Annotated in this window: 48 protein-coding genes, 1 tRNA gene and 1 pseudogene (2 of these 50 cut by a window edge); 20 read left to right on the top strand and 30 right to left on the bottom strand. The window is 66.5% G+C overall.

Annotation, left to right across the window (positions count from 1 at the left end):
• The 5 genes in view from JF515_RS15265 to hemA are tightly spaced (at most 54 nt apart) and all read right to left on the bottom strand, a layout consistent with a single transcriptional unit that may run on beyond the window.
• Positions 1 to 2,372 carry the 5' portion of a DUF2339 domain-containing protein gene (locus JF515_RS15265; protein WP_203105310.1) on the bottom strand. Its footprint begins 412 nt before the window's first position, so 2,372 of the gene's 2,784 nt are visible here — the first part of the coding sequence; it begins with the start codon at positions 2,370 to 2,372; its stop codon lies off the left edge, out of view.
• Positions 2,373 to 2,426: 54 nt separating this feature from the next.
• Positions 2,427 to 3,191 (bottom strand): HesA/MoeB/ThiF family protein, encoded by a 765-nt coding sequence (locus JF515_RS15270; RefSeq protein ID WP_203105311.1) that lies wholly within the window; start codon positions 3,189 to 3,191, stop codon positions 2,427 to 2,429.
• On the bottom strand, positions 3,184 to 4,005 hold the full coding sequence (gene prmC / locus JF515_RS15275; protein ID WP_203105312.1) for a peptide chain release factor N(5)-glutamine methyltransferase: 822 nt from the start codon (positions 4,003 to 4,005) through the stop codon (positions 3,184 to 3,186). The genes JF515_RS15270 and prmC overlap by 8 nt, the downstream gene beginning before the upstream one ends.
• A 4-nt stretch (positions 4,006 to 4,009) precedes the next feature.
• Positions 4,010 to 5,101, bottom strand: coding sequence for a peptide chain release factor 1 (gene prfA, locus JF515_RS15280; protein ID WP_203105313.1), 1,092 nt, complete (start codon positions 5,099 to 5,101; stop codon positions 4,010 to 4,012).
• Positions 5,098 to 6,372 carry a glutamyl-tRNA reductase gene (gene hemA / locus JF515_RS15285; RefSeq protein ID WP_203105314.1) on the bottom strand — a complete coding sequence of 425 codons (1,275 nt, stop codon included), beginning with the start codon at positions 6,370 to 6,372 and terminating at the stop codon, positions 5,098 to 5,100. The genes prfA and hemA overlap by 4 nt, the downstream gene beginning before the upstream one ends.
• A 185-nt stretch (positions 6,373 to 6,557) precedes the next feature.
• On the opposite strand from hemA, the gene JF515_RS15290 reads away from it, so the two are divergent.
• The 7 genes from JF515_RS15290 to pth all read left to right on the top strand — a co-directional run bounded on the left by JF515_RS15290 (position 6,558) and on the right by pth (position 12,322).
• Entirely contained in the window at positions 6,558 to 8,258 is a 1,701-nt protein-coding gene (locus tag JF515_RS15290) for a tetratricopeptide repeat protein (RefSeq protein ID WP_203105315.1), read from the top strand.
• On the top strand, positions 8,255 to 8,821 hold the full coding sequence (gene lolB / locus JF515_RS15295; RefSeq protein ID WP_203105316.1) for a lipoprotein insertase outer membrane protein LolB: 567 nt from the start codon (positions 8,255 to 8,257) through the stop codon (positions 8,819 to 8,821). The genes JF515_RS15290 and lolB overlap by 4 nt, the downstream gene beginning before the upstream one ends.
• The gene (gene ispE, locus JF515_RS15300) at positions 8,818 to 9,750 is read left to right on the top strand and encodes a 4-(cytidine 5'-diphospho)-2-C-methyl-D-erythritol kinase (protein ID WP_203105317.1); all 933 of its coding nucleotides are present in this window, start codon (positions 8,818 to 8,820) and stop codon (positions 9,748 to 9,750) included. Before lolB ends, ispE begins: the two co-directional genes overlap by 4 nt.
• Before the next feature lie 11 nt (positions 9,751 to 9,761).
• A tRNA-Gln gene (locus tag JF515_RS15305) sits at positions 9,762 to 9,837 on the top strand.
• Positions 9,838 to 9,875: 38 nt separating this feature from the next.
• The gene (locus JF515_RS15310) at positions 9,876 to 10,835 is read left to right on the top strand and encodes a ribose-phosphate diphosphokinase (protein ID WP_203105318.1); all 960 of its coding nucleotides are present in this window, start codon (positions 9,876 to 9,878) and stop codon (positions 10,833 to 10,835) included.
• 234 nt (positions 10,836 to 11,069) lie between these two features.
• Entirely contained in the window at positions 11,070 to 11,726 is a 657-nt protein-coding gene (locus tag JF515_RS15315; protein ID WP_203105319.1) for a 50S ribosomal protein L25/general stress protein Ctc, read from the top strand.
• Positions 11,727 to 11,734: 8 nt separating this feature from the next.
• Positions 11,735 to 12,322 (top strand): aminoacyl-tRNA hydrolase, encoded by a 588-nt coding sequence (gene pth / locus JF515_RS15320; RefSeq protein ID WP_203105320.1) that lies wholly within the window; start codon positions 11,735 to 11,737, stop codon positions 12,320 to 12,322.
• A 77-nt stretch (positions 12,323 to 12,399) separates the two neighbouring features.
• Here the strand turns inward: pth and JF515_RS15325 are convergent, their stop codons facing one another.
• On the bottom strand, positions 12,400 to 13,134 hold the full coding sequence (locus tag JF515_RS15325; protein WP_238401096.1) for a glutathione S-transferase family protein: 735 nt from the start codon (positions 13,132 to 13,134) through the stop codon (positions 12,400 to 12,402).
• A 196-nt stretch (positions 13,135 to 13,330) separates the two neighbouring features.
• Between JF515_RS15325 and ychF the strand changes: the two genes are divergently transcribed.
• Together ychF and JF515_RS15335 are read left to right on the top strand one after the other, a co-directional pair.
• The gene (ychF, locus tag JF515_RS15330; protein WP_203105322.1) at positions 13,331 to 14,422 is read left to right on the top strand and encodes a redox-regulated ATPase YchF; all 1,092 of its coding nucleotides are present in this window, start codon (positions 13,331 to 13,333) and stop codon (positions 14,420 to 14,422) included.
• A gap of 3 nt (positions 14,423 to 14,425) precedes the next feature.
• Complete coding sequence (locus tag JF515_RS15335; protein WP_203105323.1) at positions 14,426 to 15,268, top strand: DMT family transporter; 843 nt, start codon at positions 14,426 to 14,428, stop codon at positions 15,266 to 15,268.
• A 202-nt stretch (positions 15,269 to 15,470) separates the two neighbouring features.
• Here JF515_RS15335 and JF515_RS19705 read toward each other — a convergent pair.
• From JF515_RS19705 to JF515_RS15370, 8 genes and pseudogenes are all read right to left on the bottom strand, one after another.
• Positions 15,471 to 16,475, bottom strand: a pseudogene (locus tag JF515_RS19705) (O-antigen ligase family protein); the annotation flags it as partial.
• A gap of 38 nt (positions 16,476 to 16,513) precedes the next feature.
• A complete protein-coding gene (locus tag JF515_RS15340) occupies positions 16,514 to 17,416 on the bottom strand; it encodes a hypothetical protein (protein ID WP_203105324.1) in 903 nt (300 codons plus the stop codon).
• A 2-nt stretch (positions 17,417 to 17,418) separates the two neighbouring features.
• On the bottom strand, positions 17,419 to 18,462 hold the full coding sequence (locus tag JF515_RS15345) for a glycosyltransferase (protein WP_203105325.1): 1,044 nt from the start codon (positions 18,460 to 18,462) through the stop codon (positions 17,419 to 17,421).
• On the bottom strand, positions 18,459 to 19,145 hold the full coding sequence (locus JF515_RS15350) for a YrbL family protein (RefSeq protein WP_203105326.1): 687 nt from the start codon (positions 19,143 to 19,145) through the stop codon (positions 18,459 to 18,461). The genes JF515_RS15345 and JF515_RS15350 overlap by 4 nt, the downstream gene beginning before the upstream one ends.
• Entirely contained in the window at positions 19,142 to 20,161 is a 1,020-nt protein-coding gene (locus tag JF515_RS15355; protein WP_203105327.1) for a glycosyltransferase, read from the bottom strand. The genes JF515_RS15350 and JF515_RS15355 overlap by 4 nt, the downstream gene beginning before the upstream one ends.
• Positions 20,158 to 21,276, bottom strand: coding sequence for a glycosyltransferase family 4 protein (locus JF515_RS15360; RefSeq protein WP_338015233.1), 1,119 nt, complete (start codon positions 21,274 to 21,276; stop codon positions 20,158 to 20,160). Before JF515_RS15360 ends, JF515_RS15355 begins: the two co-directional genes overlap by 4 nt.
• Positions 21,277 to 21,278: 2 nt before the next feature.
• Positions 21,279 to 22,355 (bottom strand): ELM1/GtrOC1 family putative glycosyltransferase, encoded by a 1,077-nt coding sequence (locus JF515_RS15365; RefSeq protein ID WP_203105329.1) that lies wholly within the window; start codon positions 22,353 to 22,355, stop codon positions 21,279 to 21,281.
• A gap of 53 nt (positions 22,356 to 22,408) precedes the next feature.
• Positions 22,409 to 23,119 carry an extensin family protein gene (locus tag JF515_RS15370; protein WP_203105330.1) on the bottom strand — a complete coding sequence of 237 codons (711 nt, stop codon included), beginning with the start codon at positions 23,117 to 23,119 and terminating at the stop codon, positions 22,409 to 22,411.
• 165 nt (positions 23,120 to 23,284) lie between these two features.
• Between JF515_RS15370 and JF515_RS15375 the strand changes: the two genes are divergently transcribed.
• A complete protein-coding gene (locus tag JF515_RS15375; RefSeq protein ID WP_203105331.1) occupies positions 23,285 to 24,034 on the top strand; it encodes an aspartate/glutamate racemase family protein in 750 nt (249 codons plus the stop codon).
• Between the two features lie 36 nt (positions 24,035 to 24,070).
• Positions 24,071 to 24,460, top strand: a complete 390-nt coding sequence (locus JF515_RS15380; protein WP_203105332.1) for a nuclear transport factor 2 family protein — start codon at positions 24,071 to 24,073, stop codon at positions 24,458 to 24,460.
• Between the two features lie 124 nt (positions 24,461 to 24,584).
• Here JF515_RS15380 and JF515_RS15385 read toward each other — a convergent pair whose 3' ends face one another.
• The 13 genes from JF515_RS15385 to JF515_RS15445 are packed head-to-tail and all read right to left on the bottom strand — an operon-like array spanning position 24,585 to position 41,982.
• Entirely contained in the window at positions 24,585 to 26,456 is a 1,872-nt protein-coding gene (locus tag JF515_RS15385) for a sigma 54-interacting transcriptional regulator (RefSeq protein WP_203105333.1), read from the bottom strand.
• A 31-nt stretch (positions 26,457 to 26,487) separates the two neighbouring features.
• Complete coding sequence (gene leuD / locus JF515_RS15390; RefSeq protein ID WP_203105334.1) at positions 26,488 to 27,120, bottom strand: 3-isopropylmalate dehydratase small subunit; 633 nt, start codon at positions 27,118 to 27,120, stop codon at positions 26,488 to 26,490.
• Position 27,121: 1 nt separating this feature from the next.
• Positions 27,122 to 28,534: a 3-isopropylmalate dehydratase large subunit gene (gene leuC, locus JF515_RS15395; protein WP_203105335.1), complete on the bottom strand. Its 1,413-nt coding sequence runs from the start codon at positions 28,532 to 28,534 to the stop codon at positions 27,122 to 27,124.
• Entirely contained in the window at positions 28,531 to 28,986 is a 456-nt protein-coding gene (locus JF515_RS15400) for a hypothetical protein (protein WP_203105336.1), read from the bottom strand. Before JF515_RS15400 ends, leuC begins: the two co-directional genes overlap by 4 nt.
• On the bottom strand, positions 28,940 to 29,530 hold the full coding sequence (locus JF515_RS15405) for an isochorismatase family protein (RefSeq protein ID WP_203105337.1): 591 nt from the start codon (positions 29,528 to 29,530) through the stop codon (positions 28,940 to 28,942). Before JF515_RS15405 ends, JF515_RS15400 begins: the two co-directional genes overlap by 47 nt.
• Before the next feature lie 10 nt (positions 29,531 to 29,540).
• A complete protein-coding gene (locus JF515_RS15410; protein ID WP_203105338.1) occupies positions 29,541 to 31,403 on the bottom strand; it encodes a hydantoinase B/oxoprolinase family protein in 1,863 nt (620 codons plus the stop codon).
• 3 nt (positions 31,404 to 31,406) lie between these two features.
• Positions 31,407 to 33,479, bottom strand: a complete 2,073-nt coding sequence (locus JF515_RS15415; RefSeq protein WP_203105339.1) for a hydantoinase/oxoprolinase family protein — start codon at positions 33,477 to 33,479, stop codon at positions 31,407 to 31,409.
• Between the two features lie 45 nt (positions 33,480 to 33,524).
• Entirely contained in the window at positions 33,525 to 34,787 is a 1,263-nt protein-coding gene (locus JF515_RS15420; RefSeq protein ID WP_203105340.1) for a DUF1329 domain-containing protein, read from the bottom strand.
• A 10-nt stretch (positions 34,788 to 34,797) separates the two neighbouring features.
• Positions 34,798 to 36,462, bottom strand: coding sequence for a DUF1302 family protein (locus JF515_RS15425; protein WP_203105341.1), 1,665 nt, complete (start codon positions 36,460 to 36,462; stop codon positions 34,798 to 34,800).
• A 33-nt stretch (positions 36,463 to 36,495) separates the two neighbouring features.
• Positions 36,496 to 38,886, bottom strand: a complete 2,391-nt coding sequence (locus JF515_RS15430; protein ID WP_203105342.1) for an efflux RND transporter permease subunit — start codon at positions 38,884 to 38,886, stop codon at positions 36,496 to 36,498.
• A 5-nt stretch (positions 38,887 to 38,891) separates the two neighbouring features.
• Positions 38,892 to 39,863 (bottom strand): WD40/YVTN/BNR-like repeat-containing protein, encoded by a 972-nt coding sequence (locus tag JF515_RS15435; protein WP_203105343.1) that lies wholly within the window; start codon positions 39,861 to 39,863, stop codon positions 38,892 to 38,894.
• Entirely contained in the window at positions 39,853 to 40,776 is a 924-nt protein-coding gene (locus JF515_RS15440) for a hydroxymethylglutaryl-CoA lyase (RefSeq protein WP_203105344.1), read from the bottom strand. Before JF515_RS15440 ends, JF515_RS15435 begins: the two co-directional genes overlap by 11 nt.
• A 9-nt stretch (positions 40,777 to 40,785) precedes the next feature.
• Positions 40,786 to 41,982: a CaiB/BaiF CoA transferase family protein gene (locus JF515_RS15445; RefSeq protein ID WP_203105345.1), complete on the bottom strand. Its 1,197-nt coding sequence runs from the start codon at positions 41,980 to 41,982 to the stop codon at positions 40,786 to 40,788.
• Between the two features lie 464 nt (positions 41,983 to 42,446).
• On the opposite strand from JF515_RS15445, the gene JF515_RS15450 reads away from it, so the two are divergent.
• Together JF515_RS15450 and JF515_RS15455 are read left to right on the top strand one after the other, a co-directional pair.
• Positions 42,447 to 44,543 (top strand): FAD-dependent oxidoreductase, encoded by a 2,097-nt coding sequence (locus JF515_RS15450; RefSeq protein WP_203105346.1) that lies wholly within the window; start codon positions 42,447 to 42,449, stop codon positions 44,541 to 44,543.
• Between the two features lie 13 nt (positions 44,544 to 44,556).
• Positions 44,557 to 46,641 (top strand): NAD(P)-binding protein, encoded by a 2,085-nt coding sequence (locus JF515_RS15455; protein WP_203105347.1) that lies wholly within the window; start codon positions 44,557 to 44,559, stop codon positions 46,639 to 46,641.
• 3 nt (positions 46,642 to 46,644) lie between these two features.
• Here the strand turns inward: JF515_RS15455 and JF515_RS15460 are convergent, their stop codons facing one another.
• Genes JF515_RS15460 through JF515_RS15470 form a run of 3 tightly spaced genes read right to left on the bottom strand, consistent with a single transcriptional unit; the run spans position 46,645 to position 49,136 of the window.
• Complete coding sequence (locus JF515_RS15460) at positions 46,645 to 47,571, bottom strand: bile acid:sodium symporter family protein (protein WP_203105348.1); 927 nt, start codon at positions 47,569 to 47,571, stop codon at positions 46,645 to 46,647.
• Positions 47,572 to 47,589: 18 nt separating this feature from the next.
• Entirely contained in the window at positions 47,590 to 48,360 is a 771-nt protein-coding gene (cysE, locus tag JF515_RS15465) for a serine O-acetyltransferase (protein ID WP_203105349.1), read from the bottom strand.
• Positions 48,361 to 48,362: 2 nt separating this feature from the next.
• Positions 48,363 to 49,136, bottom strand: coding sequence for an RNA methyltransferase (locus JF515_RS15470; protein WP_203105350.1), 774 nt, complete (start codon positions 49,134 to 49,136; stop codon positions 48,363 to 48,365).
• Between the two features lie 191 nt (positions 49,137 to 49,327).
• Here JF515_RS15470 and suhB point away from each other — a divergent pair, with 191 nt between their 5' ends.
• The 7 genes from suhB to JF515_RS15505 form a co-directional block, all read left to right on the top strand.
• On the top strand, positions 49,328 to 50,149 hold the full coding sequence (suhB, locus tag JF515_RS15475; protein ID WP_203105351.1) for an inositol-1-monophosphatase: 822 nt from the start codon (positions 49,328 to 49,330) through the stop codon (positions 50,147 to 50,149).
• Positions 50,150 to 50,356: 207 nt separating this feature from the next.
• Positions 50,357 to 51,811, top strand: a complete 1,455-nt coding sequence (locus JF515_RS15480; RefSeq protein WP_203105352.1) for an NAD-dependent succinate-semialdehyde dehydrogenase — start codon at positions 50,357 to 50,359, stop codon at positions 51,809 to 51,811.
• Between the two features lie 37 nt (positions 51,812 to 51,848).
• Positions 51,849 to 53,006 carry an isocitrate/isopropylmalate dehydrogenase family protein gene (locus JF515_RS15485; RefSeq protein WP_203105353.1) on the top strand — a complete coding sequence of 386 codons (1,158 nt, stop codon included), beginning with the start codon at positions 51,849 to 51,851 and terminating at the stop codon, positions 53,004 to 53,006.
• 58 nt (positions 53,007 to 53,064) lie between these two features.
• Positions 53,065 to 54,315, top strand: a complete 1,251-nt coding sequence (locus JF515_RS15490) for an aspartate aminotransferase family protein (RefSeq protein ID WP_203105354.1) — start codon at positions 53,065 to 53,067, stop codon at positions 54,313 to 54,315.
• Positions 54,312 to 55,277 carry a D-2-hydroxyacid dehydrogenase gene (locus JF515_RS15495; RefSeq protein ID WP_203105355.1) on the top strand — a complete coding sequence of 322 codons (966 nt, stop codon included), beginning with the start codon at positions 54,312 to 54,314 and terminating at the stop codon, positions 55,275 to 55,277. The genes JF515_RS15490 and JF515_RS15495 overlap by 4 nt, the downstream gene beginning before the upstream one ends.
• A 15-nt stretch (positions 55,278 to 55,292) precedes the next feature.
• Positions 55,293 to 56,711 (top strand): amidase, encoded by a 1,419-nt coding sequence (locus tag JF515_RS15500; protein ID WP_203105356.1) that lies wholly within the window; start codon positions 55,293 to 55,295, stop codon positions 56,709 to 56,711.
• A gap of 2 nt (positions 56,712 to 56,713) precedes the next feature.
• Positions 56,714 to 57,671, top strand: partial view of a pyridoxal phosphate-dependent aminotransferase gene (locus JF515_RS15505; protein ID WP_203105357.1) — the 5' portion only. It continues 245 nt past the right edge of the window; the window shows 958 of its 1,203 coding nt (coding positions 1–958); it begins with the start codon at positions 56,714 to 56,716; the stop codon falls past the right edge of the window.

Consider the following 57,671-nt stretch of genomic DNA (forward strand, 5'->3'; position numbering starts at 1 on the left):
AGCCCGGCCAGCAGCGCCAGCGCCACGGAGATATCCAGCGGATTGAGCAGCGGCAAATACGGCAACGGCGCCGGGTCCCCGCGGCTGCCCAGATTCATCACGACCACCCAGGCCGCCATCACCACCGCCAGGGGCAGGGCCGCCGGGCCAAGGTAGGCACGCCGGTGATCGCGCCATGGCCACAGCGCCGGCGCGCGGGTGCAAACCACCAACAACAGGGCGGGAATCAGCCCCCAGGCCAGCATCGGCCAGACCCCGGCCAGCGCCTGACCGATCCACCAGGGCACTTCCCCCAGCGCCACCCAGGCCAGCGCCCATACCCCCAGCCCATGGAGCCAGGGCGTCATGCCCGGCAGCCAGGCGCCGGCGTCCTGGTCCCGGCGCCACAACACGCCATGGTAGACCAGCCACAGCAGCGGCCAGCCCAGCCAGGCACCGCGCATCAGCGGGTGTTCGAGCACCGTCAGCGCCAGCGTTACCAGCACCAGGAAAGCGGCACCCAGCAACGGCGCCAGCCGCGCGCTGGCGGGCCAGGCCAGACGCCGCCCGAGCACGGCGACCAGAGCCGTGATCAACGCCGGCACCGCCAGCAGCCAGCCGGCTTCACCGCCCTCGGAGCCGAACGCGGCCACCTCACGGACCCCGGCAAGCAACGCCCATGAAATCGACCAGGCCAGCAACAACGGCGGCATGACCCGCTCATAGGCGGCCCGCGCCGGCCCCAGGCGGAACAGGAACAAGCCGCTCAGATAACCGGCCACCGCCAGTCCGGCCAGCGCCATGAAAGCACCGTTGAACACCGGCAAGGTCGCCGGCGAACCGCCGTCATAGGCCCAGGAGAGCGCCGCCAACACCTGCAACAACAGGCCGAATACCCGCGTCAGCCGGCGTCCCTGGCGACCGCCGAGCCAGACCAGCCCGGCGCCTTCCAGAGCCCAGCTCACGGCGGTGGCTTCGCCGGACAACACCAGAGGCACGGTCAGCGTGGCGAAGATCACGCCGAGGGCGGCGAAGGCCTCCGCCATCAATCGCCAGGCCGCGCCCCGGGAACGCCACAACACCGCCGCCAGCACCAGGTAAAAGACCGCCAACGCCAGGGCGCTCCAGGCCAGCGCGTGCTCGATGTGGCCGACCAGGGAGGCGTGCAGGGTAAAGGCGGCCACCGGCAGGCCGAACACCAGGCTGCCGGAGAGGTAATCGACCCGGTCGGCGGTGCGCTGCCGTGCGAACAACAATGACACCGCCACGTACATCAGGAAGAACAGAATCAGGAAGGCATCGGTGCTGAACAGATGCTCGGGGCCATAGCCGGCGCCACGCCAGAGCGCGCTGACGCCGAAGGTGAACACGAAGCCCACCAGGTTCAGCGACCGCCAGGCCCGGAACCAGGCCACCGCGAACACACCCAGGTTGAGCACCGTGTAATAGCTGAACAGAGTGATGTGGCTGCCGCCGCCCTCGGAGGTCAGCAGCGGCGCCAGGAAGCCACCGGAGAAACCGATCACCGCCAGGGCCAGGGCGTTTTGCGCCACCGCCAGCACCGCCGCCGCCAGGGCCACCACCACCATCAAGGCGAACGCCAGCCCCGCCGGCAACACGCCAAACAGACGGAACCCCACGTACAGGGTCAGATACAACAGGGCGACACCACCACCTTGCAGAATCAAGGCATAGCCCTGATGCCGCCCGCGCAACCGCCAGCCCAGCCCGAGCAGCACCATGCCCAGCAGCGCCACCGCCGCCAACCGGGCCTCCAACGGGAACCAGCCACTTTCGGCGGCGTACTTAGCCAGCAGCGCCGCGCCCACGAACAGCACCAGGATGCCGGCCCGGGCAATGGTATTGCCGTTGCGGAACCAGTCCAGCACGCGCCGAGTGACGCTGGCCACGCCGGAAGGCGGCGCGGCTGGAGCCGAGGAAGGGGTGGACCGGGAAACGGCGGCGGCCTCGTCCGCAGAGGCCGACCGGGCGGCCAGCGGCGCCGTCTCGGGCTCGACGGGGGCGCTGCTTTGCAGCGGCTCGGCCGGCGCCGGGGAGGAGGGCCGGGAGCGCACCGGCGCCCGCGGAGGCGCGCTCTCGCTGGCACGGCTGTCGTGGGGGGCGCTCTCCAGGGTTCCAATGAGTCCCAGAAGACGCCGCTCCGTGGCGCGCACCCGCTCGCCGATCAGCGCCACCAGCACCAGCGTGAACCCGGCCAGAGCGCCCACACCGGCGAACACACAGGCCGACACCAGCGCCACGGTCCAGGAGCCGGCCCAGCCTCCCAGGGCCAGCCCCGGCAACGCCAACAGCAAGGCGCCGCCGACGGCCCCCGCCAGCGACAAAAGCACCGTTGAAAACAATGGCCAGGCCGTCGGTTGCTGGGCCGCCATAATCTGCTCCTTGCCCGTCATTCCCATCCCTCTGATTGAATACGATACGGCGGCTTATGTCCGGGAGCGAGCGCACACCGGGCAATGCGGGTCCTTGCGAAATGCCATCTCGCGCCAGGACAGGGTGCGGCCGTCGAACAGCCGCAGGCGCGGCGCCACCGGCTTGCCGGTGAGCAGATGCAAAGCGAGCAGCGCCTGCAGGGTGCCGATGGTGCCCACCACCGGGCCGAGGATACCCGCCTCGCTGCAGGCCAGGTCGCCGTCGGTGCCATCGCCGTAGACGCAGGCATAACAGGCGCTGTCCGGGTCGCGCAGATCGAAGGCGGCGAGCTGGCCATCGAGGCGGATGGCGGCGCCGCTGACCAGGGGTTTGCGGTGGCGCACGCAAGCGGCGTTGATGGCCTGGCGGGTGGCGAAGTTGTCGCAGCAGTCGAGCACCAGATCGACCTCGGGCAGGTGCCGGTCCAGCCAGTCATCGCCGGCCATGGCCGCATGGGGCTCAATCGCCACATCCGGGTTCAGGGCATGGAGCTGGGCGGCCAGGGCTTCGGCCTTGCCCTGCCCCACCTGATCGCCCCGGAAGGCGATCTGGCGGTGCAGGTTACTGGTGTCCACCACATCGTCGTCCACCAGAACCAGCCGGCCCACGCCGGCGCCGGCCAGATACAGGCCGGCCGGATTGGCCAGCCCGCCGCAGCCCACCAGCAGCACGGTGGCGCCGGCGATGGCCTCCTGGCCATCCAGGTCGAAGTCCGCCACCAGCAGTTGCCGGCTGTAGCGCAGTAGCTGCTCGTCGTTAAACGGTTGTTGGTCAGACATGGCCCAAGGTTACCCTGTCGTTGCCGCCCAGGTCCTGGCGGGTGGTGACATTGTGAAAGCCGTGGTCGGCGAGCAGCCGGCGCACCGGTGAGCCCTGATCGTGGCCGTGTTCCAGCATCAACCAGCCACCGTCGGCGAGCCGCTCGCGTGCCTGGGCGGTGATCACGCGCAGGTCCGCCAGGCCACGATCATGGGCGGCCAGGGCCGAGCGTGGCTCGAAACGTACGTCGCCCTGCTCCAGGTGGTGATCGTCCGGGTCCACGTAGGGCGGGTTGCTGACGATCAGATCGAAAGGGCCGGCCAGGGCTTCCAGCCAGTCACCACGCAGCAGGGTCACGGTGGCGCCGAGGGCCTCGGCGTTGTCCCGGGCCACCGCCAGGGCGGCGGCGCTGGCGTCGGTGAGGGTGACCCGCCAAGCGGGCCGCTCCAGGGCCAGGCTGAGGCCCACGGCGCCAGTGCCGGTGCCCAGGTCCACCACCCGGGCCGGGCCATCCGCCATGATCTCCAGCGCCGCTTCCACCAGGGTTTCGGTGTCCGGGCGGGGGATCAGGGTGGCGGCGGACACCGCGAAACAGCGGCCGAAGAATTCCCGTTCACCGGTCAGGTGCGCCACCGGCTCGCCGGCGGCGCGGCGTTTCACCAGCAGCTCGAACAGCCGTTGCTGGTCGCCATCCAGTTGTTTTTCCGGCCAGGTATAGAAGTAGCTCCGGTCGCGGCCCAGTACCCGGCCGAGTAGCAGTTCCGCGTCCAGGCGCGGGCTCGGCGACGCGCTCAGGGCGTCCCGGGCCGAGCGCAACGCCTCGTCGATGCGCACGGCGTCAGCCCTGGCCCTCGGCCAGGGCCGCCAGTTGCTCCGCCTGGTGCTCGGCGAGCAGCGCGCCCACCACCTCGTCCAGGTCGCCGGCGACGATTTCGTTGAGCCGGTACAGAGTCAGGTTGATGCGGTGGTCGGTGAGCCGGCCCTGGGGGAAGTTGTAGGTGCGGATGCGCTCGGAGCGATCGCCGGAACCGACCAGGGATTTACGTTCCGCCGCCTGTTCGGCGTGGGCGGCGGTTTCCCGCGCGTCGAGCAGCTTCGCCTTCAGCAGCGACATGGCCTTGGCCTTGTTCTTGTGCTGGCTGCGTTCGTCCTGGCATTCCACCACCACGCCGGTGGGCAGGTGGGTAATGCGCACCGCCGAGTCGGTGGTGTTGACGTGCTGGCCGCCGGCGCCGGAGGAACGGTAGGTGTCGATGCGCAGATCCTCGTTGCGGATCTCTATGTCGCCGGCCTCTTCCGCCTCGGCAAGGATCGCCACGGTGCAAGCGGAGGTATGAATGCGGCCCTGGGATTCGGTGGCCGGCACCCGCTGCACGCGGTGGGCGCCGGACTCGAATTTCAAGCGTGAATAAACGCCATCACCGGCGATGCGCGCGATCACTTCCTTATAACCACCGTGCTCACCTTCGCTGGCGCTCACCACTTCCACCTTCCAGCCCATGTGGTCAGCGTAGCGGGAATACATGCGGAACAGATCGCCGGCGAACAGAGCGGCTTCGTCGCCGCCGGTGCCGGCGCGGATCTCCAGGTAAACGCCGGCGCTGTCACGGGGGTCCTTGGGCAGCATCAGGCGCTGCAGTTCTTCGTCCAGCTCCTGCAGGCGTTGCTCGCCCTCACGCACTTCCTCGGCGCCCATCTCACGCATGTCCGGGTCGCTGTCGTCGAGCAGGGCGCGGGCGGTGTCCAGGTTCTCGGCGGTGGCGCGGTACTCCCGGTATCCCTTGATCACCGGTTCCAGCTCGGCGTATTCCTTGGACAGGGCGCGGAAGCGGTTCTGGTCGGCGATCACGTCCGGGTCCGCCAGCAGGCCGCTGATTTCCTCGAACCGCTCGACCAGCTTTTGCAGTTTGTTTTCCAGTGACGCCTTCATGATTCCTCGCTGGACGCCTCGCCGTCCTGATCAAGCAGAATTTCCCGGGCCATCAGCAACGCCTCGGCACGGTCCTCCGCGGCCAGCCGGCGCAGGGTAACGCTGGGCCGGTGCAACCATTTGTTCACCAGGCTGTGCTTGAAGCGGCGCAGCACGTCCTCCGGGTCGGCGCCCTGGCGCAGTTGCGACAGAGCGCGCTCCAGTTCCTGGTCGGCCAGCTCGGTGCGCTGCCGCCGATAATCGCGCAACACGCCCACGGCGCGCTTCTCGCGACGGCTGCGGTGATGCTGACGCACCGCTTCGGCGATCAGTTCGCCGGCTTCCTCGGCGGCCTGCTGGCGGGCGCGCACGTTCTCCTGGATCGCTTCCTGCAAGTGGTCGACGGTATACAGATAGACGTCATCCATCTCACCCACCTCCGGTTCAATGTCCCGGGGCACGGCGATATCGACCATGAACATCGGCTTGTGGCGGCGGCGCTTGAGGGCGCTTTCCACGGTGCCCTTGCCGAGAATCGGAATGGGCGCGGCGGTGCAGGCGATCAGGATGTCGGCGTGCTCCAGGGCCACCGGCAATTCTTCCAGGGTGATGCCCCGGCCCCCCACCTCGGCGGCCAGAGCCTCGGCGCGCTCGGCGGTGCGGTTGGCGATCACGATCTCACGCACCTGCTGTTCCGCCAGATGCCGGGCCACCAGTTCGATCATTTCGCCGGCGCCAATCAGCAGCGCCCGGCTTTTCTTCAGGTCGGCGAAGATATGCCGCGCGAAGGACACCGCCGCGTAGGCCACCGACACCGGATTGGCGCCGATGCCGGTTTCCGTGCGAATGCGCTTGGCCGCCGAGAATACGTCCTGGAACACCCGGCCCAGCTCGCTATCGATCAGGCCCGCCTCGTGGGCACGGGCGTAGGCGTCGCGCATCTGACCGAGAATCTGCGGCTCGCCCAGCACCAGGGAATCCAGACCACCGGCCACGCGCATCATGTGCTCCAGGGCTTGATCGCCCCGGTGCAGATACACCGCCGGGCGCAGCCGTTCGAGGGACAGGCCGCGCTCGCCGGACAGCCAGCCGGCCAGGTCCGGCGGTTCGCCGTCCACCAGGCAATACAGCTCGGTGCGATTGCAGGTGGACAGCAACGCCGCTTCGCGCACGCCGGACAATTCGCGCAGCCGGGCCAGCGCCCGCTCGGCCTGATCGGCGGAGAACGCCAGTTGCTCGCGCAACTCCACGTCCGCGGTGGTGTGATTAACGCCGGCAGCGATGAGCTTCATAGGAAATGACGACGACCCGATGGGATATGTCCCAGACACGCGCAAGGGTGTCGCATTTTGCGCGAAACAGCCCTTTAAAACAATGTGCTACGGGAGCCGGCGCGGTGCCGGTCGAGGCCGCGAATCCTTGGGTGCGGCCGGCGGGTGTGCAATGATAGCGGCTCAATTCGAGGACTGAATCGCCGATGAATGCACGCCCATCGCTTATTGTCGCCGCCCTCCTGACCCTGGCGGGCTGCGCCCAGACCCCGCCCCAGCCGGCTCCACCGCCGGCCCCCGAACCCCGCGACCTGCCCCCGATCGAGTACGACGGCGAGACCCTCGGCGATCTGCTGGTGGCGGAAAGCGCCGCGCAACGTCAGAGCCTGGCCGTGACCCTGGACTATTATGGCCGCGCCGCGCAAACCACCCACGATCCCGAGGTGATCAGCCAGGCCACCAAGCTGGCCACCTATCTGGATCAACCGGAACAGGCCCGCCAGCTGGCCGGCCTGTGGCTGGAACGTGAACCGGACAATGCCGATGCCCTGCGCCTGGCGGCCCTGGCCGACATCCAGCTCGGCGATAGTGACGGCGCCGCCGGCTTCATCGACCGGCTACTGGCCGGCCACGGCAGCGACGCCCTGCTGCCCCTGGTGGCGGAAGCCAGCAGCCTCAGCGACAACGACAACCAGCAGCTGCTGAAAGCCCTTTCGCAACTGGCCGAGCGCTATCCGGAACAGGCTCCGCTGTGGTACGCGCGGGCCCTGGACCTTCGCCAGCAGGGCGACCTGCCGGGCGCCATGAAAGCAGTGGAGCACGCCCTGGACCAGGACCCGGACCATATGGAAGCGGCGCTGCTGGAAGCGCGGCTGCTGTTCGAGAGCGGCGAGCATGAAAAGGCCCTGCGCCACGCCCGCGCCCAGGTGCGCGCACACCCGGACAATCGCCGCCCGCGCCTGGCCTATGTGCGCCTGCTGCTGGCCGCCGGTCACAAGGATCAGGCCCACGAACAACTCAACATTCTCGCCGAGCAGAACCCGGACGATCTGGATCTGCGCTACTCGCTGGCACTGATCGCCCTGGAGGCCGGCGCCGGCGAGTCCGCCCGCTCCCTGCTGCAGGATCTGCTGCGACGCGGCTACCGCCCCAACGAGATGCGGCTGCGTCTGGCCCAGGCGTCGGAAGCCGCCGGCGACACCGATCAGGCCATTGACGACTACCTGAAGGTGAAAGGCCCCGACGCCCTGGAAGCCCAGGTGCAGGCGGCGCGGCTTCTATATGCCAGCGGTCGTGGCGACCGCGGGCATGCGCTGATCACCAGCCTTACCCGCCAGTATCCGGCCCGCGCCGACCGGCTGTGGATCACTGAATCGGAAATGCGCAATGCCCTAGGGGACCCGGAGGGCGCCCTGGCATTGCTCAACGATGCCCTGGAAGCGGACCCGGACAATCCGGACCTGCTCTATGCCCGCGCCATGACCGCCGGCTCCCTGGGCCAGAACCAACGCATGGAAACGGATCTTAAACGGGTGCTGGAGCTGCACCCGGACGATGCCGGCGCGCTCAACGCCCTGGGCTACACCTGGGCGGATCGGGGCGTGCATCTGGACCAGGCCGAGGCCATGATTCGCCGTGCTCTGGACCAATATCCCCGCGACCCGGCGATTCTCGACTCCATGGGCTGGGTACTGTACCGGCAGGGCCGCCTGGACGAGGCGCTGGATTACCTGCGCCGCGCCCATGCACTCATGCCGGACCCGGAAGTCAGCGCCCATCTGGGCGAGGTGCTGTGGGCGATGGGCGATGAGGAAAGCGCCCGCGCGGTGTGGTCCGCCGCCCTGGCCGCGCAGCCCGACGCCACCGTTGTGCGCGACACCCTGGAACGCCTGGAGGTAACGCTTTGACACGGTTTTGGTGGCTCCCCCTGGTAGCTCTGTTGCTGAGCGCCTGCCAGACCCGACCGGTGCCCACCGGTGACTTCACCCGCCCGGAGCAAATCCAGCGCTGGGAAATGAACGGCAAGCTCGGCTACCGCACCCCGGAGGACGGCGGCTCCGCCACCTTCGATTGGGAGCAGGCGCCGCGCAATGGCGCCATTCACTTTTCCGGCCCTCTGGGCTTTGGCAGCGCGGAACTGAGCTGGCAACCGGGCATGGCGCGCCTGGAAACCGCCAAGGGTCAGTGGCAGGCCCGCTCCCCCGGGGAACTGGCCTGGCACCTGACCGGCTTCTGGCTGCCGGTGTCGGCGCTGGAATACTGGAGCCGTGGCCTGGTGTGGCCGGGCGCTCCGGCGCAGGCGGAACAAAACGACGCCGGGCAACTGGTGCGCCTGCGCCAGCTGGGCTGGGAGCTGGAGTTCGACCGCTATGAGCCGGTGGGCCGGGTGGCCCTGCCCCACCGCATCAAGGCGCGCCAGGAAGCCAACCGCTTCACGCTCCTGATCCGTGAGTGGCAACCCTTGCCATGACGGCACCCTCCCCTGGCTCCGGTTCGCCGGCGCGCGGCTTCGCGCTGCCGGCACCGGCCAAACTGAACCTGTTTCTGCACATCACCGGCCAGCGGGCCGACGGCTATCATGAGCTGCAGACCCTGTTCGCCCTGCTCGATTACGGCGACACCCTGCATCTGCGGCCCGCCGAGGAGCTGACCCTGACCTGCGACCGCCCCGGGCTGCCGGTGGACGATGGCAATCTGGTGCTGCGTGCCGCCCGGCTGCTGCGCGAGGCCACCGGCACGACCCGGGGCGCGCGCCTGCACCTGCAAAAACGCCTGCCCGCCGGCGGTGGCGTGGGTGGCGGCTCCTCGGACGCCGCCACCGCCCTATGGGGGCTCAACCATCTGTGGGGTCTGGGTCTGGACGAGGACCGGCTCGCCGAGCTGGGCCTGCGACTGGGCGCCGACGTGCCGGTGTTCGTGCGTGGCCGCAACGCCTGGGCGGAGGGCGTCGGCGAGCGCCTGCAAGCCGTTGAATTGCCGGAACAATGGTTTCTGGTGGTGGATCCGGGAATCGCCGTTCCAACCGCTCGAATTTTCGGCGACGGGGAATTGACAAGGCACACCCCCGCCATTACATTACCGGCCTCGCTTGGGGCGGCCACCCTGGAACGCTTTCACAACGACTGTGAAGCAGTGGCCCGACGCCTTTATCCACCAGTGGATAACGTGCTCGACTGGCTCCAACGCGAAGCGGGCAACGCCCGCATGACCGGCACCGGCGCCTGCTGTTTCGCACGCCTTGCCGGGGCGCAAGCGGCCCGCGATCTGCAGCGGCGTTTGCCAAAAAACTGGAAAGCTTTCGCGGCTCGAAGCACTGAACTCTCACCTCTCCACGAGGCACTGGCGACGCTTCGAGCCCAACAAGATCCAGGTCCGGCGTTCAACGACAACGCCACCTGACCGGTTAGTGTTGGGGTATAGCCAAGTTGGTAAGGCAGCGGGTTTTGATCCCGTCATTCCCAGGTTCGAGTCCTGGTACCCCAGCCATCTTCTTTAATCCACCACCTCACAGCCAGGGGACGCCAGTGTCCAAACTCGTGGTTTTTTCCGGCAACGCCAATCCCGAACTGGCCCAGGCCATGGTCGAGCAACTCAACATCCCGCTTGGCGATGCCGACGTCGGCGTGTTCAGCGATGGCGAAGTGGCCGTGGACATCCAGGAAAATGTTCGCGGCAAGGACGTGTTCATCGTCCAGTCCACCTGCAAGCCCACCAATGATCACCTGATGGAAATCCTGGTGATGGCCGACGCCCTGCGGCGCTCGTCCGCCGGTCGCATCACCGCGGTGATGCCCTACTTCGGTTATGCCCGCCAGGACCGTCGGGTGCGCTCCGCGCGGGTGCCGATCACCGCCAAGGTGGTGGCCGACATGATCACCGCCGTGGGCATCGACCGGGTGGTGACCGTGGACCTGCACGCCGACCAGATCCAGGGTTTCTTCGACATTCCGGTGGACAACGTCTACGGCACTCCCCTGTTCGTGGCCGACATCGAGCGCCAGAAACACGACGACCTGATGGTGGTGAGCCCGGACGTGGGCGGCGTGGTGCGCGCCCGCGCCCTGGCCAAGCAGCTCAACGACGCCGACCTGGCGATCATCGACAAGCGCCGCCCCAAGGCCAACGAATCCCAGGTGATGCATATCATCGGCGAGGTGGAAGGCCGTACCTGCGTGCTGGTGGACGATATCGTCGATACCGCCGGCACCCTGTGCAAGGCGGCCCAGGCCCTCAAGGACCACGGCGCCGCCAAGGTCTATGCCTACTGCACCCACCCGGTGCTGTCCGGCCCGGCCATCGACAACATCAACGGCAGCGCCATCGACCAGCTGGTGGTCACCGACACCATCCCGCTGTCCGAGGCAGGCCGGGCCAGCGACAAGATCCGTGTACTGCGCCTGGCGCCGATGCTCGCCGAGACCGTGCGCCGGGTGAACAACGAGGAATCCCTGTCGGCCATGTTCGACCGCCTCGAGCTGGTGTAAGCCACGCCTGCACGCAACACGCTGACACGCGCCACGCCGAGCCGGCCCTCAGGGCCGGCTTTTTGCTACCTGGAGGCCAGGGATCAACGCCACCGAAGGCCCAAGATGACCGCGTGCAAGCGTGCGGCGTGTTGCGTGCAAGCAGCCCGCAGGGCATAATCCGGCCCCCTTTTTAGCAACCCTTCCCATCGCGCCTGGTCGCGGGGCGGCGGGAAGCCTTATGGAGACATCGACATGTCCAACGAATTCGAACTGACCGCGGAAAGCCGCAGCGACACGGGGAAAGGTGCGAGCCGCCGCCTGCGTCGTCTGCAAGGCCGGATTCCCGGCATCATCTATGGTGGCGACGCCGAGCCGCAGATGATCACCCTGGAATCCCGTGAGCTGAAGAAAGCCCTGGAAACCGAAGCTTTCTACAGCCACATCCTGACCCTCAAGCTGGACGGCAAAACCCAGCAGGCGGTACTGCGTGATCTGCAGCGCGATCCGGCCCGCGGTTTCCCGATCCACGCCGACTTCATGCGCGTTGACGCCACCCACAAGATCACCATGGTGGTTCCGGTGCACTTCAGCAACGAAGAAGCCTGCATCGGCGTGAAGAAACAGGGCGGCGAGATCCACCGCAATATCTCCGAGGTGGAAGTTATCTGTCTGCCCAAGGACCTGCCGGAATACCTGGAAGTGGACATGATCGCCGTGGAGCTGGATCAGGTGATCCACCTCTCCGAGATCAAGCTGCCGGCCGGTGTCGAGATCGTCGAGCTGACCCACGGCGAGGACCATGACCAGCCCGTGGTCGCGGTGCACAAGCCGAAAGTCCGCGCCGAGGAAGAAGACGGCGAGGAAGGCGGTGAGGAAGCCGCCGGCGAAGACAAAGCCGACGAGGAATAACCCGCGCCGTGACGGATCCGGTTCGACTGATCGTGGGCCTGGGCAACCCGGGCCCCGAATACGACGCTACCCGTCACAACACCGGTGTGTGGTACATCGATGCCCTGGCCCGTGCCCAGGGCATCTTCCTTTCCGAGGAAAAAAAATACTTCGGTGTTACCGGCACCTTTCAGTTCGAGGGCGAAACCGTTCGCCTGCTGGTACCCACCACCTATATGAACCGCAGCGGCCAGGCCACCTCGGCGCTGGCGAACTTCTTCAAGATCCCCGTCACGCAAATGCTGGTGGCCCACGATGAGCTGGACCTGCCTCCCGGCGTGGCCCGCTTTAAGCAGGGCGGCGGTCACGGCGGCCACAACGGCCTGCGCGACATCATCGCCCGACACGGCAACAGCAGGGATTTCCACCGTCTTCGTATCGGCATCGGCCATCCCGGCAGCGCCGATCTGGTCACCCCCTATGTGCTCGGCAAGCCTTCCCCGGCGGACCGGGACAAGATCGAACGGGCCATCGACGAAGCGGTGCGCTTCACCCCGGACCTGCTGCGCGGCGACCTCAACACCGCCATGAACAGCCTGAACGGCTTCCGCGCCTAGTTTCAGACCCCCGAATCGCGGCTGAAGCGGAGCGCCGCCCGGCCGCTCCTACAAAGCATCCGTGACCTCGCGCCGCGCTAACGATCGGTGCGATAACGCTCCAGAATCCACTGCCCCGCTGGCCGTTCGCGCATGTCGTTGAGCTTCTTTTGCAATGACGCCGGCAGGTCGCTCTCATCGAACACGTCCCAGGGCGTGCCCGGCGGGCTCACCAACGGCGCCATCAGGGCCGCCGCGCTGATATCCGCCAGGGTCAGCCGGTCCGCCACCAGATAATCGCCGGCGCCACGACGCAACGCTTCCTCCACCAGGGCCAGGCCCTCCTCCACGCGCTGCTCCGAATAGACCACCGCCTTGGGCTTGATGGCATAGAGCCGGCGCACGCCTTCCCGGGTCAGCGGCACCAGGGCACGCTTGATGGGACCGGGCAGACGATAGGGGTCGAGCATGGCGTCCATGATCTCCGGGCGGTCCAGCACCTGACCGTACAGCCAGCGGCGCACATGCACCGCGAACCGGTCGAAGTGCTGCTCCAGCTCGATCACCCGGGCACGGCTGTCGGCGTCCTCGGGCACCAGGGGCCGGGCCGGATAGTACTTTTCCAGGTAATAAGCGATCTTGGTGGAATCCCCCACGGTGCGGTCGCCATCACGCAGGATCGGCAGGGTATTAATGCGCGCCAGCCACTGGGTTCGCAGCCGGTGTGGCCCGGGCAGCAGATTGCGTGGTCGGTAATCGAGGCCCTTGTGGTCCAGTTGCCAGCGGGTCTTCTCGCAGTAGTGGGAGATGGGGAATTGATACAGAATTCGCATGATCATCGTGCTGCCGGCTTTCGTGACTCGTCAGTCTAGCCAAACCCGGCGCTTCCGCTCCCGGCATCAGAGCCCCGCCGGAGCGGCTCCCTGGCAATTGGCCCCGGCGCCCGCCGAGACCGCCCCCGTGCCGCTACCGGTCGCATTTTGGCCGCGCCTTGAGTAGCATTGCGCCCTCGAAAACGGAGGTGCAGTTATGGGTATTCAGTGCGGTATCGTGGGCCTGCCCAATGTGGGCAAATCCACCCTTTTCAACGCCTTGACCAAGGCCGGCATCGATGCCGAGAACTTCCCGTTCTGCACCATCGAACCCAACACCGGGGTGGTGCCGGTGCCGGACCCGCGCCTGGACGCGCTGTCCGCCATCGTCAAACCGGAACGGGTGATGCCGGCGACCATGGAATTCGTCGACATCGCCGGGCTGGTGGCCGGCGCCTCCAAGGGCGAGGGCCTGGGTAACCAGTTCCTCGCCAACATCCGTGACACCGACGCCATCGCCCACGTGGTGCGCTGCTTTGACGACGAGAACGTGATCCACGTGGCCGGCAAGGTCTCGCCGCTGGACGATATTTCGGTGATCAACACCGAGCTGGCCCTGGCCGACCTGGACTCCGTGGAGCGTGCCCTGCAACGGGCGCAGAAGGCCGCCAAGGGCCAGAACAAGGAAGCCCAGGCGATGATCCCGGTGCTGGAGAAGCTGCTGCCCCTGCTCAGCGAGGGCGAACCGGCCCGCGCCGCCGACCTGAGTGCCGACGAGCGCAAGACCATCCGCGGCCTCAATCTGCTCACCCTCAAGCCCACCATGTACATCGCCAACGTGGAAGAGGACGGCTTCGAGAACAACCCGCTGCTGGACACCGTGCGCCAGCAGGCGGAGAAGGAAAACGCCTCGGTGGTGCCGATCTGCGCCAAGATCGAATCCGAGATCGCGGAGCTGGACGACGAGGAAAAAGCGGACTTCCTGGCCGACCTGGGCATGGATGAACCGGGCCTCAACCGGGTGATCCGCGCCGGCTACCAGTTGCTCGGCCTGCAAACCTACTTCACCGCCGGCAAGAAGGAAGTGCGCGCCTGGACCATCAAGGTGGGCGCCACCGCGCCCCAGGCCGCCGGCGTCATCCACACCGACTTCGAGAAGGGCTTTATCCGCGCCCAGACCATCGCCTACGAGGACTTCATCGCCGGCAATGGCGAACAGGGCGCCAAGGAAGCCGGCAAGATGCGCGCCGAGGGCAAGGACTACGTGGTCCACGATGGCGACGTGCTGAACTTCCTGTTCAACGTGTGAGTTTTGGACACCCGTAAAGGCACCGCCCTGGCCCTGCTGGCCAGCGCGCAGTGGGGCGCCACCGGTATCTGGGTGGCGCTGCTGCGCGACCTGCCCACCGGCACCACCCTGGTGTTCCGGTTTCTTACCGCCACCTTGCTGCTCACCACCATGCTGGCCGCCCTGCGCGGTTTCCGGCGTCCCAACCGCTCGGCCCTGGAGGGCGGCGTGTTGCTGGCCGCCTACTATGTGCTGGCCACCGTGGGCTTCTATATAAGCGATGTGGTGACGGTGTCGCTGCTGGTGGCCACCTCGCCGTTCTTCGTCATGCTGTTGCGGCTGCTGCGCCGGGAAGGCCTGACGGGACGTGAACTTCTGGGCGGCCTGCTGGCCTTCGGCGGTGTCGCCACGGTGTTGCTGCTGGGCGCCCCGGCCAGCGGCGAAAGCCACCTGGTCGGGAATCTGTGTGGCCTGGGCGCGGCCCTGGTGATGGCATTGTATTCCCGGGCCGGGGACCGGCTGCGCGGCCAGGGCTGGAACGTGGTGTGGATCGCCTGTGCGCTGGGCCTGCTGGTCAGCGCGCCGTTCGCCGACCCCGGCGCGGCGGTGCCGGATGCCCGCCAGTGGGGCCTGTTCCTGGGTCTGGCGGCGTTTTCCACTTTGGCGCCGGGGTATCTCTATCCCCTCGCCTGCCAGCACATCAACGCCACCTCGGCCACGGTGGTGCGGCTGAGCACGCCGTTCTTCACCGCCCTGTTCGCGTTTCTGATTCTCGGCGACGCCCTGGGCATGCAGCATGTGCTGGGCGCGCCCCTGTTGCTGCTGGGAGTGTATCTGACCCTGCCGCGGCCGCCCGCCAGGGCATGAACGTGGCCACGCCACCGGCCACCAGGGTGAAGGCCCAGTCACCGCTGGAGAAGTACAGGAACGACTCAAACAGGTTCACCACCAGCCAGAAGCCCAGAAACGCCAGATAGAACAGCAGGAAGTCCGCCGGCAGCGCGCCGGCGCGGCGGGCCCTCAATGCTTCACGGGTCAACCAGACCAGCAGCCCCGCCAGCACCGCCAGGCCGGCCAGGCCGTAATTGACCAGGGTGTCCAGATAGCCGTTGTGCAGGTGTCGGAAGCCCTGCTCCCCGATCCAGCCGGGCAGCCCCGGTGAGTGCGTCAGCACCAGGGAACGCCCGTTGCCGCCCCACCCCAACAAGGGCCGTTCGGCGATCCAGGGCAGCGCCGCCCGCCAGCTCACCAGCCGCCCGGCGACGCTGCCGGTGACCCCGTCGAACTGGCCCCGGGCCAGCCGGGTGATGGCCTGGTGCTCATCGGCCAGACGCTGCTCGACGATGGGCGAGAAGGCCGCCATCAGCACCAGGCCCAGCACCCCGGCCAGCATGGCTCCGGTAAGCCAGCGCCGGCGCGGCCCCGGCGACAGCCGTCGGCGCAGGACCAGCCAGGCGGCGGCCAGCATCACCAGCGCCGCCACCGCAAGCCCCAGCCACACGCCCCGGGTCTGGGTGATCACCACCGCGATGGCGCAGGTCAGGATGGCCAGTGCCCATAGCACGGCGCGCAACAGGCGCCAGGGCCCTGGCGCCAAGCAGCGGCCCGCCAGGGCGGTCAGCCCCAGCAAGCCGGTGGCGAACAACAGGGTGGCGTGCTGGGCATTGTGCAGGCCGAAATCCACCCGCTCGCCGTGCCAGCCCAGGAACCAGTCCCGCCACCCCTGGCCGGTGAACCAGGGTGCCACCAACAGCCCCGCCAGACTGGCGCCCCAGGCCAGCAGCACCGCCCGAACCCGGCCCGCCAGCAACCAGGCCACCGCCAGAAACGAAAACCAATGGGTAAGCCGGTGCACCTTGGCGGAAGACTCCGCCCACTGCGGATGGTGCAGCCGCGCCAATCCCCAGGACAGCAGCGCCACCAGCGCCGCCGCCAGCAGCAGCTTCAGCGGCGTACCGAAGCGCCGCCCCCGGGCCAGCCAGAAAAAGCCGCCGAACCCGGCCACCAGAACCAGTACCTTGAAGCCTTCGCCCGCCTCCGGCAGCGCCAGGGCGGTGCCGGCGTAGGCGGCCACCAGCCAGGGCCCTATCCGCTCCAGGGTCGCCGCCGGGCTCAAGCGCCCTCCACCAAACGGCCCCAAAGATCATAGTGGTCGAATACCGTCCGAAACTTGAGGTCGTTGCCGTCGACGGCTTTGTTGGCACGCTTCAGGGAATGCAGCTGGCTTTCTTCCACGGTCAGGAAGCGGCCCCGGAAATCCCTCGGATCGGGCACCCGGCGGCAACCACGGCCAGCCTTGAGGCTCATGGCCTTGAGCCAGATGTCGTCGGCGCCGGGGCATAGGGCCATGAAACGGTTACGATCCAGCACCTGGTCATCCAGTTGGCCTGGGGCATAGAGCACTCCGCCGACGCCGGTGGGGAATACCAGCGGCGAGGGCGTGGCGTCCAGGGTGGGCTTCTCCCAGCGCTTGTAGGGCAGCACCCCGCCACCGGCGGCCAGCCGGATGCGGTGGGCGCGATGGCAGGGAATGGTGGCCGGATCGGCCCGGTGGGCACGGTACAACTGATCCACCAGGTCATGGGGATAGAGGGTGTCGTCGTCCACGGTGATCAGCAGGCTGTCGGGGAAGCACTGCAGGGCGTAGTAGAACTTTTTATAGGGCCCCAGATCCTCCGCGCAGAACCGCACTTCCAGGCCGCGCCGTTCCTGCAGGCGGAGAATGTGTGGCAAGCCGGCGCCGCCCAGCTCGCCCTCGGCGATCCACAGCACCACCCGGTCCGGTTTGAGGGACTGCTGGAGCAGGCTCTCGATGGTCAGGTAGACGTTGTCGATGCGCTTGTCGAAGGTGGTCAACGATACCACGACATCCTCGGCCAGGCCGTTGCCCACACCGCTGACGCTGGCGTGCAGGGCGTTCCAGTGAAGCTGGCCGGCACGCTGGATGGCGGTGTCCCGGGCCAGGGCGTCGCGGCGGGCGCGCAGGCGCTTTTGCCGACGTCTCGCTTTGAACATGGTCAGCGCCCCCTGGCCGGCAGGCTGGTGAAGAAATCCCGATAGCCGCCCAATACCACCTGGCGGCTGTAGTGGGCCCGGTAGTGATCGCGGGCCATGTCCGCCAGCCGCCGGCGGGCGGCACCGTCGGCAAGCAAGTCGCGCAGGGCGTCGGCCAGGGCATCGGCCCGGTCCAGCGGGGTGAGCAGCCCGGTCTCGCCGGCGCGGATCAGCTCCGCCGGCCCCTGGGACGCGGTGGCCACGATCGGACAACCGTGGGCCCAGGCCTCCAGCACGATGGAGCCCAGCCCCTCGTGGCGGGACGGGCAGACGAACACATCGACGCTGGCCATCAGCGCGGTGACGTCATTCCGCCAGCCCAGAAAACGGACTCGCCCGGTCACCCCGAGCTGCGTCGCCATGGCCCGCAGGGCGTCCTCCTCCGGGCCGCTGCCGGCCAGCCACAGGGTGGCATCGGGCAGCCGCGCCAGGGCCTGGAGCAGCACGTCGAAGCCCTTGTTGCGGTGCAGCCGGCCGGCGGCCAGCAGCAGCGGCCCGGCGGGCGTGTCGAAGCTGTCCCGGGGCAACGGCGTGACCGGGGTTTCATCGGCGAAGTTGGGCAAGTGCACCACCCGCGCCGCCGGCATGCCGCCGCGCACCAGGTGGTCACAGATACCCCGGGTGATGCCGATCCAGTAATCCGCGTGTCGGTAGTGCTTGAGGTCGTAGTAATGCCCGAGCCGGCTGATCAGGGTATAGGGACCAGGCGGCGTGGCGGCGCTGGCCCGGTTCATCCAGGTCAGCACCCGGTCCGGACGGTAGGCGGCCAGGGCGCGCCGGTAGCGGTAGTGGGCCAGGGGTCGCAGCGGACCGGGGAAGCGGAAGCCGGACACCGGCACCCCGGCCTCGCGCAGCCGCGCCACCCGGTCCGGGTGGGGGCGAATAAAGGCGCGCTGCTCCAGGCCGCCTTCCCGATGCAGGCCGGTCACCAGGCGCACGAAGAAGTTCTCCGCCCCGCCCCGGGGCGCGCCGGCCAGCACCTGGGCCAGACGGGGCTCGCCGCTCATGGCCGCTCCGGCGCGTCGTCGTGGAACAGCAGCCCATGGTAACCGGGGAAGGCACCGGCCCGGGCGCCGCGCTGCGTCAGCAGGTCCTCGATGCGCTGGTGCAGGTTGGCCACCTTGCGCCGGGCGGCGGACCGGCTGCGCCGGACGCCGGCCAGCCCCGGGCGGCCCAGGCCATCGATCACCACCAACCGGCGCAGCCCTCCGTCCGCGCCCCGTTGGGCGACGATGTTGTGCGGCAGCAGGTCCCGGGACGGAATGCCCTGCTCGATCCAGAACCGGCCGAGCACACCCACCGCCCGGCTGCAGGAGGGTGTCAGGCCGTCATCCCAAAGCACCTTCTTCAAGGTCTGGGAAATGGCGCCGTCGGCATCGCGGATCAGCTCGGTGACCAGACCGGCGCCCAGATCGGTGTCGACGAAACCGTGGCAGCGCGGCAGGTGGGCACCGAGCAAAGCACCGTGACGGCGCCACAGCACGGTCAGCACACGGTGCTCCTCGCGGTTGTCGTCAAACCAGGACAGCGGCCGCAGGTTGCCGGGGAAGCCTTTCTTGCGGCGCCGGTCCGCCAGGGTGAAATCCGGCCTGCGCACCTTGATGCAGCGGTCCCGGTGATCCGGGTCGACGAAACACAAACGGTTACCCCCCTGGGCGAACGGCGCCCGTTCCTTGAGGCTCAGGGTCATGGCCCGCTCCGCCACACGTAATCGTGGGACAGCGGCAGGCCCAGGGCCGACTCGACGATAAAGCGGGCGTACAGCCGGGAATTCATTTCCCGGTGGAAGAAGTCCCGGGCCCGACCGGCCCAGTCCCGGCGACGGTCGTCGTCACGGTGAAACTCACGGATACGTTCGATCAGATCCTCCTGATCACGGAAATACACCAGGGACCGCGCCGGCATCAGCTCGTCAAAGCGGGGCGCCGCATGGGTGAATACCAGGATGCCGTTGCCGGCCAATTGCGCCATGCGCGCCGAGGAATACCAGTAATCCCCTTCCTGGCGGTTGAGATTCAGCCCCATGCGGGTCGAGGCCAGGGCCCGTTCGTAGTCCCGGCCCCACACCGGCGGCTGGCCGAAACTGCCATGAGTGTGGAACACCAGCTCCCGGTCCAGGGCATCCTTGAGCGCTTTCACCTGCTCCAGGCGTCGGGTGAAATCCGTGCTGTTGCTGCAGAACAGCAGGTCCACCGGCAGGTCCCGGCGCCGGCTGTTGTCCAGGTTCTCGATGCTGGCGTCCACCGGGTTGGGCATGTGGTGGAAGCACGCCGGCAGGTCGTCAAAACGGCGCAGCTCCGGCCAGCCGGTGGACACGAACACCGCATCCACCACCTCGCCCCGGTGGCGCAGGCGGGCCACGTTGTCCGGCACGAACAGCGGGTCGTTGTTGCAGTGGGCCAGCACGATGTGGGGCCAGCGCTGGCGCAGGCGACGCAGGGTGTCGTTGCCGATCAGATCGCAGTGACCGAGGATCACCAGGTCCGGCTCCACCGCCTCCACGGTTTCCAGCAGCCGCTTGTTGGCCTGCTTGCGGCCCAGGTCGCGGATGCCGAACGGCGCCTCCATGGCCGCCACATCCCGGTCGCTGAACACCTGCACGTAATGGCCGTCGTGGATCAGCCCCAGGGTCAGTTTGTGGGCCCAACTGACCCGGGTTTTGCCATAGCGGCGCCATTGCTGGTAGGCCACGTGCAGCACTCTCATGGTCGCGCCTCGCCGGCGCCGTCCCGGTCCGCCAGGGCCTGCTGATACACCGCCAGGGTGGCCGCCACCTGGTGATCCAGGTGGAACCGTTCCGGCAGCTCGATGCGCACCGAGGTGCCGGTGAGCATGCCGATGCGCTCCACCACCTCGCCCACGTCGTCCGGCGTCACCAACCCCTCGGGGAAACAAGGTGCCAGGGATTCCCGGGCGCCGCCCCGGTCGAAGGCCACCACCTTGCATCCGGTAGCCAGGGCCTCGGTGATCACGCGCCCGAACGGCTCCGGCTTGCTGGATAGATGGCAGACCACCTCCGCCAGCCGATAGAACTGCACGATGTCGTCGCGGCGCCCCACCAGGGTCACGTGGGGCGCCAGCCCCATGGCCAGGGCGCTGTTCTCCAGTTCGGTGCGGTAATGCTGTTTGTTGGCCTCGGCGCCGCCGAGGATCACGCCGTGGGCATCCGGGTCCCGCTCGATCAGCCTTTGCATCACGCGCAGAAAGGTTTCCTGGCCCTTCCAGCGGCTCAGCCGACCGGGCATCAGGATCAGCCGCTTGCCGCGCAGGTGCGGGAAATCGGCGTACAAGCGGTCCAGCCACTCCGGGTCCGGGGCGCCGGGCCGGAAATAGGCCACGTCCACCCCTCGGGGAATCAGGGAGATGCGCTCCGGCGCCACCGGATAATTCGCCAGGATGTAGTCACGCACCGTCTCGGAGATGGCGATCACCCGGCGCGGCCTGGCCATCACCGCGCTGTAGCGGCTCACCGAGTAATGGCTGTGGAAGGTACTTACCAGGGCCGGGCGCCCGGCGGCGGGTAGCCGGCGCCAGGCCAGCCATACCAGCCAGGCGGGCATCCGCGAGCGTACGTGCACCACATCCGGCGCCAGCTCGCGAATCAGGCGTCGCAGCGCCGGCACCCGCCGCAGCGACAGCGGCGACTTGCGATGCACCGACAAGGTCACATGGCGGCTGCCCTCCGCCTCCAGCCGTGCCACCTGGGCGCCGCCACTGGACAGCACCCAGGACTCATGCCCCCGGGCCACCAGTTCCCGGGCAAACTCCACGGTGCCCCGTTCCACGCCGCCGCTGTTCAACGCCGGCAGAACCTGCAGCACCCTCAAAGACGCGCCTCCTGGTAGCGGTCGATCAGCCAGTGCGCCACCCGGTTGGCTTCCCACAGGTGCGGCGGTCGGGCGGACGCCGCCATCAGCGCCGCGCGATCCCGCCAGGCCAGGACCTGCCCACGTCGGCACAGGGCGCGGATGCCGCCGGCCACCCGCGCCTTGCCGGTGCAGGCCAGGTCCAGGGTGCCGGTGGCGACACCGGCGGTGAGGGATTCGTAGAGCATGGAGACGCTGTCCGGTGACACCCAAGCCACCCGGTGGGCACGCAGCTGACGCGGCAGCCAGTCCACCGGCGTGTCGTCGTGGTGGTGGAAGCGCAGATTCGGCGCCCTCAGCTCACGCAGGCGGGCCACCAGGGGCGCCGGAGTGCGCCGGGAGCTGGTCACCGTCCAGCGCCAGTCCGGGTACTCCCGCAGCAGGGTAAGGAGCTGGTCGAGAATCGAGTCGTCGCGCCAGTGAAAATGCGGCGACTCGCCGCCAAGCAGCACCAGGCCACGGCGGGCGGCGCTGAGCCGGGGATTGGGTCGCACCGCGGTGAGCGCGCCCTGGGTGGCGAGAATATCGCCCCGGGCGGCGGGCCGGTCGTGTTCGGGGATCACCTTCAAATCCACCCAGCGGGACGGAAAGCCCGGTCGCATCAACACCACGGTGAGCGCGTCGCGGAAGCCCCGGCAGGCGAGCAGCAGCGCATGGGTACCGGACCCGGCGCCAATCACCAGATCCGGCGCCGGCGCCTCGATGCGCGGCGGGCGCGCCGCCAGGGCCTGCCACCAGGACACCCGGTGGCGGCGGCAGGAGACCCATACCAGCCGGGCGCCGCTCAGTGCTTCCAGCCGCTCCCCCAGGCCACGCAACTGATTGACGTGGCCGGCCTTGTCGTCACTGAGCAGCCACACCACCGGTCGCGCCGGGCGGCCAACGGCACTCGCCACCAGGCGCGAATCGGCGAGCAGCGCGGAAGACGCCGCGCCGGCGTCGAACAGGGCCGGCCCCGGCCAGCCGGCGCCGGCCACCCGGGCTTCGCCCTGGGAGCGGTGCGTGGAAGAAGCGTTCATGGTGTCGGAACTCACTCCGGGTCACTTCCGGAGCAGTGTCCATCACCGACGTTACAGCCGTGCGACAATCACCGGCAGATACCAAACCCGCGCAGGCCGAAGTGAAAATGATCACCGTGGGCGGCGTTGTAGTCCGGGCCCAGGGCGGTGCCGAACAAACCACAGGCGCCCTCGAAGACGGCGTGCAGAAAAGCCCCTTTGTCACCCTCGTCATCCCAGTGATTTTGCACCGACACCCGGGTGCCGTCGGCCAGGGAAAAGGCGGCCACGTCCAGGGCCGAGGCGGTGGCATGGTCGCTGCGGCGGTCGTCCGCGCGATGGTAAATATTGCGGCAGGCGAAGCTCCCGTAATGCCACACCTCGGCGACCGGCTGCCCGAAATATTCGCGGGCCAGAGGTTGCAACCGCTGCCGCTCGTACAGGGACCAGGCGGCCACCAGCGGGCAACGGGCCACGAAGCTGTTGTTGAACCCCACCGTCGTCGACCGCACCCGCGCCACGTTGGTCAGAGGGCAACTTTCCACCGGCGTGTAGTCCTTCAGTGGCAGCACATCCAGAGTGCCCTCCGGCGCGCTGTTCAACACCACCCGGCAGGCCTCCGGCCGATTCCCCAGCCGGCGCAGCTTCCAGCGCGTCACCGGCGTGATCGGATCGTCCAGATGCAGAGCCATGAAGGGATTCCAGTGGCGGGGTACCGGCCACCATTGCTGCTTGAGACCGGCCACGAAGACCCCGGCGGCCAGTACCAGGATCAATAAGACAATAAGGAAACGTGCCATGGCCGCAGTGTAACCCGGCGGCTTTCAGATTGAATGCCACGTTTCAATCTGCACCCCGACCGAACCCACATGAGATCTTATAATTCACTGATTTTAAAGACTTTTATTTTTGCCTCCGGTTGGCCCGCATCTTGCGTTAAGGGAGTCATGGCGACGGAGGACGTTATGAGTAAAAAAATCAAAGTCATTATTCCCATTCCCATGGACCAGGCCGGCGTCAACGCGCGCGCCGCCCAGCTCACCGAGGGCTTTCTGCCGGCGGACTACCAGGTGGTGTTCGAATCGGTCAAGGCCGGCGCCGCCCTGGGCGACAGCTACCACGACACCCTGCTGATGGACGTCAGCGTCACCGAGGCGGGCCTGCGCGCCGAGGAACAAGGCTTCGACGCCATCTGCATCGACACGGTCAGCGACTCGGCGCTCAATGCGCTGCGTTCCTGCCTGACCATTCCGGTAATCGCGCCCGGGGCATCCAGCTTCTATCTGGCCTGTAACCTGGGGAAACGCTTCGGCATCGTTACCATGTGGGACGAATGGTTCCCACTTTATGAAAAGACCCTGACCGACTACCACCTTTGGGACAGACTGGCGGGGATGCGCTCCATCAACACCCGCCCGGATCTGGAGGAGTTGCTCGCCGGCAAGGAAGAAGTGGTGTTTGGCAAGCTGCTGGACGCCTCTCGGAAACTGATCGAGGAAGACGGCGCCGACGTCATCATTCTCGGCTCCACCACCATGCACCAGTCCCATGGTTTCCTGCGCGAACGCCTGCCGGTGCCGGTGCTCAACCCCGGCCAGGTGAGCTTCAAAACCTGCCAGATGGTGCTGGAACTGGGCCTGACCCACAGCAAGCATGCCTACCCGGCGCCCGAGGTGCCGCGCCACGACCTTTTCCATGCTCTGGTGGGCGCCTGAGCGCCCCACTCTCACGCAGACACACAGGAGTCAATAATGAAAAAACTAAATCGCCAGGAACTGATCGATCTGGCCACGCAAAGCTACTTCGCCAACGTGGACAAGAAGAACATGGACGGCGTGCTCGCCAATTTCCATGACGACGCGGTATTCACCATCCCCACGGACCCCATTGTCCATGAGGGCAAGGAAGGCGTGCGCGCCATGTTCAAGACCCTGTTCAGCAGCTTCGAGCACATCTGGCACGGTGATTTTGAATGCACCGCGGACGAGGAAAACCAAAGCATTTCGGCACGCTTCAATGTTTATCTGAAAACCGCCGACGGCACCGAGGTGCGCCTTACCAACTGCAATTTCTGGTACGTGGAAGACGGCAAGTTCTCTCGTGTGTTCGTGTTCATGAGCGGCGATAACGTCCTCAAATAACCGCCTTATTAAGTGCCTTGCTCTCCATCACGGCGCCTTCCCTGGCGCCGCTTTTTCCGTCGCCCTAAGGGGCGCGCCACGCCCGACGCCGGCGTTGCGGGCGGAGGTTACGGTAGGCGCGGCTTCAGCCGTTCTGCTTTTTCTTTTCCAGTTCCTTGAGGCGCCGCCATAGCGTGGTCTGGCTGATGCCCAGGTACTCCGCCGCCTGGGTGCGGTTGCCGTTGAACTGCTCCAGCACACGCAGGATTTCCTCCTGCTCCTTCTGCCTCAGGTGGCCCTGATCCCCGCCGCCACCGGCCACGCCTTCGAACAACTCCGGCGCCAGGTTGGGAATGGCCTGGCCGAATTCGGCGAGGGTGTCGTACATCGACGACGACACCAGCAGCCGCTCCAGCAGGTTCTCCAACTGACGTACGTTGCCGGGCCAGGCGTAGGGCCGGAATACCGGCAGCAACACCCGGCACAGAGCATCCTCCTCGGTGGAGAGCTGATAGCGCGCCGACAACCGCCGAATGAAATAGCGGGTCAGCGGCTCGATGTCCTCCGGGCGCTCGCGCAGGGACGGCAGGTGCACGGTGAACACATTGAGGCGGTAATAAAGGTCTTCACGAAAACGACCGGCGCGTACCTCCTCAAGCAGGTCATGGTTGCAGGCGGCCACGAACTTGATGTTCAAGGCCACCGACTTGCGCGAACCCACCGGGCGTACTTCGCGGTCCTGCAGCACGCGTAGCAGCTTGGCCTGTTGCGGCATCGGCAGGGAATTAATCTCGTCCATGAAAAAGGTGCCGTTGTTGGCCCCTTCCAGCAGCCCGGATTTACCGCCGCTGCGGGCATGAGTGAAGGCCCCATCGGCGTAGCCGAACAGCTCCGCCTCGAACAGCTCGCTGGGAATGGCGGCGCAGTTGATCGCCACGAAGGGGCCATCCCGATTGGCGCTCGCCTCATGCACCTCCCGGGCGGCCAGCTCCTTGCCGCTGCCGGTTTCACCGCGCAGCAGTACCGAACCTGGGGTGGAACCGTAGACCCTCAGCAACCGCGTGGCCTCGTGCATGCGGCGCGACTGGAACACCAGTTCCACCCGGTCGCGGCCCTCTTCCACCTGGGGCGCCGGCGCCGCCTTGATGGAGTAGATATGACCGACCCGCTCCTCGCCCACGTCGAAGGCGCGCTTGGCCACCCGGCATAGACGATCATTGAGCAGAATCCCCTCGGCCACGGTGTCGTCAGCGTCCAGAAAACGCTTGTCGAGCAATTTATCGACACGACGCCCACGGTACAGGTTGGCCAACAACTCCCGGGCCTGTTCGTTAAAGGCCACCACTCTTTCCTCCCGGTTGGTGACCAGGGTGGCGCCCTCGGTGTTGGCGAGCAGGAAATCGGAAAATGCCTGCTGCTGGCGCTCGCGCTTGTATTCACCGGCCAGGTTGATGGCGCGGCGCAAAAGCAGCCGGCATGATGCCCGGGAATAGATCATCACATAGGGAATGCCGGCCTGTTCGGCAAGATCGCAGATATAGCTGGAGCCGACCACGGCGCCGAAGCCCTGCTGACGCAGGCTGTGGAAAATATTATTGGCGTCGTCGGCGGTGACGTAGCTCTTCTGCACGATTTCCACGCCGGGCAGATGGGACAGCAACTCCCATTCCACCGCCTGGTGCTCATGCAGCAGGATCAGAATCTTGTGGGAAATGGCACGCGCCTTGAGCACCGCGTTGATCAGATCGCTCTGGCGGATCTTGAGCGCCACCACCGGTACCGGCAGCGTGTTCTTCAGGTAGTACGCGTTGGCGCCGGCACTGATGAAAATATCCACGTCGCCCTGCTCCACCAGTTGCCGGGCGGACAGCAGGGCGTCGTTGAAGATGTTGTCGATGATCGAGATGTCCGCCTGCGCCTGAAACTCGGGAATCAGCGAATGCACCATCTTGCTGAGCTTGGAGTTGCCGATCAGGCAGACACGCGCTCGCGACAGCTCGGCGTTCTCGAATTCCATAGTCTCCTCCAGCCCATCACCGTCCCGCTATTTAGAACAACCAGGGTTCCTCCCGGCGACGGCGTGCTTCGTATTGTTGTATTTTTTCTGCTCTCTCAAGAGTGATGCCGATGTCGTCCAGGCCCGCTATAAGGGCTTCACGGCGGGCGGAATCTACCTCGAAGGGCCATTCACGCTCTCCCCATTGCAGCCGGGACCCGACCAGATCGACGGTGAGCGGCTGTTCCGGGTGCTCTCGGCACAATTGGAACAACTCGTCCACGTCCTGCTGGCTGAGACAAACCGGCAGCACTCCGTTATTAAAGCAATTATTGTGGAAAATCTCACCAAAGGACGGTGCGATGACCACCCGGATGCCAAAATCCTGCAATGCCCAGACCGCGTGCTCGCGGCTTGAGCCGCAGCCGAAGTTGGCCTGGGCGAGCAGGATGCTGCCCTGATTCCAGGGCACCTGGTTGAGCACGAAGTCCGGGTTGGGACGACGCTCCTGGACCGGCGTGTCCACATCGCCCGGGTCCAGGTAGCGTTCGTCATCGAACAGATGGGCGCCGAAACCCTGTTTGTCGATTTTCTTCAGATACTGCTTGGGCACGATGGCATCGGTATCCACGTTGCGGCGGTTGAGTGGAATCACCACGCCACTGTGTCGCGTGAAGGCTTGCATCTCAGAGCCCCCTGACATCGGTAATCACGCCGGTGAGCGCGGCGGCGGCGGCCATCGGCGGACTCATCAGGTGGGTGCGACCGCCCTTGCCCTGGCGCCCCTCGAAATTGCGGTTGGAGGTGGCGGCACAGCGCTCGCCGGGCGCCAGGCGATCGTCGTTCATGCCCAGGCACATGGAGCAGCCGGCGGCGCGCCACTCGAAGCCGGCGCATTCGAAGATGTCCGCCAGCCCTTCGCGTTCCGCCTGCAGCCGCACCAGGCCGGAGCCGGGCACGATGATGGCCTGTTTAAGACGCGGCGAAAGCCGGCGGCCCCGTACCAGGGTGGCGACCTGACGCAAATCCTCGATACGGGCGTTGGTGCAGGAGCCGATGAACACCCGGTCGATCGGCAGCCCTTCCAGCGCCTGACCCGGCTCGAGCCCCATGTAGTCCAGTGCCCGGGCCAGGTTGGCGCGGTCCTGTTCGTCCAGGGCGGCGGCCGGGTCCGGCACCCGACCGGACACCGGCACCACCATTTCCGGCGAGGTGCCCCAGGTGACCTGGGGTTCCAGGATGGTGGCGTCGAACACCTCCTCGCGGTCAAAGCGGGCCTCCGGATCGCTGACCAGATGCCGCCAGTGGTCCACCGCCCGGGTCCATTGTTCGTCGCGCGGGGCACCGGGCCGGCCACGCACATAGTCCTCGGTGACCGCGTCGTAGGCCACCAGACCGGCGCGGGCGCCCGCCTCGATGCTCATATTGCAAAGGGTCATGCGCGCCTCGATGGACAGCCGGCGAACCACGTCACCGGCGTATTCGATGGCGAAGCCGGTGGCGCCAGCGGTGCCCAGCCGACCGATCATCGCCAGTACCAGGTCCTTGGCGGTAACGCCCTCGTCCAGTTCGCCATCGAAGCGCACCCGCAGTGTCTTCAGCTTGCGCGCGCGCAGCGTCTGGGTGGCGAGCACATGGGCCACCTCGCTGGTGCCGATGCCCATGGCCAGGGTGGCCAGGGCGCCATGGGTGGAGGTGTGCGAATCGCCGCACACCAGGGTGACGCCGGGCAAGGTCAGGCCCTGCTCCGGGCCTACCACGTGCACAATGCCCTGGCGCTGGTCGGTGAGGTCGATAAGCGGAATACGCTGATCGCGGCAGTTGTCTTCCAGGCGCCGCACCTGCTGGCGGGCCAGGGCATCACGAATGCCGGGCACGCCCAACTCCCGGTTGCGGGTGGGCACCGCATGATCCGGCACCGCCATGTTGGCGCCCGGGCGCCATACCGGCCGGTGTTTTTCACGCAGGGCGGCGAACGCCTGCGGCGAGGACACCTCGTGAATCAGATGCCGGTCGATGTACAGCAACGACTCGCCGCCGGGCAGGGTATCCACCACATGGCGCTCCCAGAGCTTGTCGTAGAGGGTTTGTTGTGTCATGGCGATTCCTCGGTGCGCGCCGCTCCACGCGGCGGTGGCCAGGCCACCCAGCGGTACAGGTTGGGCCCCTCCCGGTCCGGCAGGCGAAACCCGCACCAGCTGTCCAGCTTGCCGCCCTGCAGCGGTTCGATGATGCAGCGCGGCCGGCTGCAGGCGTCCGCGTCCAGACCCTGCCCGGCCAGGTCCCGGCGCAGGCGCCGCAGCGCCTCGCGGGCCCGTTCCCGGGCGGCCTCGTCATGGCGGCTCATGGCCGCCACGTGCCGGTGGAAGGCGCGCACATAATGATTGCGATAGTCCTCGCAGGCGGCGGGTTCGGCGGCCAGCCGGGCCGCCAGCTCCGCCGGTATGTCGCCGCCCGCCGGGGCCGGCCCGTGCCGGCACCCGGTGAGCAGCAGGCCCAGCAGGCTAGCCCAGCAGAGCCAGGGTCTCGTCGACGGAAAGGACATCCGCATACTTGATCCCCAAGTCCTTCAGGTTGGCACGGTGAGCGTCCGCGTCCCGGTCGCCCACCGCTTCCCGGGGCACCACGGTTCGAAAATCATGCTGCAGCGCGTCCACGGCGGTGGCGCGCACGCAGCCGCTGGTGGTGAGGCCGGTGACCACCACGCCATCCACCCCGGCGGCGCGCAAGCGCGTCGCCAGGTCGGTGGCGAAGAAGCCGCTGGCCCACTGTTTCACCAGCACCGGCTCATCGTCCCGGGGCGCCACCCGGGGGTCGATGCGATCCAGCCCTCCGCCGGCCTGGAGCACCTCCAGGGCGGGCAGCTTTTCCCGGAATACCCGGGCCTGATCGTCACCCTCATAGGCCACGGTGGTGAAGAACACCGGCAGCGACCGTTCCCGAAACGCCGCCAGCAGGCGGGCATTGGCCTGAATCACCGCCCCCGCCTCGCTGGCCAGGGGGCTAAGCCCGGGGTCGGTGAACCCCAGGCTCAGGTCCACCAGCACCAGGGCATAGCGACGGGCGGCGGCGAGGCGCCGTGATTGCAGATTCATGGCTCCCCCCTCAGTTTTCCCAGACCGGCGTGCGCGGCGCCGGCAGGCCGGTTTCCTCCAGACAGCGCGCCTTGATTTCCTCCAGCGTGCCACCCCGGTTGAACACCTCCTCGATGGGACCGCGCTGCTCCGCCATCTCCTTTCGCAGGAGCTCGGTGGCGGCCTGATCGACCCGCCCCCTGGCGTCGCAGACCACGCCGTAACGGCGCGCCCCGCCCTGGGTCACCAGCCCCTTCAGCACATCGGTGCCCACCGCCGCCGGGTCCCGCTCCAGGGGGTCGCCCCAGCCGCCGCCGCCCCAGGTGTCAAAAATCACCAGGTCGCCCTTGGCCACCTTGATGTTGTCGCACTTGGAGGGCAGCACCTGGCGCTCGCCGTTGGCCCGTATCAGTTCCTTGCGGCTGCGCTGGCCGGGCAGGCCGCCGTTGACGCCCCACGGATAGGTGAGCCAGCGGTCGTCGTGAATGGAGACCTCGCCGTCGGCGAGTAGCCGGTAGCCCACGCGGATGCCGTTGCCACCGCGATGCTGGCCGGCGCCACCGGAGTCGGCGATGGATTCATAGGTCTCGATGCGCAGCGGGAAATAGGCTTCCACGAACTCGTTGGGCACGTTGGTGAAGCCCGGCCACAGGCTGTGACCGTCCGGCCCGTCGCCCAGGGGCCGGCCGGGGATACCGCCGAAGCCGATCTGGAACAGCTGGAACCATTCGTCGTTGTCGTCGTAACCGGAGTACATGAAATGCGGCGAGTCGGAGAAGCCGGCGCCGCTCATCGCCTCCGGCGTGCCCTGGCCCAGCAGGCCGCCCATCACATCGAAAATACGGCCCAGCAAATGGGTGCGGCAGGACAGCGCCGCCGGAAAGTCCGGCTTGAGGATCGAGCCCTGGGGAATACGCACTTCCACCAGATCGTAGAAGCCGTCGTTGAACAGGATGGACGGATCGAACAGGTTGATGGTGTAGGCGCCGAAGAACATCTTGAACATCTCCTCGTTGAGGTAGAAGTTCACCGAGGACGGCGCCTGGGGGTCGGTGCCCTCGAAGTCGAAGATGGCCTTGTCGCCTTCCCGCCACAGGGTGCAGCGGATGGTGTAGGGGCCGATGCCGGCGCCGTCGTCGCAGATGTAGTCCTCGAAGGACTGGCGGGTTTCCGGCACCACCTTGCGGATGATTTCGCGCATGGCGGTGTGGTTGCGATCAAGCATCATCTGCAGGGCGCTGACATAGAGGTCATCGCCGAAGCGCTCGGCGAGATCCAGGCAGCGGCGGCCGGCGGTGCGGCAGGCGGCGACGATGGCGTTGAAGTCGGAGCGGTTCCAGCGCGGCATGCGCACGTTGTGCAGGATCAGATCGAGCACATCACCGTTCAGCTCGCCGTTGCGATAGATCTTCAGAGGCGGAATGCGGATGCCTTCCTCGTAGATGCTCCTGGCATCGGTGGGCAGACTGCCGGGCACCTTGCCGCCCACGTCGGACATGTGCCCGAACATGGCCGCCCAGTTGATCAGGCGGCCGTCCTTGAAGATCGGCACCATCACCAGCCAGTCCGGCAGGTGACTGACGGCGCCGTCGCACATGTAGGGATCGTTGGTGAGGAACACATCGCCCTCTTCCACGGTGCCTTCATAGGACTGCATGAAACCATGGATGAAGGAGCCGAACTGGCCCACCACCATCTTGCCATCCTGGTTGGCGATCATCGGAAAGGCATCACCCTGCTCACGGATACCCGGCGACATGGCGGTGCGGAACAGTACCGCGTCCATCTCGTTACGGGCGTTGGCCATGGCGTTCTCGATGATGTCCAGGGTCACCGTGTCCACGTCCTGGCGTTGGAACGGCTGGTTGTTGGTCTGTATCAAAGTGGCAGCCATGGTTCACTCCTTCTCGTTGTTATCGGCCGGTTCGATCAGCAGGTTGCCGACGCCGTCCACGCGTGCCCCGTAGCCGGGAAAAATCACCGTGGTGGAATCCATTTCCATGACGATGGCCGGGCCGGCCAGTTCGTGGCCCGGCCACAGCCGCGCCCGGTCATAGAGCACCGCGTCATGATCGGCACCCTGGAAATAGATCTGGCTTTCGCCCAACACGGCATCCTCCAGCGCCACGGCGTCACCGCCATAATCGCGCTCGGCGATGTTGGGGCGCGGCGCCCGGGCGATGGCACGCAGGTTCACCAGCTCGTGCTCCTCATCCAGGGCGAAATTGAACAGCTGCTCGTGCTCGCCATCGAAGGTCTCTCCGATCAGCGCCAGGCCCCGATCCGCGAGCTGCTCGCGGTCCAGATCCTGGGTCAGCAACAGAGCCTGGCCCTGGTAGCGAACATCCGCCTGCCAGGTGATGGTCTGGTCGGCGGTGTCGATGCCCTGATGGGAGAGCGAGTCGGTGACCTGGCCAGTGAGCTGCTCAAGGATGCGCGTCACCTCCTCGATGGAAAGCTGGGAGAAGCCTTTCACCAGGGAACGGGACGCTTCGTCCTTGACCCGGGTGGTGGCGTCGCCGTAGGCGCACAGCACCCCCGGCGACGGCGGCACGATCACCGGCCAGGCGTTCATCAACATGCCCAGGGCGTTGGCGTGCAGCGGGCCGGCGCCGCCGAACCCGCACAGGGCGAAGTCGCGGGGGTCATAGCCCTGCTCCACGGAGATCAGACGCAGGGCACCGAACATGTGCTCGTTGGCGATGCGCACCACGCCCTCGGCGGCTTCCTTGAGCGACAAGCCCATGGGCTCCGCCACCCTGGCCATGGCCTTCTCCGCCAGATCCCGGCGGATCTCCATGTCGCCGCCCAGCTTCTGATCGGCGGGCAGGTAACCGAGCACCACGTTGGCGTCGGTCACCGTGGGCAGCTCACCGCCCTTGTTGTAGGCAGCCGGGCCCGGATCGGCGCCGGCGCTGTCCGGCCCCACCCGCAGAGCCTTGGTGAGTTCCGGCACGAAGGCGATGGAGCCGCCGCCGGCGCCCACCGTGCGCACGTCCACGGAGGGCGCGCGCACCGCCACGTCACCGACCCGGGTTTCTCGGCGCAGGCGGGCACTGTTGTTCTCGATCAGCGCCACGTCCGTGGAGGTGCCGCCCACGTCGAAGGTCAGCACCTTGTCGTAGCCACCCCGGGAACAGAACCAGATGGCCCCGGCCACGCCGCCGGCGGGGCCGGACAGCAGCAGGTTCACCGGGGTGTCACCGGCCAGGTCGCAGGCGGACAGGCCGCCGTCGGAGCGCAGGATCGACAGGGACACGTCGTCGGCCAGACGCTTCTCCAGCTCGCGGGCCAGGTTGTCCAGGTAGCGGGACACTTCCGGCCGCACGTAGCTGTTCACCACCGTGGTCTCGGTGCGCTCGTACTCCTGCATTTCCGGCACCACCCGGGAGGAAATCGACACTGGGATTTCCGGCATCATCTCCCGGGCGATGGCGGCGATGCGTTCCTCGTGCTCACCGTTGGCGTAGGCGTTGATCAAACACACGGTCAACGCCTCGATGCCGTCTTCCTTGAGCGCCTTCAGATCCTCACGCAGGCGTGCCTCGTCCAGCGGCGTGACCACGGCCCCGTCGGCGCCGATGCGTTCGTCGGCCTCGATGGTATCTTCCAGGGCCGCCAGCACCGGCTGCTTGTTGAAGATCACCCAGCCGCCGATCCCGCCCGGCACATAGGACCGGGCGATGTGCAGCACCTGCTTGTAGCCCCGGGTGGTGACCAGGCCGACCCGGGCGCCGCGCCGGGTGAGGATGGCGTTGGTGGCCACGGTGGTGCCGTGCATCACCTTGTCGATGTCACGGGGGTCCACACCGGAGGTACGGCAGATCTTGTCGATGCCGTTGAGCACGCCGATCGACGAGTCGCTCGGCGTGGACGGCACCTTGGCGGTGTAGGTGGCGCCGGTGTCATCGTTGATCAACAGCAGGTCGGTGAAGGTGCCACCCACATCAACACCCAATCGATAACTCATTCTTCGTCTCCGTTACTTATTCTTAAGAGGCTTTGTTAACCGGCCTCAGCGCACCGCCGCCTGCTCCAGTTCACGCAGGCTGATGTCGCCGGGATCGACCCCGGGCGTGTTCAGCCGTGCATCCGGGCCGAGAATGAAAATGGTGGCGTGACGGCGTTGGTAGTCGATGGTGAAGCCGGCGGAGGACACGATGCCGGTGTCACCGTCCTCGGTCTGGATGGTCTTGAGGTGGTAGTTGAACCACTTCCAGAACTCCCCCTTCTTGTCGTAGACGTCGGCCATGTAGAAGCGCGGGAACTGGGTGTCCATGTACATGATTTTCTTGCTGTACGGGTGTTCCGGCGGCGCGATGGCCTCGATTACCCATACCTCACGGGGTTCCCACTTGTCGAGGGGATTCCAGTGCGGCCCGTTGGCCAGGTCGATCACCGGAAACTCCGCGTCACCCTTGGCACCCTGGTCCCAGGCCTTCACGGAACTGTGCGCCACCGCCAGCACGGTGCGCTTGCCGAGCAGCTTGTACTCCGGGTACCAGGTGGGATGGGCGTTGAAGATCTCGATGTCGTCGTTGAGCTGGTCGGTACCGCCGATGGGGTCCATCCAGGTGCCACCGGACAGACGGCGGGTACGACGCACGGATTTCAGATACGCCCAGCTGTCATCCAGCTGCGGGCCGTCGTAACGCACGGTGAACAGGCCCAGGCCGCGGATATCGTTGGGGTAGGTGGCGTACAGGAGTTGCTTGAACAGAGTGTCGCCGTCGCCGATCTCGGTGCTCTCCTCGCCCAGACGGCCCTTAGTGTAAAAGCGCTTGAACACCCATTCCTGGCGACGCTCCAGGCCCCGTTTATCGTCCACGAACAGGTAGGCGAACTTGGGGTAATCCTGGAAGTTCTTGGTCGGCTGGGCCACGTGGTGATTCCACACCAGTTTCTCGGCGGCGTGGGGCGTGTCCTCGGTGACGTTGGGGAACGGCATGCCCGCCTTCCAGCCCTTCATCAGTCGGGTGTCCGGGTCGTAGGAAACGGCGCCGGAATATTTCTTGGTGGCGGCCAGGTAATCCTGGCCGAGCTTTACCGGTTCGGAGTGTTTGAGGGTAATGACCAGACCCTGCTCTCGGATCAGACGCTTCTGAACATCGGTGAGCAGGCTGTCAACGCTGTGTCCCTCGAACGTGTCCCCCAGGTGGCCGTCCAGGTTGCCGGCATCAAGGGTGTCGCCGGCGGACAGCTCGGCGGCCAGGGCCGGCGCCCCGATGAACGCGGATACCGACAGCAACGCGGCGGAAAGATACTTGGTTATTGTCATGATGATCTCCTCAGAACTGATAGGTAAGCCGGGCCACGAGCTGATCATTGCCCGCGAAATAACCGAACAGGTTGGTGTCGTTGAAGTCTTGCAGCGGGCGGTCCTGTTCTTCGCGATCGAAGAAAATGTCCGCTTCCAGACGAACCCGGATGTGATCGCCGTAGACGAACTCCACCGACGGAATCACGAAGCCGCCGCCATAGGTCAGATCACTGCCCACCGCCAGAGTCGGATTGATCTGGTCGTTGGCGTAGTTGGTCGCCAGCACGGCGGTGATGATGCTGCTGAACTCTTCGGTGTCGCCGCTGAAGCCGGCGGTGTTGACCAGTTGCTCGTCCTTATCGAAGTCGGCGATCCAGTTGTTGAATACCTGCACGGAGAGGAAAGACGGCCGGCTGGTGCCCAGGACGCCGGTCAGATCCACCTGCTTATCCAGGCGGAACATGGAGCGGAACAGGTTCTTCTCCTCGATGCCGCAGAAACCGGGAAAGAAGCCGCAACCCCTGCCCTGGCTGTTGCTCACGATGCCGGCGTTGTAGGGTGCCTCGGGGATATAGGCCAGCTCGGTGCTGAACACCACGTCCAGGGACGGGAAGTAGTTATTGGCGGAAATCCCGAACACATCGATGTAGGGATAGATGAACTCGCCCGCTTCAGTAGCCCCGCCTTCATAGGTTCCTTCATAGGCACCGAGGAACAGCTCCGGCGCGGTGTTGTTGGTGGCCGGGTTGGGGTTGACCACCGGGTTCGGATTGGGACCGTGGAACCAGGCCAGGGAATAGCCCCAGTCACCGGCCAGACCGTTCCAGCGCAGACCGTAGGAATCGTCGTCCATGTCCGCGTCCGGGTGGTGGTAGTTGTAACGTACGTTGGCGCCGAACGGCGCGGTGGCGAACGGTACGCCCCGGTTGGGCTGGTTGGCCCAGCGCCCACCTTCCACGTCGTAGCTGTTGCCACGGTCTTCCTCGTCGTTGAGGCGGCCAGGAATGTAGATCAGCTGCAGGCTGCCGCCGGCGTCGTCAAAGCGCTGGGTCAGGTTGACCATATTGAGCGGCTTGCGCAGTTCCTCGTTCTCCGGCTCCAGGAAAGAACGCCAGCGGAAGTCATAGCCGTGGATCACGTCCATCAACTGGAAGAAGTCGGTCTCGCCCCACACCACCTGCTGGCGGCCGATCTTCAGATTCAGGTTGTCGGTGAGATCCCCCTGCAGCCAGAACTCGCGCAGCTCCTCGTCGTTGTAGCTGTCATCGATCAGATCGACGGAGGATTCCGGCGCGCCGCCGGTGCGCGCCCAGGCGTCGGCCACGTCCTGCACGTCGTCCAGGTAACCGGTGGAGGCCTCCCGGGACACGCGGCCGGTGGTCTTGAAGCGCACCGCGCCAAAGTCGCGGAACAGGTTCAGTTTGCCCACCGTGCGCACCATGGAAAGGTCGCCCCGGTAATCGCCTTCCTGACGACCATCCAGGCCATTGGGCCCGGGCCCGATCAGCGTCGGGTTCTCCAGGTTCCAGGACAGGTACTGGCGGGCGTAGCCGCTGATTTCCCAGTCCTTGGTGAGCCAGTTTTCGTCGTCGGCATGGACCGCGGAGGTCGCCGCCAGGGCGGCGACCAGAGCCAACCGGCCCGGCAGGCGCCGCTCCGGTCTATACGATTTCTTATTGTTGAATCCAGACATGGCAATTACCCCGTGTTGTTACTCGATGGCGTTTTATTTACTCGGTGAAAAAGCCGCCGGTTCCACCGGTGGTACGGACTCGGCGTTTTTCTTCGGCGGATCGAAAATGAAAGCGGGCTTGAGAATGCGCACCAGCGACGGCATCACCAGCAGCGAGGTGAAGGCGGACACCAGCAGCCAGAGGCCGATCAGCATCCCCATCTCGGCCTGGAAACGCAGCGACGAAGCAGCCCACAGCAGCACCCCGGCGGCCAGCGTCACCGAAGTGAGCAGCACGCCCCGGCCGGCGGAAAACAGCGCCTGCCGGATGGCGTCCCGGGGGTCCGCGTCCGGGTACTTCTCCAGGTATTCCTTGATCGAATCGACGATATAGAAGGCGTAATCCACGCCCAGGCCGATGCCCAGGGCCACCACCGGCAAGGTGCTGATGCTCATGCCGATGCCCTGCCAGGCCATGAACGCGAAGGTGACCACGTTGGAAATCAGCACCGGAACGATGAAGAACACACCACTGGCTGAAGAGCGGTACACCAGCAGGCAGGACACGATCACCACCAGCAGCGCCAGGGCGATGGCCTCGATTTGATCGGACAGCAGCACTTCGTTGATCGCCGCCGTGATGCCCATGGAGCCCCCGGCCATGCGAATCTGGAAGCCGTCCAGCGGGTTCTCGTCGATAAAGCGGCGGATCTGGAAGATCGCCTGGCGCAGGGTGTCGCCGCGCCGGTCGCGCAGCATCAGCAGCACCGAACCGTTCTGGAACAGGGGGTCGGCGAACTGGGCAAGGTCGTCCGGCGCCGCGCCCTGCATGTAGAAGCTGATCAGCTCGCCGTTCTCGATCTGCGAGGCGCCCAGTTCCCGGTAGCGCGGGTTGCCTTCGTAAAGGTTGCGGCGCACGTCCACCACGATGTCGGCCAGGGACACACTGCCGCCCACCTGGGGCAGCCGCTCCATGCGGCGCTGGAAACGCTGCATCCAGTCCAGGGCGTCCACCCGCTTGAGCGCGTCGGTGCGGTCGCCTTCCAGTACCACGAACATCTGCTCGGTGCCCGGATAGCGCTGGTTGATCAGGGCGCTGTCCTGATTGAAGCTCGCTTGCGGCCACAGGATCGGCGAGCCGGGGGCGGCGTCGCCGATGGTCAGGTCGGTGGCCTTGGCCATCAGCAGGCCCACCAGCACCAGGGTCACCGGCAGCACCAGATAGGCGCCGCGTCCGGCGGCCAGCCGGTAGGCCACGGTCAGCACCGCGTCGAGCAGGAAACGCAGGTTCAACGGATGGGCGTAACGCAGCGGCGCCTTCACCCAGCTCAGCAATACCGGGGTCAGCACCACCGCCGAGAACATGATAGTCATCACCCAGAGAGCGCCGATGATGGAAACTTTCTGTAGCAGCGGGATCGGCGTGAGCAGCACGCAGAGGATGGCGCCGGCGTCGGAAATCAGCCCCAGCAGGCCGGGCCGGAACAGTTCCTTCATGGTGGCTTCCGCCGCCGCCCGGGGCTGCAGACCATCGCCGTCGCAAAGGTCATCGAAACGGGTGATCAGCTGCACCGAATGACTGAAGCAGCGGGCGGTGATGATGAACGCCACCACGATCACCAGCGGGTCGAAGTTAAAGCCCAGCATCACGCCGATGGCCAGCGCCCAGATCGCCGACACCGTGCCGCTGACCAGCGGCAGCAAGGCACCGCGCCAGGTGCGATTGAGCAGAAACAGAGCCAGCAGCATGGCACCCAGGGACAGCAGCGCGATCACCACGGTCTCGTCCAGGTAATGGTCCACCCAGCCGTACAGAATCGGCTCACCCACCAGGTGATAGGAGACCTGGTCCGGGATCGGGGAAGCGTCGAAGATGGCGTTGATCTGCGGAAAGATTTTTCCGTAGTCCACCTTCTGATCGTAGAAATCCACCTGGATCAGCGCCGATTGCAGATCGCGGTCCACGTAGATGCCGTACACCAGCGGGTTGTTGATCACCGCCTCGCGCAGGGTGCGGATGCCGGCGGCGTCCGCGGGCACGTCCGGCCACATCAGGGGCACGCTTTCGATGCCCATGGAGGAGGCGTTCACGGATTTCAGCTTGCGTGAAGCCAGCGACACGATCTGGAACGGGTTGACCCCGCTGACCTTGGCCAGCTCCCGGGTGACGCGCTGGATCTCGGCGAGCATCGGCGGCGTGAAAATCTCGCCCTGCTCGCTTTTCACCACGATGGTGACCTTGTTACTGCCGCCGAAGGTTTCCTTGTACTGCTCGTGGACCTCCACGTAGGGATGGCCCTTGGGCACCATGTCACTGAACACGGTGCGCACGTCGATGCGCAACAGCACCAGCGACATCAGAAAAGTGATCCCCAGAATCAACGCCACCACCAGGCGGCGATGCCGGATGCACAGCTCGGACAGGCCGATGGCGAAACGGCTCATTGACATTATTCTTTCTCCTCTGCCGGCCAGGCGGTCCATTGCCCCTGATGCACACGCCCCAGATCCTCGCCGGTCACCACCAGCCCGTTGGCGGTGGGCAGCGCCCGCGTGTGGTAGCCATTGCTGAAGCCGCGCGCCGTCAGCGGCGACCAGTGACGGCCCTGCTCGGAGGTCAGCAGCACGCCACCGGCGCCCACCGCCAGCCAGTGCTGGCCGTCGTGGGCCACGTCGTAAAGGTGCTCATGGGTGCCACTGTCCACGGCCCGCCAGGACACGCCGGTGTCGTCACTGAGATAGACGCGGCCCTGGTTGCCCACCGCCACGCCGGTGGGGCCATGGAAAGCGATGGCCTGCAGGCTCTCGCCCTGCAATTCCTGGCGTTGCCAGGTGCGGCCCTGATCGGATGAATGGAACAGATTGCCGAACTCGGCGGCGATCCAGAGGCCGCCGTCGTCGGCCCGGGTGATGTCGTTGAGCGCCACGTCGGTGTCCAGGCTCAGCGCCTGCCAGTCACCGGCGCCGTCGCCGCGGAAAATGGCGCCCATCTCACCGGTGATCCAGAAGGCGCCATTGAGATGGCTAACGGCGATCAGCTTGCCGGCGTAATCGGAGACCGGCAGTTGCAGGGCGGACCAGCCCTGACCGGCGTCGGTGAACAACCAGCCCTGGTTGCCCACCGCCACCACCCGGCCGTCGCCCTCGGCGATGCCTTGCAGATTGACCGGTTGCTCGAACGCCCGTCGCGCCCAATGGCCGTCGGCGTCCCGGTGCAGTACGGTTCCCGCGTTCCCGGCGAACCAGAGGGCGCCGTTCCCGTCGCCGGCCACATCAAGGAAGTGATCGCGGGGTTCCACCAGCGGCTGCGGCAACGGCAGCGGCTCCACGGTGGGCTGAACGAACGCCGCCGCGTAGCCCAGGCCGGCGACAATGGCCCAGGGCGCGATACGCGCCACCCAGCCCAGCAGCTTACTGATCATCGCCCTGCCCTCCCCGGGTGTTGCCGTACTGCCGGCTCAACCAGCGGAACGACTTGCCGCCCAGGGCGGTGCCGGTGAGGCGCTCCGCCTCGTGGACCACCGGCACCAGATCGAGCGGATCAATACCGGTGTCCAGCCCCATGCTTTGCAGCATCAGCGCCACGTCCTCGGTGGCCACGTTGCCACTGGCGCCGGGGGAAAACGGGCAGCCGCCCAGGCCACCGATGGAAGCGTCGAATTCGCGCACACCGGCCAGTACCGCGGCGTGGATATTGGCCAGGGCCATGCCCCGGGTGTCGTGGAAATGGCACGACACCCGCGCCACGTCCACGTGCTCAAGCAAGCGCTCCAGCACCGCGTCCACCTTGGCCGGGTCGGCGGCGCCGATGGTATCGGCGACGATCACCTTGCCGGCACCGGCGCCACGCATGAGCGCGCCGTAGCGGGCCACCACCTCCGGCTCCACCGGGCCCTCGAAGGGGCACTCGAAGGCCACCGCCAGATAGGCCTGGGCGTTAACGCCGTCGCCGGCGGCGCGGGCCACGATCTGCTCGCAGACCTCGGCGGTGCGCGCCAGGGACATGTTGATGTTCTTCTGGTTCATGGTCTCGGTGACCGAGAGCACCACGTTGACGGTGCGAGCGCCGGCCGCCACCGCCCGCTCGTAGCCCTTCATATTGGGCACCAGGGCGGCATACTGAATACGCTCCGGCGACGGCAGCCGCGGGAACAGCACTTCGGTACCAGCCATCTGCGGCACCGCCTTGGGCGACACGAAACTGCCGGCTTCCATGAAACGCAGGCCGGCGCCGGCCAGCGCTTCCGCCAGAGCCAGCCGTTCATCCACGGTCAGGGTCTTGCCCTGGCTCTGCAGGCCGTCGCGCAGCCCCACTTCGTTGATACGGATATCCATGGTCGCCTCCTAGCCGATCACGCCCTGGGTCATGAGCTCCTCGACCTGCGACTCGCTGTAGCCGAGCGCGCGCAGAACCTCACGGGTGTGTTGGCCAAGACCGGGCGGGGTGGTGAAGGCTTCCTCGGAATCCACCGACAGCTTGATCGGATTACCCGGCGCCTTGACCGCGCCGCCGTCGCTCTGCGGGATATCCACCACCATGTTGCGGAACAACACCTGGGGATCACTGAGCGCTTCGGAAAATTTGTTCACTGGCGCGCAGGGGATGCGCGCGCTGGACAGCAGATCCACCCAATGGGCGGTGGTGTTGGTGACCAGCAGTTCCTTGAGGATGCCGTTGATCCTGTCCTTGTCGGCGAAGCGTCCCGGCTGGGTTTTGTACTTGGGATCGCGCAGCGCTTCGATGTCCAGCAGCGCCACCAGGTTGTCCCAGAAGCTGTCGAAGATCACCGCGATGATCACGAAGCCGTCGCTGGTGGGAAAGGCATCGTAGGGCACGTGCACGAAGTGGGAATTGCCGATCGGCTTGGGGTCGTCGCCGCTCAGGAAATACATGGTGGCCATGTAGTTGAGCATGGAGATCTGGCAATCCAGCATGGAAATATCCACGTGCTGCCCGTAGCCCCGTTTTTCCCGCGCATGCAGCGCCGACAGCACGCCCATCACCGCGAACATGCCGCCGCCCAGATCGCCGATGGGAATACCGGCTCGGGCCGGGTGATCCTGGTCGTGGCCGGTGATCGACATGCCTCCGCCGATGCCCTGCACCACCTGATCGAAGGCGGGTCGCTGAAAGTTGGGCCCGGCCTGGCCGAAGCCGGTGACCGAGCAGGTGATGATGCGCGGATTGATTCGGGAAAGATGCTCGAAATCGATCTTCAACTTGGCGGGCACACCGGCGGAAAAGTTGTCCAGCACGATGTCCGCGTCCTTCACCAGGTCGTAGAAGACCTTAAGCCCCGCCTCGCTTTTCAGGTCGATGCAAACGCTTTTCTTGTTGCGGTTCAGGGTCAGAAAGTAAGCGCCCTGGCCGCCGTAGGAATTGTTCGGATCCTTGGCAAGCAGGCTGCGGGTGCCCTCGCCTTTCAAAGGCTCGACCTTGACGGAATCCGCGCCGAGGTCGGCCAGAATCATGCCGGCGTAAGGGCCGGAAAGCATGTGCGTCAGATCGAGAATCCGGACGCCTTCGAGTGGTTTTGTCATAGGTTGTTCGCACGTTGTGTTTGTTGAAGGGTCGCCACTCCCCATCGCAAACACGGTGCCAACTTTTTTGTTTGCCTCCGCTTTTGAATTAGTCGTTTGTTTTTAAAGTCTTTTTTACATTGGCATCGAAATACGGACCGGTTCACTTGCGAAGCCCGGGTCTTTCACCTGGAAATCCCGGCCTTTCAGCCTGAAAGGCCACATCGCGCTTCTGTCTCACAGGACGAGTCGGCCGCCGCCCGACCGGTTCCTTCAATCTGAAAGCCCACCGCTCGCGATGAAACGAAAGGCGCGCGGGCGAAAACGCCGACCGCCGGCAAAAGCGTTCGCGATTCAGTCAGTTATGGAACTCAGCCCGGTTTGGCATGTGTCTTGCCCTTTTATCGGCCGAGGGCACCGTGCGTGATCGTCGCGGTGCCGATAGAGGCAAGCGCCAATAACAGTAAGAAAAGGAAGGATCACCGATGACCGACTCCCACACCTATTCCCATCTGCTCAGCCCGCTGAAGATCGGCAACGTGACGGTACGCAACCGTCTGATGCAAACCGCCCACGCCAAGGGTTTCCATGCCGGCAACGGCCTGACCAACGACCGCGATATCTATTACCAGGCGGAGCGCGCCAAGGGCGGCATCGGTTTGATCGTCACCGGCGCACGCCATACCCACCCCCATTCCACCGGGCCCGGGCGCACCCTGGCACGTGGTAACCGCGAGGCCATCATCGAGCGGGACCGGGAAATGTGCCGGGCGGTGCAGGCCCACGGCGGCCGCATCGTGGCGCAGCTGATTCACTTCGGCCCCCAGGGCCGTAGCGGCGCCCTGGACGACTACCGGGTGCTGTGGGCGCCGTCCACCATGAAGTCGCCGGCCTACAATGAATGGGCCAAGGAAATGACCAAGGCGGAAATGGACGAGGTGTCGGAGCACTTCGCGCTCACCGCCCGTTACTCCAAGGAAGCCGGGTTTGACGGCGTGGAGCTGCATTACTCCCACGGCTATCTGCACCAGCAGTTCCTGTCGTTCGTCTACAACAAACGCACCGACGAGTACGGCGGCAGCCTGGAAAACATCGTGCGCTTTCCCATCGAAACCCTGCAGCGCGTGCGCGACGAGGTGGGCCCGGACTTCATGATCGGCATCCGCGTGTCCATGGATGAGTGCACCGTGGACGGTATGCACGCCGACCAGGCCATCGAGATGACCCGCCTGATGGTGCGCACCGGCCTGGTGGACTATGTGAGCGCCACCGCCGGCACCTACGCCGCCCACGCGGACCAGATTCCGCCGGGGGACTATCCGGAGAACTGGCTGGTGAAGGACGGCGCGCGCCTGCGCCGGGCGATCCGCGAGGAGGCGGACATTCCCATGTTCATCGTCGGCCATATCGTCGATCCCAAGGAAGCGGATGACCTGGTGGCCCACGGCGCCGCCGACATGGTGGCGATGACCCGCACCCAGATCGCCGACCCGGAATTCGCCAACAAACTGCGCGACGGCCGCGAAGACGAGATCAACCACTGCATCCGTTGCAATCAGGCCTGCATCGCACGGCTGATGGTGGGCAACGCCATCTCCTGCGTGGTCAATCCGGCCGCCGGCCGCGAACGCCGTTTCGGCGCCCACACGCTGACGCCGACGGCGGGCCCCGCCCACTGGCTGGTGATCGGCGGCGGCCCCGCCGGCATGAAAGCGGCCCTGGTGCTGCGCCAGCGCGGCCACCGGGTGACCCTGGTCGAAGCCGGCGAGCGCCTGGGCGGCCAGCTCAATCTGGCCGCGCGGCTGCCGCGCCGCGAGAAATTCGGCTTTCTGCCCCGCGATCTGGAGCGCCAGCTGCGCAAGGCTGGCGTGGACATCCAGCTCAATACCCGCCTGGACGCGGACCAGGTAGCCGCGTTCGGCGCCGACGGCGTGATCGTGGCCACCGGCTCGCGGCCGCTGAAAACCGGCTTCACCTCCACCCGGCCAGCGGTGGACCGGGTGCCGGGTATGGATCAGGACAATGTGCTGAGCGTGGTGGAGGTGCTGGAGAACCCGGAGGCAGTGGGTCGCCGGGTGGTGCTGTTCGACGAGGACGGTGGCCGCTACGCCCTGGGTACCGCCGAGTTCCTGCTCGACCGGGGCCACCAGGTGCATCTGGTCAGCCGCTTCAACGCGCTCTCGCCCAATCTGGCGCTGACCCTGGATCTGCCGGTGAACTACCGGCACGTGTTCGAGAAAGGGCTGGAATACACCATCAACAGCTGGGTGCGTTCCGTGGACGGCCAGCGGGCGCACCTGTTCAACCTGTTCACCGACCGAAACAGCCAGACGCTGGAAGCGGACAGCTTCGTGATCGCCGCCGGCCACGCCGCCGAGAACAGGCTTTACCGTTCACTGGAAGGACGCGTGAGAAACCTGCACTGCATCGGCGACGCCCTGCTGCCCCGCCCGCTCCAGGATGTGATCTACGAAGGCATGCTGGCCGGCCGGGAGATGCTCGACGACCCGGACCGCTTTATCGAACAGGGCGAGCTGGAGAGCTTCGATCACGACTGGCGCGAAACCCTCGGTGCCGAATAGGGAGGAACTCACCATGAGTCAGGAACGTTATCCGCATCTGTTCCGCCCGCTGCGCGTGGGCAACATCGAGATTCGCAACCGCTTGATGCAGTCCGCCCATGCCATGGCGTTCAACACACGCGACGGTCTCACCACCAACCGCGACATCGAATACCACGCCGCCCGCGCCCGTGGCGGCATCGGTCTGATGATCACCGGCAACCGGCTGATCCACCCCACTTCCAACACCTTCTGCCGGGGCTACGCCTACGGCTACCGGAACGAAATGGTGGAACGGGACCGCGCCCTGACCCGGGCGGTGCACGACCACGGCGCGCGCATCTTCGCCCAGCTCAATCACTTCGGGGTGATGGGCGAAACCCACGCCATGGACGACTACCGGGTGCTGTGGTCGTCGTCCAACATCAAGTCACCGGTGTTCGGCGAACAGGCCAAGGCCATGGAGCGCCAGGACATGGACGAGGTGGTGGAAGGCTGGACCCGCTCCGCGGAATACGCCAAGGCGGCGGGTTTCGACGGCGTGGAGGTGCATCTGGCGCACAGCTATCTGCTGCATCAGTTCATCTCGCCGCTGTTCAACAAGCGCCAGGATGAATACGGCGGCAGCTTCGAGAACCGCCTGCGCTTTCCCCTGGAAGTAATCCGCGCGGTACGCGAGCGGGTCGGCCCCGACTTCGTGGTAGGCGTGCGCCTGACCCTGGACGAAATGGTGCCCGGCGGGCTGGAGGTGGACGACTGGATCCAGGTGGCGCGCACCGTGGAGTCCACCGGTTGCATCGACTACGTCATGACCACCGCCGGTGTGTACCAGTCCGCCAGCTACATCATGCCGCCGGCGGACGTGCCCAACGGCTGGCTGGCCGACCCGGCGGCGCGCCTCAAACAGGCGGTGAACCTGCCGGTGTTCGCGGTCTCGGGCATTACCACCGCCGCCGAGGCGGAGGCGATCCTGGCCCGGGACGGCGCCGACATGGTGGCCATGACCCGGGCCCAGATCGCCGACCCGGACTTCGCCAACAAGACGCGCCAGGGCCGCGAGAACGAAATCTACCATTGCCTGCGCTGCAACCAGGGCTGCGTGGCGCGGCTGTTCTACGGCACCTCCATGACCTGCCAGGTGAACCCGGCCACCGGCCGCGAGGAACGTTTCGCGCCGCACACCGAAACGCCGGCGGCGACGGCGGGCCACTGGGTGGTGATCGGCGGCGGTCCGGGCGGCATGAAGGCGGCGGAGGGCCTGGCCCGGCGCGGCCACCGGGTGACCCTGCTGGAGAAGGATCAACGATTGGGCGGCCAGGTCAATCACATCGTCAAGCTGCCGCGCCGGGACAGTTTCGCATGGATCACCAAGGACCTGGGTACCCAGTTGGAAAAGCTGGGCGTGGACGTGCGTCTGGGTAGCGAGGCGGACGCGGACAGCGTGCTCGCCCTGGTGCCGGACGGCGTGATCGTGGCCACCGGCTCCACCCCGGACCGCAGCGGCTATTCCGACATCAACCCGCTGGTGCCGGCGATCCCCGGCGTCGACGCGCCCCATGTGCTGACCGCCGTGGACGTGCTGGAAGGCGCCGAGGTGGGCCGGCGGGTGCTGGTGCTGGACGAGGAAGGCAACCGCTATTCCGCCGGCATCACCGAGTATCTGCTGGAAAAAGGGCACCATGTCCATCTGGTGACCCGCTGGAACGCCCTGTTCCACAAGCTGGCCCAGACCCTGGACCAGCCGGTGGTGTACGGCAAGCTGCCCGGCGATCGTTTCCAGGCCACCCTGAACAGTTGGGTGAGCAGCTTCGAAAACGGCAAGGTGGACCTGTACCAGCTCTACACCGGCGAAACCCGCACCCTGGACGACATCGACACCGTGGTCCTGGCGGTACGCCATCTGCCGGCGGAGGCGCTCTACCTGGCGCTCAAGGAACGCCACCCGAAGGTACACCGGGTGGGCGATTGCCAGGCCCCGCGCAAGACCGACCACGCCATCTTCGAGGGCTTCCTGGCCGGCCGGGAGGAATTCGACAATTGGACCCGCTACGTGGAACCCGGCTCCCTGGAACAGTTCGATCCGACCCTGCCGGAGCGGCTTGGCAAGCTGCCGGTGTAACGCTCAGCCCCGGGGCCCGTCCCCCGGGGCGCGGCGCCGCCAGTACCAGGCCAGCAAGGAACCGGACAGGTTGTGCCAGACGCTGAACAGCGCCGCCGGCAGCGCGGCGCTGGCGGAGAAATGCTTCACCGCCAGCGCCACCCCGAGGCCGGAATTCTGCATGCCCACCTCGATGGCCAGGGTGCGCGCCCGCGCCGGGTCCAGCCGCAGCAGCCGCGCACCGCCATAACCCAGACTCAGGCCGAGCAGGTTGTGCAGCACCACCGCCAGCATCACCAGCAGCCCACCGCTGGCGATGCGCTCCCGGTTCAGCGCCACGATCACACCGATCACCAGCACGATGGCGATCACCGACACCAATGGGAACACGTTGCGCACCGGCGTCAGTCGGGCGCCGAAAAAGCTGTTCAGGAAGGTGCCCGCCACCACCGGCAGCAGGATGATCTTGACCAGGGAACCAAGCATGGAGGCCACCGGCACGTCGATGGCCTGGCCCTGGTAGAGCCATACCAGCAGCGGCGTTGCCAGCACCGCCAGCAGAGTGGACACCGAGGTCATGGCGATGGACAGGGCCACGTCCGCCCGCGCCAGGTAACAGATCACGTTGGAGGCAGTGCCGCCCGGGCAGGCGCCCACCAGCACCAGACCCAGCACCCATTCCGGCGGCAGGCGCAGCAGGGTGCCCACCAACAACCCCACCAGCGGCATGATCAGGAACTGCAGCGCCACCCCGGCACCGATCACCACCGGGCGCTTGCCGACATCGGCGAAGTCCGCCCAGGTGAGTGTCATGCCCATGCCGAACATGATCAGCATAAGTAGCGGCACGATGGCCCAACTCAGGGTCGCCAACTGGTCGGGAAAAGCGAATGCGAAGCCCGAGAACAGAATCGCCCACAGCGGGAACAGGCGGGTGAGGGTTTGTATCATCGGTCGGGTGGCCTGAATTCAGTCGGTGCCGCCGCGGGCCTTCACCGACTCGAAATCCTCGTCCTTCAGTTCCGGCAGCTTTTCATCGCAGCCCTGAATGCCCTGCCGGCGCAGGTTGTCGCACACCCGGTCCAACTTGCCATCCACCGCGTGCAGGTGGTCCAGCAGCGCGCCGATGGCCTCCGCCACCGGGTCGGGCATGTCGTTGCTGACGCCGTAGGCCTGAAAGCCGATCTTGTCCGCCATCTCCTTGCGGTTCTTTTCCTGCTCGGTGGCCGGCTGGCCGATCACGCGGCCGGGAATGCCGACCACGGTAGCCCCCTCGGGCACCTCCTTGGTCACCACGGAGTTGGAGCCGATCTTGGCGTCCTTGTGCACCGTGAACGGCCCCAGCACCTTGGCGCCGGCGCCCACCACCACGCCGTCTTCCAGGGTCGGGTGGCGCTTGCCCTTGTCCCAGCTGGTGCCGCCCAGGGTGACGCCGTGGTAGAGGGTGACGTCGTCGCCGATCTCGGCGGTTTCGCCGATCACCACGCCCATGCCGTGGTCAATGAAAAAGCGCCGGCCGATGCGCGCGCCGGGGTGAATCTCGATGCCGGTGAGCCAGCGGCTGAAGGTGGAAATCAACCGTGCCAGCTGTTTGAAGTTACGCCGCCACAGCCAGTGGGCCAGGCGGTGGAACAGCACCGCGTGCAGCCCCGGGTAGTTGAGCAGGACTTCCAGGGTGTTGCGCGCCGCCGGGTCGCGGTGGAACACGGAATTGATGTCCTCTTTGATCTGCTTAAACATAGCTACCTCGAATCCTGGCCCCGCAGGCGCTTTTCCAAAGCCACCAGGGTGCCGCGCAGAATACTGATCTCCATTTTGTCCGGGCGGGCACGCAGGAACAAACGCCGCATGCGCGTCATCACCTGCCCGGGCTGCTCCGGGTCCAGGAACCCGCTGTCCTCCATCAACCGCTCCAGGTGCTCCAGGAAACCCTGCACGGTCTGGTTGCTGGCCGGCTCCACGTCCCAGAACATTTCCGGCAGTGGCATGGTGGCGCGTTTGGACCGGTTGCCGCGCGGCTCCGCCTCGTCGCCGACCAGGGCCAGGCGCAGTTCATAGGCCAGCAACTGCACCGCCGAGGCCACATTGAGAACACCGTACTCCGGGTTGGTGGGCACGGTGACATGCAGGTTGCAGCGATGCAGTTCCTCGTTGGTGAGCCCGCGGTCCTCGCGACCGAACAGCACCGCGATGCGGGTGTCCTCCGGCTCGTGTTGGAGCTGGGCGGTGAGCTGGCGCGGCGTCAGGCAGGGCCAGGGTACCCGGCGCAGGCGGGCACTGGTGCCCACCACCAGGCTGGCGCCTTCCAGGGCCTCGTCCAGGTCCGCGCAGACCCGGGCATTGGCCAGAATGTCGCCGGCCCCGGAGGCGCGGGCGGTGGCCTCCGCGCTGGGGTAGGTCCTGGGCGCCACCAGGCGCAGGTCCGCCAGCCCCATGGTTTTCATGGCGCGCGCGGCGGCGCCGATGTTGCCGGGGTGGGTGGTCTCCACCATCACCACGCGCACCTTGTCGAGCATGTTCGATTCCCGGAGCTTGCGAAGAAGGAAGGGGATTTTAGGCCCTGAGCCCGGCAAACGCGAGGATCGCGCCGGGCGGCGGGTGCGCCGGCGCGGGTCTGCCTTCCTGGTTCGCGCTCTGTTACAATCCGCCTCCCATCCGGCTCCCCATGTCCCGGGAGCCCGCTCTTTCAAACCGATAGGATGATTGCATGCACGCGCCGCAAGTGAATATTGCCCTGCGAGCCGCCCGCCAGGCGGGCAACCTGATCCGCCGCGCGGCGGAGAACGGCGACCCGCTGAAGGTGGATCGCAAGGAGGCCCACGACTTCGTCACCCAGGTGGACAAGGCCGCCGAGGCACGCATCATCGACGTCATCCGCAAGGCCTACCCGGACCACGGCATCCTGGCCGAGGAAGGCGGCGAGCTGCCCGGCAAGGGCGACGGCGCCGAGCATCTGTGGGTGATTGATCCGCTCGACGGCACCACCAACTTCATCCACGGCTTTCCCCAATACGCGGTTTCCATCGCCCTGAAGATCAAGGGCCGGGTGGAGCATGGCGTGATCTATGATCCGCTGCGCGAGGAGGAATTCACCGCCAGCCGAGGCCGGGGCGCGGCGCTGAACGGTCGCCGCATCCGGGTATCCGGTCGCGCCAGCCTGGATGGCGCCCTGATCGGCACCGGGTTCCCGTTCCGCACCGACCAGATGGCCTACATCGACGCCTACCTGGGCATGTTCCGGGCCATCGCCGAGGACACCGCCGGCCTGCGCCGGCCCGGCTCCGCCGCCCTGGACCTGGCCTGGCTGGCCGCCGGCCGCACCGACGGCTTCTTCGAGCTGGGCCTGCAGGAATGGGACATGGCCGCCGGCACCCTGCTGATCACCGAGGCCGGTGGCCTGGTGGGCGATGTGGCCGGCGGCCACAACCACCTGACCCGGGGCAACCTGGTGGCCGGCACCCCCAAGGTGTTCAAGGGCCTGCTGCAGAAGATCAAACCGCACCTCACCGACAGCCTCAAGCGCGGCTAAGCCGCGCCTGTCCCGACCCGCCGTATTCCGTAGGAGCGGCTTTAGCCGCGATGGCTCCCGTGATTGGATGGCGCTATCGCGGCTAAAGCCGCTCCTGCGGAGACCCGCCACGTAAAAGCCTGCGTCAAGGGATAGGACTCATCGCCAAGCTCTGCTAGCGTTAAACCCATTATGGTTAGCGCGTAGATGCATTTGCAGGAGAGCCCGATGAGCCAGTTCCAACTGAAAGACAAAGACCTGTTCCGTCAGCAGTGCTACATCAATGGCCAGTGGTGCGACGCCGAGGACGGCGCCACCATCGACGTGGACAACCCCTCCACCGGCGACATCATCGGTCAGGTTCCGCGCATGAAGGAGGCGGATACCCGCCAGGCCATCGCCGCCGCCGACAACGCCCTGCCCGCCTGGCGCGCCAAGACCGCCGCCGAGCGCGCCGATCTGCTGTACCGCTGGTATGAGCTGATGATGGAACATCAGGACGACCTGGGCGCCATCATGACCCTGGAGCAAGGCAAACCGCTGGCGGAATCCAAGGGCGAGATCGCCTACGCCGCGTCGTTCCTTAAATGGTTCGCCGAGGAAGCCCGCCGCCTGTACGGCGACACCATCCCCGGCGCCAAGCCCGGCCAGCACATCGTGGTGATCAAGCAGCCGGTGGGCGTCACCGCCGCCATTACGCCGTGGAACTTCCCGGCGTCCATGATCACCCGCAAGGCCGGCGCCGCCCTGGCCGCCGGCTGCACCATGGTGGTCAAGCCGGCCAGCGCCACCCCCTACTCCGCCCTGGCCCTGGGCGAGCTGGCCACCCGCGCCGGCATCCCCGCCGGCGTGATCAATGTGATCACCGGTTCCGCCGCCGCCATTTCCCAGACCATCACCAGTTCACCGGTGGTTCGCAAGGTGAGCTTCACCGGCTCCACCGAGGTGGGCAGCCAGTTGATGGCCAACTGCGCCGAACACATCCAGAAAGTGTCGCTGGAGCTGGGCGGCAACGCCCCCTTCCTGGTGTTCGACGACGCCGATCTGGACAAGGCGGTGGAAGGCGCCATCGCCTCCAAGTTCCGTAACACCGGCCAGACCTGCGTGTGCGTGAACCGCTTCCTGGTGCAGGATGGCGTGCACGATGCCTTCGTCGAAAAACTCAAGGCGGCGATCGAAAAACTGAAAGTGGGCGACGGCTTCGAGGAAGGCGTCACCCAGGCACCGCTGATTAACAAGGGCGCCGTGGACAAGGTGCTTGAGCACATCAAGGATGCCCGTGAGAAGGGCGGCAAGGTGGTGCTCGGCGGCGAAGCCCATGAGCGCGGCGGCAACTTCGTGCAGCCCACCTTGATCGTGAACGCCAGCCAGGACATGGAGTTCTGCGTGGAGGAAACCTTCGGCCCGCTGGCGGCGGTGATCCGCTTCCAGGACGAACAAGAAGGCATCCGCATGGCCAATGACACCCCGTTCGGCCTGGCTTCCTACTTCTACAGCGAGAACATCCACCGGGTGTGGCGCGTGGCCGAAGCCCTGGAAGCCGGCATGGTGGGCATCAACGAGGGGCTGATTTCCAACGCGGCGGCGCCGTTTGGCGGCGTCAAGGAATCCGGCCTGGGCCGCGAAGGCTCCAAGTACGGCATCGAGGAATACTGCGAGATCAAATACCTCTGCATGGGCTGAGCCCCGGGCCGTGGGAACGTTCTGATCGGGAGCCATTATGACCGATTCACATCGCATCGCACTGCTCCCCGGCGACGGCATCGGTCCCGAGGTGATGGCCGTGGCCGAGGCAGTGTTGAAAACACTGATCCACGGCCACGACCTGCCGCTGGACCACGAGGTGCTGCCCTGGCCGGCCACGGACTGGCACCGGCGCCACGGCGCCATGATGCCCGAGGATGCGCTGGACCGGCTGCGCCAGTACGACGCGCTGCTGCTCGGCGCCCTGGGTGACCCGGGCCCGCTGGATGACCCGCACCGTTATCATCTTCCCGACGGCATTTCCCTGGCACCGCTTCTGACCCTGCGCAAGGGACTCAATCTGTGGGCCTGCGAACGGCCCGCCCGCTTTTACCCCGGTACCGTTCAGTATCTGGCCGATCCCCGCGCCCGGGACCTGGACATGCTGGTGATCCGTGAAAACAGCGAGGGCGAATACGCCGGCCAGGGCGGCCGTCTGCGCGCCGGCACCCGCGACGAAATCGCCAACCAGCTGGAGGTGTTCACCCATGCGGCCACGGAACGTCTGATCCGCCACGCCTTCGAGCAGGCCCGCGCCCGGGCGGCGGAGCGAACCCGTGAGGGTCGCGAGCGGGTGTTCAATGAGCCCGGCGGCGAGGACAAGCCCGCCCAGGTGTGCCTGATCACCAAGCGCAACGCACAAGCATTCTGGGGTGAGCTGTACACCGAGGTATTCCGGGAGGTGGCCGTGGATTATCCGGACATCGCCACCCACCATGAGCTGGTCGACGCCGCCGCCATGAAATTCGTGCAGGCGCCCTGGCGCTTCGACGTGGTGGTGGCGAGCAATCTGCACGGCGATATTCTCACCGACCTGGCGGCGGTGCTCGCCGGAGGTCTCGGCGTGGCCCCCTCCGCCAACCTCAATCCTTCCGATCCAGGCCAGCCCGCCCTGTTCGAGCCCACTCATGGTTCAGCGCCGGACATCGCCGGCCAGGGCGTGGCCGATCCTCGGGCCACCCTGTTCAGTCTGGCCCTGCTGCTGCAATGGCTGGGCGAAAAAAACGCGATTTTTTATGGCGCGGCGCGCCATTTGCATGAGACGCTGAAGTCGGACCTGGCCGGTGAACACCCGGCGAGCGGCACCGAAGCCATCGGTGCGCGGATTCAAGGCGCCCTGGGCGGGAGCCGCTGATCCGGTCTTGATCCAAGGCCGGCACCCTCCGCCCAGATCGACGAGGGAGGAGCAAGCCATGAATCATCTGTCTCCACTGCTGGTGCAATCCAGCGGCATCTGCGCGGAACGCGGTGAAGGGAGCTATCTGTACGACAGCGAGGGCCGGCGCTGGCTGGACTTCACGTCAGGCATCGGGGTCACCGCCACCGGTCACTGCCACCCCCGTGTGGTGGAAGCGGCCCAGCGTCAGGTGGGCACCCTGGTGCACGCTCAGTACGCCACCGTCACCCACCCCAACATGCTGCGGCTCACCGACCGTCTCTACGAGCACCTGCCCGGTGCCCTGGACGCGGTGGCGTTCTCCAACTCCGGCAGCGAGGCCATCGAGACCGCCCTGCGGCTGGTGCGCCAGGCCAGCGGCCGGCCCAACATCATCGCCTTCACCGGCGGTTTCCATGGCCGCACTCTGGCGGCGGCCTCCATGACCACCTCCACCACCAAGGTCCGCAGCGGCTGGCAGCCACTGATGGCCGGCGTCTGCTTCAGCCCCTTCCCTCATAGCTACCGCTATGGCTGGAGCGAGGACGACACCGTGGATTTCTGCCTCCAGGAGCTGGACCACCTGTTCCTGACCCAGTCGGCGCCGGCGGACACCGCCGCCATGATCATCGAGCCGGTGCAGGGCGAATACGGCTACTACCCGGCCACGCGGCGCTTCATGCAGGGCTTGCGCGAGCGCTGCGACAAGCACGGCATTCTGCTGATCGCCGATGAGATCCAGGCCGGCTACGGGCGCACCGGTCGCTTCTGGAGCCATCAGCACTACGATGTGCAACCGGACGTGCTGGTCACCGCCAAGGGCCTGGCCAGCGGTTACCCGCTGTCCGCCGTGGCCGCTGGTCGCGCCCTGATGGCCGAGGGCTGGCCCGGTTCCCAGGGCGGTACCTACGGCGCCAACGCGGTGGCCTGCGCCGCCGCCCTGGCCACCCTGGACGTGATCGAGGAGGAGGATCTGGTGGCCCACGCCGCCGGTGAGGGCGACTACCTGCGCCAACGGCTGGAGGCGCTGCGCGGGCGTTATCAGTGTATCGACGAGGTGCGCGGCCTGGGGCTGATGCTGGGCCTGGAGATCGTCAAGGCTCCCGGGCAGGCCGATGGCGAGCGTGCCGGCGCCCTGCTCAAGGCCTGTGAAAGCAGCGGTTTGCTGCTGCTGCGTTGCGGCACCCACGGCCAGGTAGTGCGCTGGTTGCCGCCGCTCACCGCCAGCCGAAGGGAAATCGACCGGGCGGTGGATCTGTTCCAGGACGCGCTGGAGGAAACGGCATGAAGGAAGCCCGCGTGACCGTTCTTCTGGCTCCGGACGAGCCGCCATTGCCCGGCCTGGAAGCGCTAAGGTACCAGGCCCGGGTGCGCCAGCTGCAAGGTGACGAAGGACTCGCGGAGGCGCTCGCCGACACTGACGTGCTGGTGGTCACGGATTTCCGCGTGGACGCTCTGCAGGCGGCCTGGCCGGACCCGTGTCCGATCCAGTGGGTGCATGCCACCAGTGCCGGGGTCGACGCCCTGATGATTCCTCCGATTCGCGACGGCGGCTTCCCGGTGACCAACGCCGCCGGAGTATTCGACCGGGGCATCGCCGAATACGTGCTGGGCGCGGTTCTGATGTTCGCCAAGGGCACCCTTACCAACCTGGCACTGCAACGGCAGCACCGCTGGCTACACCGGGAAACGGCGCTGATCCGCGACCAGCGCGCTCTGGTGGTGGGCGCCGGGTCCATCGGGACCTACGTGGCCAACATGCTGGGCGCCATGGGCATGGAAGTGATGGGCACCGCCCGACGCGCCCGACCGGACGCCGCCTTCGAGTACGTGTATGCCCAGGAAGACCTCCCCGACCTGCTTGGTTACGCGGACTACGTGATCGTCACCGCGCCGCTGACACCGGAAACCGAGGGATTGTTCGACGACCACCACTTCGGGCTCATGAAGCCTGGCGCCGCCTTCATCAACGTGGGGCGTGGCGCCATCGTGCAAACCGACGCCCTGCTGCGCGCCCTGGACGGCCCCCTGGGCGGCGCCGCCCTGGACGTGTTCGAGCAAGAGCCATTGCCCGAGGGGCACCCGCTCTGGGACCGTTCCGACGTGATGATCTCCGCCCATATGGCCGGCGATTTCATCGGCTGGCGTCAGGCCCTGGGCAAGCAGTTCACGGACAACTTCAACCGCTGGCGACTCGGCGAGCCGCTGGCCAATCCGGTGGACACGGCGCGGGGTTATGGACGCCGTTGAAGAAGGAGGAAAGCCATGGCCGATGAAATCAGGATGCTCACCGCCACCGCCCTGAAAAGGGCCTTCGAAAGCGGCGACCTGTCGCCGGTGGAGGTCGCGGCCACCCTGCTCGACCACGTACAGCATCACGACCACGCCATCAACGCCTGGTGTCTGATTGATCGCGATACCACCCTGGCCGAGGCCGGCGCCGCCGAGCAGCGCTACCGCCGGGGGGAACCCCGCGGGCTGCTGGACGGCATCCCGGTGGCGGTGAAGGATGTCTTCCTGACGCCGATGTGGCCCACCGTCAAAGGCTCGCGCACCATCGACCCGGAGAGCACCCTGAACAAGCGCTCGCCGGCGGTGGCGGCCCTGGAGCGGCACGGCTATGTGCCCCTGGGCAAGACCACCACGCCGGAGTTCGGCTGGAAGGGCATCACCGACAGCCCTCTGTGCGGCCCCACCAACAACCCCTGGAACCCGGAAAAGACCGCCGGCGGCTCCAGCGGCGGCTCGGCGGCGGCGGTGTCGGCGTGCATGGCGCCGCTGGCCCTGGGCACCGACGCTGGCGGCTCGATCCGTATCCCCGCCGCGTTCTGCGGCATCGTCGGCCACAAGCCCACCTTCGGCGAAGTGCCGCACTGGCCGGCCAGCCCGTTCGGCACCCTGGCCCACGCCGGGCCCATGACCCGTACGGTGGAAGACTGCGCGCTGATGATGCAGGTGCTCACCGAAGCGGACCCGCGCGACGCCCAGGCGGCGCCGCGCCGCAACGTGGATTATCTGGGCGCGCTCCAGGGCGACCTGAGCGGCCTGCGGATCGCTTACAGCAACAATCTTGGCTATGTGGACGTGGACCCGGAGATCGAACGCGCCACCGCCGAGGCGCTGGCGGTATTCCGGGATCTGGGCGCCACCGTGGTGGAGGTGGACCCGGGGTTCAGCAACCCGCTGGCCGCCTTCGGCCACCTGTTCTACGGGGGCGCCGCCAACGCCTGCCGGGATCTGGGCCCGCGCAAGCGCGAGCTGATGGACCCGGCTCTGGTTCAGGTGGTGGAAAAGGCGGAGAAGCTGTCCATGCTTGACTACCTGGCGGCGGTCAATGAGCGCATGGCGCTGTCGGAACGGATGGCGGTGTTTCATCAGAAGTACGATCTGCTGGTCACTCCGACGCTGCCGATCACCGCTTTCGACACCAACCGGGAAGTGCCGCGGGACTGGCCCAATACCCGTTGGCCCACCTGGACCCCGTTCACCTACCCGTTCAACATGACCGGCCAGCCGGCCCTGTCGGTGCCCGTGGGGCGCGCCAGCGACGGCCTGCCCATGGGGCTGCAACTCGTCGGGCGCCGCTTCCAGGACGAGTTGGTGCTCAAGGCCGGCCACCTGTTCGAACAGGCCCGCCCGTTCACCGAGCGCCCGGATCTGGCGCTCGCCGGCATGGAGGCGTGATCATGAGCAACATCAACCTGGACACGGATTTCTACGAAACCGAGGACCCGATCTGGAACCCGGCGCTGCTCACCATTCCGGTGCCGGGCATTCGCCGCATGGTGAACCTGGCATCGACCATGGACGACGTGATCCACCTGTCGATCGGCCAGCCGGATCTGAAACCGCCGGAGCACGTGGTGCAGGCGACGGTGGACGCCCTGCAGGCCGGGCAGACCGGCTACACCATGGACGCCGGCCTGCCGGAGCTGCTGGAAGCGCTGGCCGAATATTACGGCGAGCGCTACCACCGCACCCTGGTGCCGGAAAACATCATGATCACCACCGGCGCCACCGAGGCCATCTATCTTGCGCTCACCGCCACCTCGGCGCCGGGCCGGGAATTCATCGTGCCGGAGCCGTCGTTCATGCTGTACGCGCCGCTCATTCGCATGAACGGCGGCGTGGTGAAGAGCATCCCCACCCGGGCGGAAAACCAGCACCAGCTCGATCCCCAGGAAGTGATCGACGCCATCGACGCCAATACCTACGCCATCGTGCTCAACTCGCCGAGCAACCCCACCGGCACCGTCTACCCCCGGGAAACCATTGAGGCGATCGTGCAGGAGGCGGCCTACCGGGGCGTCTATGTGATCAGCGACGAGGTCTACGATCACCTAATCTACGACGGCAAGGAATATCCCAGCGTGCTGTCCTGCTGCTCGGACCTGGACCACGTCATGGTGATCTCCAGTTTCTCCAAGACATTCAGCATGGCGGGCATGCGCATTGGCTGGCTGATGGCCAGCCAGGGGGCGATCAAGAAACTCCGGCGCTATCACATGTTCACCACCACGGTGGCGAACACGCCCTGCCAGTGGGCCGGGGTGGCGGCGCTGCGCGGCGACCGGGGCTTTATCGACCGGATGCTGGAGGAATACCAGCGTCGCCGCGATCGCCTGGTGGAGCTGGTCAAACAGA

The organism is Alloalcanivorax marinus (assembly GCF_016785095.1).
In the GTDB taxonomy this organism is placed as follows: Bacteria; Pseudomonadota; Gammaproteobacteria; order Pseudomonadales; family Alcanivoracaceae; genus Alloalcanivorax; species Alloalcanivorax marinus_A.

Excerpts from the sequence above, each read along its gene's own strand:
- JF515_RS15445 (WP_203105345.1), bottom strand. The coding sequence starts at position 41,982 with ATGACAAAACCACTCGAAGGCGTCCGGATTCTCGATCTGACGCACATG.
- JF515_RS15400 (WP_203105336.1), bottom strand. The coding sequence starts at position 28,986 with ATGCGGATGTCCTTTCCGTCGACGAGACCCTGGCTCTGCTGGGCTAGC.
- JF515_RS15500 (WP_203105356.1), top strand. The coding sequence starts at position 55,293 with ATGGCCGATGAAATCAGGATGCTCACCGCCACCGCCCTGAAAAGGGCC.
- JF515_RS15430 (WP_203105342.1), bottom strand. The coding sequence starts at position 38,886 with ATGAGCCGTTTCGCCATCGGCCTGTCCGAGCTGTGCATCCGGCATCGC.
- JF515_RS15490 (WP_203105354.1), top strand. The coding sequence starts at position 53,065 with ATGAATCATCTGTCTCCACTGCTGGTGCAATCCAGCGGCATCTGCGCG.
- JF515_RS15450 (WP_203105346.1), top strand. The coding sequence starts at position 42,447 with ATGACCGACTCCCACACCTATTCCCATCTGCTCAGCCCGCTGAAGATC.
- JF515_RS15315 (WP_203105319.1), top strand. The coding sequence starts at position 11,070 with ATGTCCAACGAATTCGAACTGACCGCGGAAAGCCGCAGCGACACGGGG.
- JF515_RS15470 (WP_203105350.1), bottom strand. The coding sequence starts at position 49,136 with ATGCTCGACAAGGTGCGCGTGGTGATGGTGGAGACCACCCACCCCGGC.
- JF515_RS15290 (WP_203105315.1), top strand. The coding sequence starts at position 6,558 with ATGAATGCACGCCCATCGCTTATTGTCGCCGCCCTCCTGACCCTGGCG.
- JF515_RS15455 (WP_203105347.1), top strand. The coding sequence starts at position 44,557 with ATGAGTCAGGAACGTTATCCGCATCTGTTCCGCCCGCTGCGCGTGGGC.
- JF515_RS15350 (WP_203105326.1), bottom strand. The coding sequence starts at position 19,145 with ATGACCCTGAGCCTCAAGGAACGGGCGCCGTTCGCCCAGGGGGGTAAC.
- JF515_RS15345 (WP_203105325.1), bottom strand. The coding sequence starts at position 18,462 with ATGAGCGGCGAGCCCCGTCTGGCCCAGGTGCTGGCCGGCGCGCCCCGG.
- JF515_RS15325 (WP_238401096.1), bottom strand. The coding sequence starts at position 13,134 with ATGCGAATTCTGTATCAATTCCCCATCTCCCACTACTGCGAGAAGACC.
- JF515_RS15270 (WP_203105311.1), bottom strand. The coding sequence starts at position 3,191 with ATGTCTGACCAACAACCGTTTAACGACGAGCAGCTACTGCGCTACAGC.
- leuD (WP_203105334.1), bottom strand. The coding sequence starts at position 27,120 with ATGCAAGCCTTCACGCGACACAGTGGCGTGGTGATTCCACTCAACCGC.
- prfA (WP_203105313.1), bottom strand. The coding sequence starts at position 5,101 with ATGAAGGCGTCACTGGAAAACAAACTGCAAAAGCTGGTCGAGCGGTTC.
- JF515_RS15440 (WP_203105344.1), bottom strand. The coding sequence starts at position 40,776 with ATGGATATCCGTATCAACGAAGTGGGGCTGCGCGACGGCCTGCAGAGC.
- cysE (WP_203105349.1), bottom strand. The coding sequence starts at position 48,360 with ATGTTTAAGCAGATCAAAGAGGACATCAATTCCGTGTTCCACCGCGAC.
- JF515_RS15435 (WP_203105343.1), bottom strand. The coding sequence starts at position 39,863 with ATGATCAGTAAGCTGCTGGGCTGGGTGGCGCGTATCGCGCCCTGGGCC.
- JF515_RS15385 (WP_203105333.1), bottom strand. The coding sequence starts at position 26,456 with ATGGAATTCGAGAACGCCGAGCTGTCGCGAGCGCGTGTCTGCCTGATC.
- JF515_RS15410 (WP_203105338.1), bottom strand. The coding sequence starts at position 31,403 with ATGGCTGCCACTTTGATACAGACCAACAACCAGCCGTTCCAACGCCAG.
- ychF (WP_203105322.1), top strand. The coding sequence starts at position 13,331 with ATGGGTATTCAGTGCGGTATCGTGGGCCTGCCCAATGTGGGCAAATCC.
- JF515_RS15415 (WP_203105339.1), bottom strand. The coding sequence starts at position 33,479 with ATGAGTTATCGATTGGGTGTTGATGTGGGTGGCACCTTCACCGACCTG.
- suhB (WP_203105351.1), top strand. The coding sequence starts at position 49,328 with ATGCACGCGCCGCAAGTGAATATTGCCCTGCGAGCCGCCCGCCAGGCG.
- ispE (WP_203105317.1), top strand. The coding sequence starts at position 8,818 with ATGACGGCACCCTCCCCTGGCTCCGGTTCGCCGGCGCGCGGCTTCGCG.
- JF515_RS15340 (WP_203105324.1), bottom strand. The coding sequence starts at position 17,416 with ATGTTCAAAGCGAGACGTCGGCAAAAGCGCCTGCGCGCCCGCCGCGAC.
- JF515_RS15480 (WP_203105352.1), top strand. The coding sequence starts at position 50,357 with ATGAGCCAGTTCCAACTGAAAGACAAAGACCTGTTCCGTCAGCAGTGC.
- JF515_RS15425 (WP_203105341.1), bottom strand. The coding sequence starts at position 36,462 with ATGTCTGGATTCAACAATAAGAAATCGTATAGACCGGAGCGGCGCCTG.
- JF515_RS15355 (WP_203105327.1), bottom strand. The coding sequence starts at position 20,161 with ATGAGAGTGCTGCACGTGGCCTACCAGCAATGGCGCCGCTATGGCAAA.
- JF515_RS15495 (WP_203105355.1), top strand. The coding sequence starts at position 54,312 with ATGAAGGAAGCCCGCGTGACCGTTCTTCTGGCTCCGGACGAGCCGCCA.
- JF515_RS15370 (WP_203105330.1), bottom strand. The coding sequence starts at position 23,119 with ATGGCACGTTTCCTTATTGTCTTATTGATCCTGGTACTGGCCGCCGGG.
- hemA (WP_203105314.1), bottom strand. The coding sequence starts at position 6,372 with ATGAAGCTCATCGCTGCCGGCGTTAATCACACCACCGCGGACGTGGAG.
- JF515_RS15375 (WP_203105331.1), top strand. The coding sequence starts at position 23,285 with ATGAGTAAAAAAATCAAAGTCATTATTCCCATTCCCATGGACCAGGCC.
- JF515_RS15420 (WP_203105340.1), bottom strand. The coding sequence starts at position 34,787 with ATGACAATAACCAAGTATCTTTCCGCCGCGTTGCTGTCGGTATCCGCG.
- JF515_RS15380 (WP_203105332.1), top strand. The coding sequence starts at position 24,071 with ATGAAAAAACTAAATCGCCAGGAACTGATCGATCTGGCCACGCAAAGC.
- JF515_RS15405 (WP_203105337.1), bottom strand. The coding sequence starts at position 29,530 with ATGAATCTGCAATCACGGCGCCTCGCCGCCGCCCGTCGCTATGCCCTG.
- JF515_RS15485 (WP_203105353.1), top strand. The coding sequence starts at position 51,849 with ATGACCGATTCACATCGCATCGCACTGCTCCCCGGCGACGGCATCGGT.
- leuC (WP_203105335.1), bottom strand. The coding sequence starts at position 28,534 with ATGACACAACAAACCCTCTACGACAAGCTCTGGGAGCGCCATGTGGTG.
- JF515_RS15460 (WP_203105348.1), bottom strand. The coding sequence starts at position 47,571 with ATGATACAAACCCTCACCCGCCTGTTCCCGCTGTGGGCGATTCTGTTC.